This is a genomic window from Xanthobacter autotrophicus, assembly GCF_005871085.1.
Classification (GTDB): Bacteria; Pseudomonadota; Alphaproteobacteria; order Rhizobiales; family Xanthobacteraceae; genus Xanthobacter; species Xanthobacter autotrophicus.
This window is the reverse complement of the sequence record NZ_VAUP01000009.1, coordinates 1-57671: the sequence shown is the minus strand read 5'-3', so window position 1 is coordinate 57671 and position 57671 is coordinate 1. Positions and strand designations below refer to the sequence as shown.

Here is a 57671-nt window from a genome sequence, read left to right as displayed (position 1 = left end):
GGTCCGTCGTCGCCCCCCGAGCGGTGAGCGCGCCGTCGATGGAGAGGGTGCCCTCGGCCCGCGCCCGCGCCACGTCGGCGGCGAGGCGCTGCTCGAACGCGGCGCGCAAGGCGCCGAGGCGTGAGCGCTCCACGGTCAGGCCGGCCGCCATGGCGTGGCCGCCGCCCTTCACCAGCAGTCCCGCCTCCAGCGCCGCCCGCACGGCGCGGCCGATGTCGACGCCGGGCAGCGAGCGGCCGGAGCCGGTGCCGGTCTCACCGTTGAAGGCGATGGCGAAGGCGGGGCGCTGGAAGCGCTCCTTCAGCCGCGACGCCACGAGACCCACCACGCCGGGATGCCAGCCATCCCCACTCACCACAATCACTGAGCCTTCGTCGCTGAGGCCCAGCGCGGCCTCGGCCTCCGCCTCGGCGGCGGCGAGGATGGCGCGTTCCACCTCCTGCCGCTCGCCGTTGAGCCGGTCCAGCTCGGCGGCGATCTGGCGGGCCTCGGCCGGGTCCTGGGTGAGGAGGAGTTTCGCCCCCAGCGTCGCCTCGCCGATGCGCCCGCCGGCATTGATACGCGGGCCGATGAGGAAGCCGAGGTGGAACGGGCGCGGTGGCCCGTCGAGCCGGGCCGCATCCATCAGCGCGGTGAGGCCGATGCGGCCGCGCCGCCGCATGGCGAGGAGGCCCTTGGTGACGAAGGCACGGTTGAGGCCCTTCAGTGGCACCACGTCCGCCACCGTGGCGAGCGCCACCAGATCCAGCGTCTCGAGCAGGTCCGGGGCCGGGCGGGTGGTGTTGAAATGGCCGCTCTGGCGCAGCGCCCGCACCAGCCCCACGGCGGTGACGAAGGCAAGGCCCGCCGCGCACACATGGCCGAGGCCCGAGAGGTCGTCCTCCCGATTGGGGTTCACGATGGCGGCGGCCTCCGGCAGGCGCTCGCCGGACTGGTGGTGGTCAATCACCACCGTATCCATGCCGAGGCGCCGGGCGGCGGCCAAAGGCTCCATGGAGGTGGTGCCGCAATCCACCGTCACCAGCAGCGTGACGCCCCGCGCCGCCAATTGCTCGATGGCCGGCACATTGGGGCCATAGCCCTCGAAGATGCGGTCGGGAATGTGGAACAGCGGGTCGAGCCCCGCCGCCCGCAGCACCCCCACCATGAGGGCGGTGGCGCAGGCGCCGTCCACGTCATAGTCGCCGAACACCGCCACCTGCTCGCCGCTCGTCACCGCATGCGCAAGGCGCGCCACGGCGGCGCCCATGTCGGTGAGGGTGTCGGGATCGGGCAGAAGGCTGCGGATGGAGGGGTCAAGATATTGCTCCACCCCATCCAGTGGCACGTCGCGGCCGGCCAGCACGCGGGCCAGCAGCTCGCTGATGCCAGTGCGCTGGGCCATGGCGAGGGCGGTCTGGGCGCCGCGCACGTCCAAGCGCTCGCGCCAGGTGCGGCCGGTGGCGGAGCGGGCGACGTCGAGGAAGAGGCGATTCGGCAGGGCTATGTTCACGCGTGCATCAAGCCAGATGCGGCCTCTCCCGTCGAGCGACCGGAAGCGATCACCACCCCTGCACGATCAGCAGGACGACAAGCGCCGCTCCCGCTGCAGCGGCAGTGGCCGAGCCAAGACGCAGGGTGAAGCCCGCGGGACCGGCCGCCGCCGCGAACCCCACCCGCCCCAGCGCGTTCATGCCCATGGCGATCAGGATGGCGAGGGCGGCGCCATGCAGCGACAGGCCGTTGCCCGCGAGCCGAGCGGCGTTCAGGGACGGCACGTCCACGTCTACGATGCCGGCCACAGCGCTGACGAGGTAAAGGCTGCCCGGCCCCACATATTTCAGGAGGATGCCGCTGACCGCCGAGACGAAGCCGAACATCCCGGCGAAGGCGGCGAGAGGGCCAAGTTCGAACGGGTTGCCGAGGCTGGCCTCGCCCTCCGCATCCCCAGCATGGCGCACCAGGAGGCCGCCCGCGATCGCAAAGGCCAGGGCCGCCGCCAGCGCCGGCGGGGCGAGGGTGGTGAGCAGGCTGGGCGCTACCACCATGCAGATCGCCAGCACGCGCAACAGCGAGACCATGGCCGCCAGTGCCGCCCCGCCGGCAAGCAAGGTGGTTGGCTCCCCGGCCGCCGCGCGCCGGGCAAAGGCGATGGTGACGGCGGTGGAGGACACCAGAGCGCCTGCCAGAGCGCTGATGAGGATGCCCTTTTCCGGCCCCGCCACCCTCACCGCCACATAGCCGGCGAAGGAGATCGTGGCGGTGAGCACCATGAACAGCCAGATCTGCCGCAGGTTGATGCTGTCGAATGGGTCGAGGGTGCGATCCGGCAGCAGGGGCAGCACGATCACCGTCATGCCCAGCAGGACCAGCGCCGAGCGCAGTTCCACCCAGGTGAGCTTGGCGAGAAGGCCGTGCAGCATTTCGCGCGCCGCCAGAAGCCCCGTGGCGGCGATGGCGGCAGCGCCCGCCGCGGCCGGGTCGCCCGCCACGGCCAGCGCTCCGAGGGCGAACACCAGCATGGCGGCGATGATGCCGGTGATGCCGAAATCGTTGTCCTTCACCATCTCGCGATATTTGAAGCCAGCGAAGACACCGGCGAAGCCGAGGCTTGCGGCGATGAAGACGGCTGGGCTCTCCAGTGCTTGGGAGAGCGCCGCGCTGACGCCGCCGAGCAGGCCGCACAGGGTATAGGTGCGCACGCCGGCGGTGCGGCTTCCGGGCGGCTCGGTGCGTTCCCGCCAGCCCCGCTCCACCCCCACCACCAGTCCGATGGCGAGCGCGACCGCGAGGCGGAAGATCAGCTCGTCCATGGCGGCCTCCAGAAGATGACGCAACGACAGTTTTTGGAATGATACCGGATTCGGGTGAGAATTCTTGCTGAAGCGCACCAGCCGCCGCGCGCAAGGATGAGAGTACGCGCCGATCTGATTGAATCGCAATGAGATCGGATAGGGATTTGATCCGGTCGGGTCGCGCTCTGGCCGAGGCACCGGTATGGGGTGCCGGGTCTTTGAGTGGGCGCCCAGGTGTCGGGGTGGATCTGGCGCGGGCAAACCGTTTGGTCACGGCCCGAGGGCCGGGACGTCACTGATCACAGGCGGTTTTCACATCGCCAGCACATGGGGTGGACAGATGCAGACGGACTTCATGAGGCCTGACCGCCGGCGGCCGGGCGTCTTCCTTGCGGCGATAGCATTGTGCTTCGCCGCGGTCCTGACCGGGCCGATACCCGCCCGCGCCGATGGCTCGGTGTCGGCCCTCGGGCTCGGCATGGGCGCCCCGACGCCTCAAAGGTTCGCCGAGTTCGAGGCTGTCGTTGAGAAGTACAATACGTCCGGTGAGCGGTTCGTCATCGACGGCCACTGCCAGTCGGCCTGTACCATGATGCTCGCCATCCGCAATGTCTGCGTGAAGCCCAGTGCCACTTTGCTGTTCCATGCAGGCGGGAATCCGCGCACCGGCAAGATCAGCGCCGACACCACCAGCCGTATGCTGGCGCGATACAATCCCGCGCTACGCCAATACCTGCTTGAAAAGAACGCTATGTCGACGTTCGACTTCCACCCGATTCCCGGGAGCGTCATCATCTCGCGGTTCGGCTATCCCGCCTGTAAATGAGGCTGGCAGGCTCTCAGCCTTGCAGGCGGAATTTGCGGAAGTCGCGGTGCTCGGTGGTCATCCGGCGCACGGTGCCGGTGGCGGCGCGCAGCACGATGGTGTCGGTCTCGATCACCTCGCGGCTGAAGCGCACGCCCTTCAGGAGGGCACCGTCGGTGACGCCGGTGGCGGCCACCAGGCAATCGCCGCGCACCATCTCTTCCAGCTTGTAGATCTTGGCGCCGTCGCGGATGCCGAGGGTCTTGGCCTGGGCGCGCTTCTTCTCGGTGTCGAGCACCAGGCGGCCTTCCATCTGCCCGCCGATGCAGCGCAGGGCCGCCGCCGCCAGGATGCCTTCGGCCGCGCCGCCGAGGCCGAGATAGATGTCGATGCCGCTCTCGTGCGGGTTGGTGGTGTGGATCACCCCCGCCACGTCGCCATCGGTGATGAGCTTGATGGCGGCGCCGGTCTTGCGCACCGCCTCCACCAGCGGCGCATGGCGCGGGCGGTCAAGGATGAGCGCGGTGATCTCGGAGGTGGGCACGCCCTTGGCGTCGGCCAGGGCCTGGATGTTCTCCTGCGGGCTGCGGGCCAGCGACACGATGCCGTCGGGATAGCCGGGACCGATGGCCAGCTTCTCCATGTAGGCGTCCGGCACCTTGAGCAGGGAACCGCGCTCGGCGATAACCAGCACGCAGAGCGAGCCTTCCATGTTCTTGGCGCAAAGGGTGGAGCCTTCCAGCGCATCCACGGCAAGGTCCACCTCGGCGCCGCCGGTGCCCAGCTTCTCGCCCACGAACAGCTGGTCGCACTCGCCCTCGATGCCCTCGCCGATCACCACCGTGCCGGAGACGGGAATGAGGCCGAGTTCCCGGTGACAAGCCGCCATGGCGGCAAGGTCGGCGGCCTGCTCGTCGCCGCGGCCGCGCAGCCGGGCGGCGGCGACGGCGCAACGTTCGGTGACCTGGGCCATGTCCAGGGACAGGCGGCGGTCGAGCACCTGGGGCATCCGGGCAACGCGCATGGCCGTCAATCCTTCTCGATGCGGATCACCTGGGGCAGGGCGGAGATGACCCCGTCTGCCTCGATGGCGGCGATGGCGCGGCGCACGGCTTCTTCCGTGGTCGCATAGGTGATGAGGATGACACGCGCCGTCTCCGCCCCGTCGGGCCGGCGCTGCATGATGGATTCGAGCGAGATCTGCTCGTCCGCCATGCGCCGGGCGATGGTGGCGGCAGTGCCCGGCTTGTTCACCACCGCGAGGCGGATGTAGTAGCCGCCCTCGTGGCGCTGCATGGCGGCGCGCTCGGCCTTGGTCAATTCAGCCACGGGCAGGCCGAAGGCATAGCCCTTGGCGCCGCGAGCCACGTCGAACAGGTCGCCCACCACCGCCGATGCGGTGGCCGCGCCGCCGGCGCCGGGGCCAACCAGGGTCAGCGCCACCGCATCGCCGTCCACCGCCACCGCGTTGGTGACGCCGGACACCTGGGCGATGGGCCAGTGCTTGGGCACCATGGTGGGATGCACCCGCTGCTCGATGCCAGTCTCTGTGCGCACGGCGACGCCCAGCAGCTTCACCCGGTAGCCAAGATCGTCCGCCGCCTCGAGGTCGGCGAGGGTCAGCTGACGGATACCCTCCACGTAGATGGAGTCGGCATCCACCTGGGTGCCGAAGGCCAGCGAGGTGAGGATGGCGAGCTTGTGGGCGGTGTCGAAGCCGTCGATGTCGAAGGTGGGGTCCGCCTCGGCATAGCCGAGCCGCTGCGCCTCGGTGAGGCAGACGTGGAAGGAGAGCTTCTCCTCCGCCATGCGGGTGAGAATATAGTTGCAGGTGCCGTTGAGGATGCCGGACACGCGCTCGATGGTGTTGCCGGCCAGCGCCTCGCGCAGGGTCTTCACGATGGGGATGCCGCCCGCCACCGCCGCTTCGAAATGAAGACCAGCGCCGGAGGCTTCCGCGCGGCGGGCGAGTTCCACGCCGCATTTGGCGAGCAGCGCCTTGTTGGCGGTCACCACCGGGATGCCGCGGTCGAGGGCGGCCGCCACCGCGGCCTTGGCGGGGTCGCCGTCGCCGCCCATCAGCTCCACGAACACGTCGATGTCGCCGTCGCGGGCCAGCGCCACCGGGTCCTCGAACCAGGCCACCCCGCTCAGGTCGAGGCCTCGGTCGCGGCTGCGGTCGCGGGCTGCCACCGCCGTCACCCTGAGGGTGCGGCCGGTGCGGGCCTCAAGCTCGGCCTTGCGGCGTTCGAGCATGCGGAACACCGCCGCCCCGACGGTGCCGAGGCCGGCAAGGCCCACTTTCAGTTCGCTCATGGGATCGGACCGGTTCTTCGCCTGTTGGAAAGCGCCGCGCTTTTAGCGCGCGGCGCCCGGATGCACCACTCCTCCCCCAATGGCCCGGTCTTCGACCGGTGCCGGGAGGGGAAGCTCAAGTGCCGTGCGGCTGAACCAAGGGCCGGGGAGGGAGGCTCACCGGCCCTTGGTATCAGCGCGCGGCGCTGAGGGGCACCACATTGTGGAGCGTCGTGCCCGCCTGTTCGAAGAAGCGGCGGATGTTGCGCGCCGCCTGGCGGATGCGCTGCTCGTTCTCCACCACGGCGATGCGGACGAAATCGTCCCCGTGCTCGCCGAAGCCGACGCCCGGTGCCACGGCCACGTCCGCCTTCTCGATGAGCAGCTTGGCGAATTCCACCGAGCCCATGGCGCGGAACGGCTCGGGGATAGGTGCCCAGGCGAACATGGAGGCGCGGGGCGAGGGCACCGGGAAGCCGGCGCGGCCGAAGCTCTCCACCAGCGCGTCACGCCGCTTCTTGTAGGTCTCGCGCATCTCGGCAATGCACTCCTGCGGGCCGTTGAGCGCCGCCGTCGCCGCCACCTGGATCGGGGTGTAGGCGCCGTAATCAAGGTAGGACTTCACCCGCGACAAGGCGGCGATGAGGCGCTCGTTGCCCACCGCGAAGCCCATGCGCCAGCCAGCCATGGAATAGGTCTTGGACATGGAGGTGAACTCCACCGTGACGTCCATGGCACCCGGCACCTGAAGCACCGAGGGGGGCGGGGTGTCGTCGAAATACAGCTCGGCATAGGCGAGGTCGGAAAGGACGATGAGGTCGTTCTTCTTCGCGAAGGCCACCACGTCCTTGTAAAATTCCAGGTCCGCCACGCAGGCCGTGGGGTTGGACGGATAGCACAGCACCACCGCGATGGGCTTGGGGATGGAGTGCTGCACCGCCCGTTCCATAGCGTGGAAGAACTCCGGCCCCGGCTCCACCGGCACCGAGCGGATGACGCCGCCGGCCATCAGGAAGCCGAAGGCGTGGATCGGATAGGACGGGTTGGGGGTCAGGATCACGTCGCCCGGTGCGGTGATGGCCTGCGCCATGTTGGCGAAGCCTTCCTTCGAGCCAAGGGTGGCCACCACGTGCTTGTCGGGATCCAGCTTCACGCCGAATCGGCGCTCGTAATAGTTCGCCTGGGCGCGGCGCAGGCCGGGGATGCCCTTCGACGCCGAATAGCGGTCCGTCCGCGGCTTGCCGATGGTTTCCTTGAGCTTCTCGATCACATGCGCGGGCGCATCGAGGTCGGGATTGCCCATGCCGAGGTCGACGATATCCGCCCCGGCATTGCGAGCGGCGGCCTTCACGCGGTTCACTTGCTCGAACACGTAGGGCGGCAGCCGGCGAATGCGGTGGAAATCGGTCGTCATCTCAGGGCTCCAGAGGCCGCGCTGTTACTGGTCTCCCGGCGCGGCAGTCGGGCTTTTTAGCACTGTTGTGCGATTGGAAAAGCGATGATTGCGATGGGAGTGCGGCAGAACCCTGTCCACCGCACTGCAGCATTCATCCGATTGGGCGCGGCCGGCTATTTTTCCTGGGTGCGGGCGAGGTTTTCCAGGTCGCGCTGCAGCTTCTGCTGGGCTTCCGGGGTGAGGGGCGGGGGGCGCTTCGACGGTGCGGTGGTGCCGATGGTCGGGAAGGCATTGTCCGGCACCTCCCGCACGTTGGTTTGTGGCGGCGTCAGGCCCGGCAGGCCCTCGGTGCCGGCGCAGGCGGCGAGGGCGCACAGCAGGGCGCCGGCCAAAGTGGCGCGCAGCAGGGCTCCTCCGCCGGCCGGATCGTCGGCGAGGGCGGTCGCGCGCACGCAGTGCGGCAGGGGGTGGAGCGGCGTCGGGCGGGGGCCGGCCGATGGGGTCGCAACCTGGGTCATGCGTTCCTTATAGCGCTGCGCTGCACACTTGCCACGGGGAGGTTTCGCATTGATGGACTTTGCATAAACGGTCCCGACATGATCCTGTGGTTGCGCGCTGGCTGTGTTCGCCAGAGGCTCGATCCCGTCACTTTGACAGAGTATGAAGGACAGGCGCGTACCGATAAAGATGGACCGAGCCTTCCGTAACGGCCCGCTAAAAGGGAATGACCCATGTCCCGTGCAGAGGAAACGTCGAACATGGCAGGAAATGGCTCAGGCATGGCTCCGCCCGTGGAGATGCCCGCGCCCCACCTGACCGTGGTGCCTCCGGCACCGGCCGAGGCGCCGAAGCAGGCTGCCGGCAGGGCGTCGGAGACCAGGAGCGCGCCAGCGGAGGGCGCGTCCGCCAAGCCGGCGTCCGGCGCCAGCTCCAGTTCGAGAACGCCTGCCACCGGGTCCTCGGCCGCCGGTGAAGGCGCGCGCAGCGGGGTGGATGTCGAGGTTCTCGCCCGCAATCTCGCCCAGATGATGGAGGAGGGCGGCAAGGCCATGGCGGCCTATCTGACGCCGCGCAAGCCGGCCAATACCGACGACATGGCCGAGGACATCGCCGACGCGCTCAAGACCGTCAGCCATGTGGCCGAATACTGGATGGCCGATCCCCAGCGCACGGTGGAGGCCCAGTCTCGCCTGATGGCCGGCTATCTCTCGGTCTGGGCCAACACCCTGAAGCGCCTCGCGGGGGAGGAGGTGGCGCCCGTCACCAAGCCCGACGCCCGGGACGCCCGTTTCAAGGACCAGGGCTGGAGCGAAAGCCCGATCTTCGACGCGCTCAAGCAGGCCTATCTTGTCACCGCCAAATGGGCGGAGGACATGGTGGAGGAGGCCGAGGGCCTCGACCCGCACCTCAAGCACAAGGCCGAGTTCCTGGTCCGCCAGGTCTCCAACGCCATCTCGCCCTCGAATTTCGTGATGACCAATCCCGAGCTGATCCGCGAGACCATGAGCTCGTCCGGCGAGAATCTCGTGAAGGGCATGCGCAACCTCACCGCCGACCTGATCGAGGGCAAGGGCACGCTCAAGATCCGCCAGACGGACATGAGTGCGTTCGAGGTGGGCCGCAATCTTGCCACCACCCCGGGCAAGGTGATCTACGAAAACGAGCTGATGCAGCTCATCCAGTATGAGGCCACGACCGCGAGCGTGAAGAAGACGCCGCTCCTGATCGTGCCGCCGTGGATCAACAAGTTCTATATCCTCGACCTCACCGCTGAGAAGTCCTTCATCAAGTGGCTGGTGGACCAGGGCGTCAGCGTGTTCGTCATCTCCTGGGTCAATCCGGATGCCCGGCTGGCCACCAAGGGCTTCGACGACTACATGCGCGACGGCATCATGACCGCCCTCGACCAGGTGGCCATCGCCTCGGGCGAGCGGCAGGCCCATGCCATGGGCTATTGCGTGGGTGGCACCCTGCTCGCCACGACCCTCGCCTACATGGCCGCCACGGGCGACGACCGCATCGCCTCAGCCACCTTCCTCACCACCCAGATCGACTTCACCCATGCGGGCGACCTGAAGGTGTTCGTGGACGAGGACCAGCTGGCCTCCATCGAGCGCAAGATGAAGGACATGGGGTATCTGGAGGGCAGCAAGATGGCGTCCGCCTTCAACCTGCTGCGCTCCAACGACCTGATCTGGCCCTATGTGGTGAACAACTACATGAAGGGCAAAGCGCCGTTCCCCTTCGACCTGCTGTTCTGGAACGCCGATTCCACCCGCATGCCGGCGGCGAACCATTCCTTCTATCTGCGCAACTGCTACCTCACCAACAACATTGCCCGCGGGCTCGCGGAACTCGGCGGCGTGCGCATCGACGTGCACAAGATTGCGGTGCCGGTCTATTCGCTCGCCACCAAGGAAGACCACATCGCGCCGCCCAACTCGGTCTATATCGGCGCCAATCTGCTGTCCGGCCCGGTGCGCTATGTGCTCGCCGGCTCCGGCCACATTGCTGGGGTGGTGAACCCGCCGGCGAGGGGCAAGTACCAATATTGGGCGGACGGCCCGACCGGGCCCAGCTTCGACCTGTGGCTTGAGGGCGCGCGGGAGAATGCCGGCTCGTGGTGGCCGGACTGGATCTCCTGGTTCAGCGCCCAGCATCCCGACGAGGTGCCAGCCCGCGCCATCGGCGGCGACCGGCTCACCCCCATCGAGGACGCGCCCGGCCGCTACGTGCGGGCGCGCAGCTGAGGCAGCGTTTCGCGCGGATGGTGCGGGCAGGCTCCGTCCCATCCGCGCCGAAGCTTTTTCCGGTGAAGGCAGGGCTGGATCCACATCTTACGCTGCCCGGCCTGCCGATGAACGCCGCGACCTTTACCAACCGCCTTTCGCCCAAGGCCGCTTGCGGTTAGTTTACCGCGTGGCCCGACATGCGGCCGAAGATCAGGTCGAGGCTCCGTGCGTTACGTTTCCACCCGTGGTGAAGCTCCCGTTCTCTCCTTTTCCGACGCGCTGCTTGCGGGGCTTGCGCGCGACGGCGGCCTCTATGTGCCTGAGGCCTGGCCGACCCTTTCGAGGGACGAGATCGCCGCGCTGGCGGGAAAACCCTACGCAGCCGTGGCAAAGGCGGTGATCGGCCCGTTCGTGGCTGACGCACTGCCGCCGCGCGCCCTCGACCTGATGATCGACGACGCCTATGCGGGCTTCCGCCATCCGGCCGTGGCCCCGCTGACGCAGATCGACGCCAACCGCTTCATCCTTGAGCTGTTCCACGGCCCGACGCTGGCCTTCAAGGACGTGGCGATGCAGTTGCTCGCCCGGCTGATGGACCATGTGCTGGCCTCGCGCGGCAGCCGGGCCACCATTGTCGGCGCCACCTCCGGTGACACCGGCAGCGCGGCCATCGAGGCGTTCCGACGCTCGGATGCGGTGGATGTCTTCATCCTCTATCCGCACGGCCGGGTATCCGAGGTGCAGCGCCGGCAGATGACTACGGTGAATTCGCCGAGCGTCCATGCCATCGCCGTGGAAGGCACGTTCGACGACTGCCAGAACCTAGTCAAAGCCATGTTCAACCACCACGCTTTCCGCGATTCCCTGGCGCTGGCGGGAGTGAATTCCATCAACTGGGCGCGGATCGTCGCCCAGGTGGTCTATTATTTCTATGCCGCCACCGCCCTCGGCGCGCCCCATCGCGAAGTCTCCTTCGTGGTGCCCACCGGCAATTTCGGCGACATCCTCGCCGGCTTCGTGGCGAAGAAGATGGGCCTGCCCATCCGCGACCTCACCATCGCCACCAACGTCAACGACATCCTGGTGCGCACCCTGGACACCGGCCGCTATGAGGTGAAGGGGGTTCTGCCCTCCACCTCGCCGTCCATGGACATCCAGATCTCCTCCAATTTCGAGCGCCTGCTGTTCGAGGCCCTGGACCGTGACAGCGCGGCGCTGCGCCAGCTGATGGATTCGCTCGCCCAGTCGGGGTCCTTCAGCGTGCCGCGCAATGCGCTCGCCGCCATCTGCGCCGACTTCTCTGCCGGCCGGGCCGACGAGCCGGAGACCGCCGCGACCATCGCCAAGCTCTACCAGTCCGCCGGCTATCTCTGTGACCCCCACACGGCGGTGGGCCTTGCGGTGGCGGACAAGGTGGAGCACGCGGCCAAGGTGCCGCAGGTGGTGCTGTCCACTGCTCATCCCGCCAAGTTCCCCGACGCGGTGGAAGCCGCCACCGGCCATCGTCCGGCTCTGCCGCCCCACATGGCGGACCTCTTGACCCGCCGGGAGAGTGTCAGCGTGCTGCCCAACGATCTTGCCGCCATCGAGACCTTCATCCGCGCCCGGTCGCGCATTGCGCGGGGCGCGGCGGCATGAGCGTGAAGATTTCGGTCCTCGACAACGGCGTCACCGTCATCACTGACGAAATGAACCACCTCGGCACCGCCTCCCTCGGCATCTGGGTGGGCGCGGGGGCGCGGGACGAGCAGGAGAACGAGCACGGCATCTCCCACCTGCTGGAGCACATGGCCTTCAAGGGCACACGCCGGCGCTCCGCCCGCCGTATCGCCGAGGAGATCGAGCAGGTAGGCGGCGACATCAATGCCGCGACCTCCGTGGAGCAGACCACTTACAATGTCCGCGTGCTGGGGGAGGACGTGGGCCTCGGCATCGACATCCTCGCCGACATTCTCACCGAGCCGGCCTTCGCCCCCGACGAGCTGGAGCGGGAGAAGAACGTGATCGTGCAGGAGATCGGCGCGGTCATGGACACCCCCGACGACCTGGTGTTCGACCTGTTCCAGGAGCAGGCCTTCCCCGGCCAGAGCGTGGGCCGCTCCATCCTCGGCACGCCGGACACGGTGCGGGCCTTCAGCCGCGACCAGCTCGGCGCCTATCTCGGGCGCACCTATCGTGGGCCCCGCATGGTGGTGGCCGCCGCTGGCGCGGTGGACCACGATCGTCTGGTGGAGGAGGCGGGCCAGCGGCTGAAGATCATCGCCCCCGCCACCAAGCCGGAGCTGCCGCAGGCCGCCTATGGCGGCGGCACCCGGCTCGTCGCCCGCGACCTGGAGCAGGTGCACGTGCTGCTGGGGCTGGAAGGCTGTTCCTACAAGGACCCCGAGTATCACGCCGTGCAGGTGCTCGCGAACGTGCTCGGCGGCGGCATGTCCTCGCGCCTGTTCCAGGATGTGCGCGAGGATCGCGGCCTCTGCTATTCCATCTATGCCTTCCATTGGAGCTATCAGGATACCGGCCTGTTCGGCGTCTATGCCGGCACCGACACCGGCGACGTGGAGGAGCTGAGCAACGCCGTCATCGACCAGATCCTCGACACGGCGGAGACCGTGACCGAGCTGGAGGTGGCTCGGGCCAAGGCGCAGATGAAGGTGGGGCTGCTTGCCGCGCTGGAAAGCTCCGGCGCGCGGGCGGACCAGCTCGCCCGGCAGATCCTCGGCTTTGGTCGGGTGATTCCAGTGGAGGAGATCGTGGCGCGGGTGGATGCGGTGGACGTGGCGGGGGTGCGCCGGGCGGCGCAGGGCCTCATCGGCCGGGGCCGGCCGACGTTGACCGCCATCGGTCCGGGGGGCGGCCTTGAGTCAGCCGCACGGGCGGTGGAACGTTTGAAGGTTCACTAGAGTACGCGTTGGTGAGTTGGAGTGATCCGCCGGTCGGATCGCGTCGCGTGCCGGCCGGCACGTGTTCATGTCCTGGGAGTGCCCGCCTGACCTGCCCCGGCTTGGGTGGACCTGCTCCCCGGGTCGATACGGATTTCCTTCGGGGCGTAGCATGTGGCCGCTGAGTTCCGTCCTAATGATCGAGCCGCTCCCCGTCATCGAGGGCAAGGGCGTTTATCTGCGCCTGCCCCAGATGAAGGATTTCGGGCCGTGGCGGGACCTGCGGGAGCAGAGCCGGGACTTCCTCACCCCGTGGGAGCCGTTGTGGCCGGCGGATGACCTCACCCGCGGCGCCTTCCGCCGCCGCCTGCGGCGCTACACCCGGGACATGGTGGCCGACGAGGCCTATCCGCTCTTCATCTTCCGCCAGTCCGACCATGCGCTGCTGGGCGGCCTCACCTTGTCCAACGTGCGCCGGGGCGTGTGCCAGGCGGCGAGCCTCGGCTACTGGATGGGCGCGCCGTTTGCCGGGCAGGGCTACATGAAGGCGGCGGTGACCGCGCTTCTGCCCGTCGCCTACGACATGCTGCACCTGCGCCGCATCGAGGCGGCCTGCATGCCCTCCAACCAGCCGTCCATCCGCCTGCTGGAGGGCTGCGGCTTCGTGCGGGAGGGCTACTCGCGGGAATATCTGTGCATCAACGGGACGTGGGAGGACCACATCCTGTTCGGCCGCCTGCGCCACGACCCGCCGCTGCGCCAGAGCGTGTGCCGCGACGCGCTCGAGCAGGTGCCGCCGGCGGCGCAGTAGGACCGTCGGCTTCGGTCTGCGACCGACGCCAAGCGGGTCACGCTCAAACGCCGCGCGGGCTTGAGCAATCCCGGTCCAGCTATCCCCGCGCCCGCAGCTCGCGCCGCAGGATCTTGCCGGTGGCGGTCATGGGCAGGGTGTCGGCGAAGGCCACATGGCGCGGATATTCATGGGCGGAGAGGCGGGTCTTCACGAAATCCTGGATCTCCTTCGCCAGCGCCTCCGAGGGGACGGCGGTGGGCTTCAGCACCACCCAGGCCTTCACCGCCTCGGTGCGCAGCGGGTCGGGCACGCCCACCACCGCCACCAGCGCCACCGCCGGATGCTTGAGAATGCAGTCCTCGATCTCCCCCGGCCCGATCCGGTAGCCGGCCGAGGTGATGACATCATCGCTGCGGCCTACGTACCAGAGATAGCCGTCCTCATCCTGCCGGCCCATGTCGCCGGTGAGGAGGAAGTCGCCAGCATATTTCTGCGCCGTCGCCTCCGGGTTCTTCCAGTATTCCAGCATCATCACCGGATCGCCGCGGCGGATGCCGATATGGCCTTCCGCGCCGGTGGGCAGCGGGTGGCCCTCGTCGTCAACGATGCGCACGTCATGGCCGGGAATGGCCTTGCCCATGGCGCCGGGGCGGATGGGGAAGAAGCTGGAGTTGGAGCCCACCACCAGGTTGCACTCGGTCTGGCCGTAGATCTCCCGTGCCTCCACCCCGAGCCGCTCCTGCACGAAGGCACCCAGTTCCGCGCCCAGCGTTTCGCCGCCGGTGAGGAGCGAGCGCAGCTTCAGGCCGTCGTGTCGCACGTCCGCCTGCCGCAGCAGCTTGAGGGCGGTGGGCGGCAGGAACACGTTGCGCACATGGTGCCGCGCCATGAGGTCCATGGCCGCGTCCGGATCGAACTTCTTCGCCCGGTGGGCGAGCACGGGCACGCCGAGATAAAGCGAGGGGAAGAGCACATCGAACAGCCCGCCGATCCAGGCCCAGTCCGCCGGGGTCCAGTGCAGGTCGCCGGGCTGGGGCATGTATTGATGCACGAACTGGATGCACGGCAGGTGCCCGAGCAATACGCGGTGGCCGTGCAGCGCGCCCTTCGGGTTCCCTGTGGTGCCCGAGGTGAAGATGATGATGCCGGGATCGTCCGGCCCCGTATCCACCGGCGTGAAGCGGTCGGAGGCCGCTTCCAGCGCGGCGTCGAATGAGGATGCGCCGCCGGTGTCGGGCCCGATGACGAAGACATGCTCCAGGTCCGGCAGATGGCCGCGCACCCGCTCGAGCTTGGCGAGGCCGGTAAGGTCGGTCACCAGCACGCGCGCGCCCGAGGCGGCGAGGCGGAACTCCAGCGCCTCGTCGCCGAACAGGGTGAAGAGCGGCACAGAGATCAGCCCCGCCTTGAAGGCGGCGATGTGGGCGATGGCGGTTTCCGGCGCCTGCGGCAGGAACACCGCCACCCGGTCGCCGCGCGTGAGGCCCCGCGCCACCAGGGCATTGGCGAAGCGGTTGGTGAGGGCTGTCAGTTCGTCGAAGCTGTAGGTGCGGACGCTGCCGCTCTCCTCGACGAAGATGAGCGCGGGCTTGCCCGTGCCGTCCGCATGGGCATCGGCGCAGGCCACGCCCATGTTGAAGCGCTCGGGAATCTGCCAGGAAAAGGCGCGGATGAGGCCCTGATAATCGGCCGCCGGCACCAGCATTTTCGTCTCCCTCGTCGCCGCTCTCTGAAGGGGCGGCTTCATGCGCCGTGCGGGCGCGGTCGTCAGGAAACGATCGAACGTTTTTTTCCGGGGCAGGTCAAGGGGCGGGGGCGCCGAACCTGCACCGCCGGCTTCGTGCGGGTGCCGTCTTGCGATTTTACCGAAAAGGGCTTTGCCAAGATGACACCGTCATGGCCGGGGCAAGCCCGGCCATGACGGTGCTGAAGAGCCGGAGGGGCTACGAGCGCCCATCCGGGCCCGTTTTCAAACGGGCGCTCAATAATACGACGCGATCTTCTCCACCTCGGCCTTGGAGCCGAACACCAGCGGGATGCGCTGGTGGATGTGTTGGGGCTCGATGTCGAGGATGCGGGTCTTGCCGTCGGTGGCGGCGCCCTTGGCCTGCTCGGTGAGGAAGGCCACCGGATTGGCCTCGTAGATCAGCCGCAGGCGGCCGTTCTCGTAACCCTTGCGCTTGTCGCCCGGATACACATAGACGCCACCGCGGGTGAAGATGCGGAAGGCGTCGGCCACCATGGAGCCGACCCAGCGCATGTTGAAGTCCTTGCCGCGCGGGCCGTCCTTGCCGGCGAGGCAGTCGGCGATATAGGCGCTCATGGGCGGAGCCCAGTGCCGCACGTTGGACTGGTTGACGCCGTATTCCTTGGTCTCGGCCGGGATTTCCACATTGGTGCGGGCCAGCACGAACTCGCCGGTCTGCCGGTCGTGCACGAACACCTGCGTGCCTTCGCCGAAGGTGGCGACGAGGATGGTGGCGGGGCCATAGGCCAGGAAGCCCGACGCCACTTGGTTCACGCCCGGCCGCATCACCGCCGATACCGGATCGGTATGCACGGCGGGGTCATAGGGCAGGATGGAATAGATGGTGCCCACCGACACGTTGGTGTCGATGTTGGAGGAGCCGTCCAGCGGGTCCACCGCGATTACGAGGCGGCCTTCCGGGTTCAGCGGGATCAGCTCCTCGCTCTCCTCGGAGGCGAGGAAGGCGGTGGGGGTGGGCAGGAGAGCGGCCTTGATGCGCTCCTCGGCCACCACGTCCAGTTCCTTCTGGGCGTCGCCGCCAGCGTTGGGATCGACGCCGCGAATGGAGGCGAGGCCCTCTTCGAGCGGCCCGCGGGCGACGAGATCGGCGATGCCGACGCCGGCCTCGGCGATGGCGGTCACGGCCTGCGCGACCGCCGTGCGGCCTGCGTCAGCGCCGGCCCAGGTCCCGAGGTAGGTCTTCAAGGTCACCAACTCGCTCACCGCGCACTCCCATGCTGGTCCGACGGACGCCCCCGCCGGCTGCTTTATGACGCAATGCAGCGGAGCGGGAAAGCGGGGCGCGTCGTTCCGCCCCTCGCGCGGGAGACGAAATCTAGCGGGAGCGGATGATCTCGATGCCCACGTCGCCGAACACGCCGGTGATCGGCGCGCCGGGCTTGTGCACGACCACCCGCACCTGCTCCACGATCTCGAAATGGTCGAGGATGCGCGTGGCGATGCGCTCGGCCAGGGTCTCGATGAGGCGGACCGGATCGTCAGTCACCACCGCCGCCACGTGCTCGTAGACCTGCTGGTAGGAGACGGTGAGGGCGGCATCGTCGGCCCAGGCGGCGGGGCGGGTGTCGAGCCAGCAGTCCACGTCCACCACGAAGCGCTGGCCCAGCTCGCGCTCGGACTCGAAGAGGCCGTGCCGGGCATAGAAGGGCAGGGCGCGCAGGAACAGCCGGTCCGTGTTGTGCGGACGGGTGCGTGCCCCGGCTTCGGTTTCAACCTGTGCTTCGGCGAGGGAAGGGGTGTCGTCGGACGTCATGTGGGTCTCACGCGCCGACGGGACGCCGGCCTTGAACGATGTGCCTTCCTATTGGTTTCGGCCAAGTCTTTCAACGGAGCTGCTTTCAACGGAGCTGCTTTCAACGGAGCTTCACCTCGACCGGGACCGTCCGCGGCAGGTGGGGCACCGCCGGCGGCTTGCCCTCGCGGATCAGTTCCGGCACGAACGCCAGCGGATTGACGCCAAGCGAGGCATGCAGGCCCGCATAGGCCGGAGTGACGCGCGGATGGACCTCCGTAACCATGGGGCCCTGCGGCGTCAGGATCACGTCGATGCCCAAGAGCCCGGACAGGCCGGGGAAAGCCGCCACCACATCGCGCGCCAGGGCGGCCAGGCTGCCATCCTCGTCGACGATGGCACCGACCGTCACCCCCTCGAAGCCGAACACGCCCACGAGGTGGGAAATGTGCAGCCGGTGGACGGCGAGCAGGGTCACGCTATCCTCGCGGGCCAGCACGCCGAGGCTGGCGAAGGTGCCGTGCACATAAGGCTGCACCACCAGGCCGGCGCCGCGCGGGAGGGCGGCACGGTTGGGCCAGGCACGGGCGCTGGCCCAGCCTGATCCGTCGTCCGGCCGGGTCACCAGATCACCGTCGAGGCCCCGCGGCAGGGCATCGATGGGATAGGTCGGCACATGGGGGATGCCGTGCTCGGCGAGGCGCTTGGCCGTCTTCAGGCGGCTGTTGAGCAGCGTGACGGTGTCGGAGGCGGAGGCGATGATTCGGGCGTTCGCCTCCCGCATCAGGCGCACCATGCGGCTGTGCTGGCCGCCGGCCTCGGGCGCGATGGGCCACACCACGTCGCATTCCTGCGCCAGGCCGGACCAGGTGATCCAGGGGTCCTCGCCCTTTCGCACAGGAACAGCGTCATGCTTCGGCCGGGGCAGGCGGTCGTCATAGGCCAAGACGGCGCTAATTCCCGGCAACTCCTCAAGGTCCATCACCAAGGCGTCGCGTACTAGGCGGGCTTCCGCTAGGGCGGCTTCGGGCAAGGGCTTGTCGCGCAATCCTCCGGATGTCACGTACTCGCAGATGAAAACGCGCATAGGGCACCTTTCGGGGGCAAAACAGGGTCATTCTAAGATGCAGCTTATCCCTGTCGTTGACCTGAAGGGAGGGTGCGTCGTTCACGCCCTGCGCGGAGACCGCGATGCATATCGTCCCATCCACACCCCGATTGCCGCGACCAGCGCGGCGGAAGACGTGGTGGCGGGCCTCCTCGCACTGGCGCCCTTCCGTACACTCTATATCGCCGATCTAGACGCCATAGCAGGCACAGGTGGCCATGGCGAAGTCATCGAAGGGTTGAAGGCGGCCTTTCCGCACCTCGACCTGTGGATCGACGCCGGCGAAACGCATGCCGATCAGGTGCGCACGCGTGCGGCGCAGGGGCGTGGAACCAGCGTCATAGGGACCGAAACGCTTCCCGATGTCGCAGCCGCGCGCGAGGTGCTCGCCGCCACCGGCGCCATTCTCTCCCTCGATCATGATGCCGCAGGGTCGCGCGGCCCTGAAGGCGTGCATGAGGACGCCGCCCTGTGGCCGGAGAGGGTGATCGTGATGACGCTGGCTCGGGTGGGCAGCGGGGAAGGCCCGGACCTCGCCGCGTTGGCGCGGACCGCCGCCCGTGCCGCCGCCAGCGGCCGGCATCCGCTGCTTTATGCGGCGGGCGGCGTCAGGGGACCTGAGGATCTCGATCGGCTGGCGGCTGCGGGCGCCGCCGGCGTTCTGGTGGCCAGCGCCCTGCATGACGGCCGCATCGGGCCTGACACCGCTCGTCGGTGGGCCTGACGGCGGCTGGCCCACTCCTTCGCCGAACAGCGGGTTCAATCTGATCGGATCGCGCTGCGAGCCGGGCGTCGTTTCATCGCAGCGGCGCGCCAAGCGCGCCGTTCGTCCGGCGAAATCCTGCCTGTGGCGGGGATGTGGCGGACCACGGGCTCGGCCCCGCGCCGGCGCTCCTTCCGGCTGTCATCCAACTGTAATCGAAGGCCCCTACGCAGCCCCTCGATACCTTCTGGGGAACGCCATGCCCGCGCTGTACGCCTCGTCGAGCCGCCTCGTCCTCGCCCTGTTCCTGGCCGGCATGGCGGCGCCCGCACTCGCGGCTTCGTTCACCGTGCCGCCCGCCGCCGGGCAGCAGAGCGTGTCCGGCAGCGACACCGGCACCATCGACACGGGCGCGACGCTCGCGGGCGGCGGTTCCTCCGCCATCCAGTGGAGCGCGGCGGCGACGGCGACGCCCGGTGTGGTCATCACCAACAACGGCACCATCACCTCGAATAACCGCACCATCGACACGGCAAGTGGCGTCACCGGCGCCTTCACGCTGACCAACAATGGCGCCATCACCTCGAAGGACGACGCACTCCGCATCAACGGCGCGCTGGCCGACGGCACGGTGACCATCACCAATTCCGGCACCATCAGCTCCCAGACCGGCCAGGCGTTCGATTTCGACAAGGCGACGGCGACCACCGCCAAGGTGTCCGTGGACAATTCCGGCACGATCACGTCTGCCGGCTCCGACGCGATCCGGCTCGGCGGCGGCATCATCGACATCACCAATTCCGGCACTATCGAAACCACCTTGAACGGCAAGCGCGCCATCAAGGTCGAGACTGCGGCCAATTTCGACACGCTCCAGTCGTTCACCCTGACCAACAAGCTGGGTGGCGTGGTCGCGGGCACGGACGACGGCATCAAGATCAGCTCGACGGCGGGCAGCACCGCCGCGCCCATCCTCAAGATCGACAATGCCGGCACCATCAAGTCCACCGTCGACGGCCAGGGCATCGATCTGGGCGGCATCTATTCCGCCAACGCCACCATCACCATCACCAACCGGTCCACCGGCCTGATCACCGCCGCCGGCAACGACGCCATCCAGGGCACCAACGGCCTCACCATCAACAATTACGGAACCATCTCGTCCTATTACGCGGCCGGCACGGCGGACACCCAGAACAACTCGGCCATCAAGGTCGACGGCGACGACATCGGCAAGGCCATCACCATCACGGTGAACAATTACGAGGGCGGCCTGATCTCCGGTGCCTATCACGGCATCAAGGGCTCGGGCGCCAGCGACACGCTCATCGTCACCAATTCGGGGACCATCGAGGGCCGCAACGGCTCGGGCGTGAACTCCAACGGCACCGGCACGCTCACCAATTACGGCACCATCACCGGCACCTATGATCCCGCCGCGAGCTTCGGCGACGGCGACGGCGTGGATTTCGATCAGGCGGCGACGGTCTACAACTACGGCACCATCAAGGGCCTCGGCTCCAAGGGCACCAAGCCGGGCGAGGAGAAGCCCAGCACCAGCGAAGGCATCGCCATCGGCGGGGGCACCATCGTCAACGGCGACGCCACCCACACCTCGGCGCTGATCTCCGGCGCCAACAACGGCATCCTCGTCGACGACAGCAACGGCGGCGATGCCTTCGCCGCCATGAGCGTCACCAATTACGGCACGATCCAGGGGCTCGACGGCTACGGCATCCGTTATGTGAATTCCGGCGTGGATGGCTCCAAAAGCCTCACGGTGGTCAATTACGGCACCATTTCCGGCACCACCTATGCGGTTGAAATGGGCGGCGGCAACGACCTGTTCGTCTACCACACCGGCAGCAAGGTGACCGGCATCGTGGATGCGGAAGGTGGCACGGACACCCTCCAGCTCGGCGCGCTCGGCGACAATGTCACCTTCGACGCCAGCCTCATCGGTGATGCCGCCACCTATCGCCATTTCGAGCGGGTCACCGCCGAGGCGCAGACCCTGACCACCCTTACCGGCACCTCAACCTTTGCCGGGGACCTCGTGTTCGACCAGTCGGCCCTTGCCCTCGACAACGCATCCCTCGGCGAGGCGAACCTGATCTTGTCGGGCAACGACACCAACGCCGGCGTGCTCACCGGCAACGGCACCCTCGGCAGTCTCGCCGCCTCCGGCACGGTCTTCCTCTCCCCCGGCACCAGCAGCGCGCCCTATGGCACCCTCGCGGTCACCGGCAACGCGACGCTGGCCGGCACCTACCTTGTGGATGTGGCGCCGAACGGCAAGACCGACCTCATCACCATGGGCGGTACCGCCACCATCGCCGAAGGCGCGCAAGTGGAGATGTACGGCGCCCTCGCCTGGAGCCGCATCTACACCATCGTGTCGTCCGACACCCAGGTGTCCGGCACCTTCGCCGGGCTGACCGTGGCGAACCCGATCAACTATCTCTTCGTCACCCCGGAGCTGAGCTACGACGACACCCGCGTCACGCTGGCGCTGGAGCGCACCGGCGTGGCCTTCGCCAGCTACGCTTTGACCCGCAACCAGCTCTCGGTGGCCGGCGCCTTGGAGCGCATCGGCGGCAGCGACAAGGCGCGCTCCTCCATCCTTTACGGCGACTTCGCCACCCAGGTCGCCGGCGACAATCCCACCCTCGCCTTGGCCCAGCTCTCCGGCGACATCCACGCCACCCTTCCGGGGCAGATCGCCACCGAGAACATGCTGGTGAACGACCTCATCCTCGGCCGGCTACGGCAGGCGGATTATGCCGCGGCCAAGGGCAGCGCGGCGGCGCTCGGGGCCGGCGGGCCGGCGCGGGCCTATGCCGAGCCGTCGTCCCCCGCGGCCAACGCCTTCAAGGCCATCAAGGCGCCGGCCGACGCGCCGGTGTGGACCGGCTGGGCCCAGGGCTATGGCCAGTGGCTCTCCACCGATTCCAACGGCAATGCCGCCGCCGCCGACACCAATCTGGGCGGCGTGCTGCTCGGCGGCGACGTGAGCCTCGCCAACACGGTGTTCGGCCTCGCCGCCGGCTATTCCTCCGCCTCCACCAGCACCGATCTCGCCTCGGCGGACACCGAGACCTGGCGCATCGCCGCGTACGGCGGGGCGCGCTTCGACGCCATCAAGCTGCGGGCCGGGGCGTCCTACGGCTGGAGCAGCATCGATACCAGCCGCTTCGTCGCCCTCACCGGCGAGGCACCCAAGGCGAGCTATGACGGCACCGCCGGCAACCTGTTCGCGGAAGCGGGCTACACGGTGGCCCTCGGTGGCGTGGCGTTCGAGCCCTTCGCCGGCATCGGCTGGACCAGCGTGAACCTCGGCAGCTTCGCCGAGACCAACGCGCCGGTGGCGGGCCTTGCCTCCCAGGGCACGTCTTTCGACACCGCCTACACCACCTTGGGTCTGCGACTCGCCACCACCTTCGCTGCGGGCAACGGCATCGCCGTGACCCCCCATGCCTCGGCCGGCTGGCGCCATGCGTTCGGCGACGTGGTCCCCGAGGCGGCCGTGGTCTTCGTGAACACCGGCACCGTGTTCGGGGTCGAGGGCCTGCCCATTGCCGAGGACAGCCTGGTGGCGAGCCTCGGCATCGACCTCGCCTTCGCCACCGGCGTGACGCTGACCCTCGCCTATGACGGCATGGCCGGCGACGGCGCCAGCTACAACGCCGGCAAGGCCGCGCTCGCGGTGAAGTTCTGAAGCCGAGACACGGCGCGCTCATCTTGAGGCGGCGTGGTTCGCGGCCGTTCAGGATGTCGGGAGACGCGCGCCGCGTTCAGTGCGCGCCGGGCTACGCCAGCAAAGCCGCGAAGATGCTCGCCACCGTCAGGTCGGCGGTGGTGCCGGGATTGAGGCCGCGCGCCTTCAGCCGGCTGTCGAAGGCCAGCAGCAGGTCATGGCGCCTGCCGCCGTCAAGGCCCTCCAGTTGCGACCGCACGGTCTGCGCTTCCGCCTGCACCGTTTCGGCGGCGGCGGTCCCGAACTTGCGCACGATATGGCTGTCGGGAAAGGTGGAGAGGAAGGCGAGATAGGCGGCCTCCACGCGCTCGCGTGCCAGCGGGCTGTCCCCGAGCGCTGGCATGCCGAGGCTGAAGATGTCCTCGAAACCCGTCACGTATTGCCGGGAAATACTGTCACGCCCTGCCGCCATCTCCATCGCCGCCTTGAGGGTGATGGTCGCGGACATCCGCACATCCGCATCCGGCACGGCGCCCAGCCCGCCCGGATTGGCGGCGGCGATAGCCCGAAAGGCGGCCTGCGCATCCGCCACGTCGAGGCTGTCCAGCACGGCGCGCAAGCCGCCCCGAAGACCGCCCTGGCCCTGCTCCACCGCGGCGGCCAGCGGCACGCAGAGCAGGATGATGCCCAGATTGGTATTACAGCCCGCCGCCGCGAGCGAGGCCTGAACAGCCGCCTCGATGCGTGTACCCACCTTGAGGTCGGCACGGGCGATGGCCGGCGCGGCGGCGGCGGCAGCGTGCTCGAACTGGGTCACCTCCATGCCGTGGCCGGCCGCGAAGATGTGCACGTTCCCCGGCTTCAGCGCCGAAAGCTCGGCGCGGCAGGCGGCCTCGAAAGCGCTGGCGATCGCGGTTGCCGACATGGGTTGCACGATAGGGGGCACAGTGTGGCTCAAGCTGTCTGCGGCGGGCGCCGAACCCTCACGGCGCCGCGGCGGGTTCGGGTAAAAGCCCCAGTTCGCGCTTGAGGGCTCGGGTGTATTCCACGAGGCGCGCCTCGGCGATCTCCACCGAGGGGCCAGTGGCGCGCACGGTGCACAGGGGCGAGCCTTTGGCCACGGCGGCACCAGCGGGCGGGCGATCCGCCACATGCTCGGGCCAAGCCTCCTGCGGCACCACCATGTCTCGGTCGGCATAGATGACGCCGGCGGCATGGGCCTCCGACGGCACCGGCAGCACGTCAGGCAGACGGCCGCCGCAGGCCGCCAGATGCAGGCCCAACAGCGGCGGCAGCGGGTCCACGTCAAAAATGTCGAGGGTGGCGCCGAGGCGGGGGTTCACCTCCACCAGGAACCAGCCCTCATCGGACACCATGAAGTCCACCGAGACGAGACCGACCAGCCCGCAAGCCAGGGCCACGTTGAGTGCGCCCTGCTGCATCTGGGCGGCGAATGCCTCCGGCAGCACGATGGGGCCAGCGGCGCCGCCATAGCGGAAGGGGTGCTCGGGGTCCTCGGCCCGCCACTGGCGGGAGGCGCCGATGAGACGCGCGGCGGTGCCGTTGGCCAGCAGCAACACCGAGAGCGACTGGCCCTCCACCTCGCGCTGGAGGAAGTGATCGGGCGCGGGCGGGGAGAGGTCGCCGGTCTCGCGGCGGCGGATGTGGGCGCCGCCCGCACCGCCGATCTTCTTTTCCAGCACGTTGGCGCCGGCGAAGGTCTCGGCGGTGGGCGCCTCCAGCGTGATGGGCGGATGCGGGATGCCCAGATGCGCGCACAAGGCGGCGAGGGCGATGGGGTCCTTCAGCACCCGCACCGTCTGCGGGGCGTTGCCCAGGATGGGATTGCGCTCGGCGATGCGCGCCATGAGGGCGGGGTCATGCTCCAGTCCGCCGCCGAGCACGACGGGCAGGCCGGCCGGCGCCAGCGAATGCAGCGCCTGGACCAGGTCATCCCCATCGAAGGCGCAGCCGTTCTTCTTGTGCACGCGCACGCAGCGCGCCGAATGGGCGCAGGTGTCGAGGTCGGCGAACAGGTCGAACGAAAGTGCGGCAAAGCCCGCCCGGGCAGCACTGGCGGCCAGAGGCCGGGCGGAAAGGGCGATGAGGGCAAGATCCATGTTTCCCAGCCTGTTCTCACGCGACGCAGCCCGACGCAGAGCGTCTGTTTGCCCTCCAAAGCCGGATCCGATCAGGCTGGCCCGAGTCGACCGGCCGGTTCGTCCTGCCAGTGCGGCAGAGCATGCACCATCCGATGCGCTTGCGGGGCAAGCCGACCGGCGGGTGCTCCGGAGCGCCGCGCCGTCCTCCTCGTGTTCTTCGTTTTTGGCCCGCAGCAGAGGTCCCTAAAGGGCGACGAGTTCGGCACCCTGATTGTTGCCCCGCACGCAATCAAAGAAGAGGTTTGTGGACGATGCGAAGCGTCGGCGCAAGCTCCCGAGCAGCGCCTCGGCCTCGGCCGGGTCGCCCAGGATGGCGAAACCCGTGGGTCCCCAGGAGCTTTGGCCGACCCCCGGCACACCTTTCTCCTCCAGGACCGTGATGGCGGCGGCCACGTCGGCGCTGAGGAATCGGGCGCCGCCTTGCGCGGCGGAATAGTGATCTCCCAGTGCCCGCTGCCATTCGCCGATGACCGTCCCGAACGCCTGCGCGTCGCCCTCCGCGAGGGCGGGCAGGGCCCGCAGCAGCATCAGGTGGCAGAAGTGGGCGGCGCGCTCGGGCGGAAACGGCGGTAGCGTCGCCATGGCCTTCATTTCGGCATCGCCCGAGAGGCCTTCCCGTGCCCGATCGTAGACGAGGATGATGCGCCAGGCGTCCGGTACAGGCAGGCGGGCGAGGAGGGGCGGGGGCGCTCCCGGCCCTGTGGCGGCAGCGCCGGCCCCATTGGTCATGGCCTTGCCGCCGTCGAGGATGACCCCGCCGGCCTCGAACGCCTCCATGCCGATGGCCGAGCGCCGGCCGCGCCCGAGCAGGGTCGCGACTTCGCGAGCGGACAGCGCATGGCCGGAGAGGCGCGCCACCGCCACGCCCACGGCCAGCGCCAGCTGGGTGCCGGAGCCGAGCCCGTTATGGGCGGGCAGGGCGGAATCCACCGCCACGCCAAACGCCTGGCGGATGTCGAGGGCGGCGCGCACCGCATCGCGGGCGCGGGCGGCGCGGGCGGCATCGGGGCCGCTTTCAGCATCCGCATCCGCACGGGTGACCGTGACTTCCGTCACCGGCCGATCGAGGGCGATGCCGAGGCTGCCGAAGCGCCGCCCCACTGCACCGTCCAGATCGAGGAAGCCGAGATGCAGCCGCGCGGGGGCGCGCACCGTGACCCCCGCTGCGTGTGCCAGATCCGAGGGGGAAAGCGTCACGCGCTCAGCCGGCCAAAGCGGCTTTCAGCCGCGCCGCATGCTCGGCCAGCACCTCGGGCTTCTCCATGGCGCTCGCCGGCGGCTTCATGGCCTCCCCGGCGTGGCGGGGAATGACATGCACATGGAGGTGGAACACCACCTGCCCGCCGGCCTCCTCGTTGAACTGCTGCACGGTGACGCCGTCGGCGGCGAACACCGCCTTGGCAGCGATGGCCACCTTTTTGGCGATCTTCGCCACATAGGCGAGATCCTCGGGGTCGATGTCGAGGATGTTGCGCGCGGGGTTCTTCGGAATGACGAGGGTGTGGCCCGGGCAGCGGGGCATGATGTCGAGGAAGGCGAGGGCCTTGTCGTCCTCATAGACCTTGTGCGCCGGCAGCTCGCCCCGCAGGATTCTGGCGAAGATGTTGCTGGGGTCGTAGGCCGGCGTTGCGGTCATGGGTTTCCTCCGTATCTGATGGAGGAGATTGCAGGGCGAGGGCAGGGGGTCAAGGGGGCGTGGTGCCGCCAACCCGGCCTTATTCCCCTACCCGAAGCGTCCGGTCACATAATCCTGCGTGCGCTTGTCGTGCGGGCGGGTGAACAGGTCGCCGGTGGCGCGGAATTCCACCAGCTCGCCCAGATACATGAAGCCGGTGACATCGGACACGCGCGCCGCCTGCTGCAGATTGTGGGTGACGATGGCGATGGTGTAGCGCGCCTTCAGCTCTTCCATCGTCTCCTCGATCTTGGCCGTGGTGATGGGGTCGAGCGCCGAGCACGGCTCGTCGAACAGGATCACCTCCGGATGCGGCGCGATGGTGCGGGCGATGCACAGGCGCTGCTGCTGGCCGCCGGAAAGGCGCAGCCCGCTCTGGGGGAGAATGTCCTTCACCTCGTCCCACAAGGCGGCCTGACGCAGGGCGTCCTCCACCCGTGCCTCGCAGTCGGCCGGGGTCAGCTCCTCGTTCAGCCGCAGGCCGATGGCCACATTGTCGTAGATGGACATGGGAAAGGGCGTGGGCTTCTGGAACACCATGCCAATGCGCGCCCGCAGCGGCACCGGGTCCACCGACGGGTCGAGAACGTTCACCCCGTCGAGCAGCACCTCGCCTTCCACATGCTGGTCCGGATAGAGGTCGTACATGCGGTTGAACACGCGCAGCAGCGTGGACTTGCCGCATCCGGACGGGCCGATGAGGGCCGTCACCCGGTGCTCCTGGAGGCTCAGGCTGACATCCCTCAGCGCAACGGTTTCGCCATAGCGAAACGTGACGTGCCGGGCCTCAAGCTTGGGCGGCGGCGGGGCCATGGCATCGCGCGCAGTGAGGGAGCGTGGCTTTGCCAATGCCTTGTCGGCTGCCGCTGGCGCTTCGGCGCGCAGTGACAGGTCGGGTGGCTGATCGGTCGGCGTGTGGATCGACATGGCGATGCATCCCCTCAGGATCCGTCCATATCGCACTCTACGCGCGCGCACCGGGGGTGTCGTTGCGCGAAGTCATACGCGTAGCTTAACTGCGCGCGGATTCCGGTCCGGCGCGTTTCCGTCGCAGCTTGATTCCCGCCGGGCTCCGAGCCTAGCTCTGAACCTGGCTCTGCGCCTGCGCCACTTTCTGCGGGGCCCGGCTGTCGAGGGCGCTCACCGCTTCCTCGACTTCGAGGCCGGTGCTGCGCAGCGGCGCGACGCCCATGGCGTCGAGGGCCACCGCGAGGCGCACATAATGCTCGGTGCCGCACAGGTTCCGGCCGGCGTCGAAGGAGATCCAGCCGAACTTGGGGGCATAGGCCTCCGCCCAGTGCCGCGCCGTGCCCACACCCGCGTTCTCGCCGTCTTCCGGGGCGTCGGGCGCGAGATAGCCGGAGATGTGCCGCGCCGGCAGGCCCAGATGTCGCGCCGCGGCCGTGAACAGATGGGCGATGCCACCGGAGCAGGCCTTGCCGGCCTGCAGCGCCGCATTGGCGGTCAGGGGGCCGCCCAATGCCGGCCCGTCCTGCTCTTCCACCTTGTCATGCAGCGCCACCATGAGGGCGTGGAGCTGGCCAAGCGGATCGTCCTCGGTCAGCTTAACGCTCTCGGCGAAGGCCACAACCGCCGGGGTCGCCTCCGTGAGGTCGGTCTGGCGCAGGAACAGGGACGGGGGGAAGCGCTCCACCGTGCCATGCATGATGCCGGTGGTGTCCTGGGTTTCCACCTCGCCTTCCGCGACCACGCTCAGGTGGTCGGTCGGCCCGTCTACAGAGAAGGTGTGGCAGAGATTGCCGAAGGCATCCTCCTGCGCGGCGAGCCGGCAGTCGGAGTTGAGGTCCAGCGCCCAGCGCAGGATGAACTGGCCCTCGTGGGACCTCGGCGTGAGGCGCACCGTGACCGCCATGTTGCGGCTGCCGGGCTCGAAACGTTGGGTGATTTCGTGGCGGATGCGGATGCGCATGGTGGGTCCTTGGGGGCGTTTCTCGGGGGCTTGCCTCGGCGCAGGCGGGCCTTCGCGTGACGCTTTCCTGGAGACGGATCGACTGATCGGGCGGCGGTGCAGCTCGATCGGCAACCCTTTGGGGGGCCGCACGCGGCGGCCCCTTTTAGCTCAGATCGGGACTCAGGTCAGATATTGCTCGGTGATTTCGGCACCGAGCTTGTTGTTGTCCGAGATGAACTCGGAAATGAACTCGTGCAGGCCGTGCTGGAAGATGTCGTCGATGGTGCGATTGGTCAGCCGCGCCTGCATGGAACGGGCGAGGCGCTGGGACGGGCCCTGCCGGCCATAGGCGCTGGCGATGTCGTCGAGGTTGCGCGCCAGCTGCTCGTAGCAGGCGGCGAGCGAGCGCGGCATCTGCCGGTTCAGGATCAAAAGGTCCGCCACCAGCCACGGCTTCACGCTGTCGCGATAGACCCAGTGGAAGGCGGTGAGCGCGGACACCGAGCGCAGGATGGAGGCCCACTGGAAGTAATCGAGGGGGCCGCCCACGTGCTCCTTCTCCGGCAGCAGCACGTGATATTTCACATCGAGGATGCGCGCGGTGTTGTCGGCGCGCTCCAGCTGGGCGCCGGACCTTGCGAACCAGTAGCCGTCGTTGCGCAGCATGGTGCGGAAGGTGGCGCCGTCGAAGCGCAGCGAGGTCTCCTTCACGAAGGCCAGGAAGCGGGACAGCTCGTCGCGGGTGAGCGCCCGGTTGGGGAAGCTTTGCAGCTCGATCCAGGCCGAGTTGATCACGTCCCACATTTCCGAGGTGAGCGCGGTGCGCACCGAGCGCGCATTGGTGCGCGCCACCTCGAAGCAGTTGCGGATGGACGAAGAGTTTTCCGGCGAGAAAGCAAGGAAGGACACCACGTCCTCCTCCTTGGCGTCCTCCAAGGGTCCGTAGCGGGCGATGAACTCGTCCTCGCAGCCGGCGGTGAGCACCGCCGAGGCCCATTCGTTAGTGGAGCCACCATAGGTGACCGGCGTGTAGGATAGGCGCTGGGAGACGTCGAGGATGCGCGCGAGGCAATCAGCGCGTTCCACGTAGCGGGTCAGCCAGTAGAGGTTGTCGGCGGTGCGCGAAAGCATGGGGAGCCCGTTGGGAAGGAGGCAAATCGAGGCGCGGGAACCCGCGCTCAGGCGTCCGGGAGGCGAAGGCCGCGGCGTGCCGCAGCCTTGGAGTGCTCAGGCGTCGAGAACCCAGGTGTCCTTGGTTCCGCCGCCCTGGCTGGAATTCACCACCAGCGAACCCTCCTTCATGGCGACGCGGGTGAGGCCGCCGGGCACGATGCGCACCTTGTCCGAGCCGGAGAGGATGAAGGGCCGCAGGTCCACATGGCGGGGGGCGACGCCCTTTTCCACCATGGTGGGGCAGGTGGACAAAGCAAGCGTCGGCTGGGCGATGAAGTTGGCCGGGTCCGCAACCAGCTTGGCGCGGAACTTCTCGATCTGCGCCTTGTCCGAGGCCGGGCCCACCAGCATGCCGTAGCCGCCGGAGCCGTGCACTTCCTTCACCACCAGCTCGGGCAGGTGCTCCAGCACGTACTTGAGGTGATCGGGCTCGCGGCAGCGCCAGGTGGGCACGTTCGGCAGGAGCGGCTCCTCGCCGAGATAGAAGCGGATGATGTCCGGCATGTAGGAATAGACCGCCTTGTCGTCGGCGACGCCCGTTCCCACCGCATTGGTGAGGGTGACGTTGCCGGCGCGATAGGCGCTCATGAGGCCGGGCACGCCGAGCTGGCTGTCACGCCGGAACATCAGGGGGTCGAGGAAATCATCGTCGAGGCGGCGGTAGATCACGTCCACGCGCTTAGGCCCCTCGGTGGTGCGCATGTAGACCACGTCGTCCTTCACGAACAGGTCGCGCCCTTCCACCAGGTCCACGCCCAGCTTGTCGGCCAGGAACGAGTGCTCGTAATAGGCCGAGTTGTAGATGCCGGGGGTGAGGATGGCCACGTTCGGCTCGTGCCCGCCATGGGGCGCCAGCGAGCGGAGCGTCGCCAGCAGGTCGTCGCCGTATTTATCGACCGGCGCCACCTTGTGCATGGAGAACAGCTCGGGGAACAGGCGGAGCATGATCTCCCGGTTCTCCAGCATGTAGGAGACGCCGGAGGGGGTGCGGGCATTGTCCTCGAGCACGTAGAAGGTGTCGGGGTCGGTGCGCACGATGTCGATGCCGGCGATGTGCACGTAGAGGTCGTGCGGCACGCGCTGGCCGTTCATCTCCGGGCGGAACGCGGGGTTCTGGTAGACGAGGTTCTCCGGCACCACCCCGGCCTTGAGCACCTCGCGCTTGGTGTAGACGTCGCGGATGTACATGTTCAGCGCCTTGACGCGCTGCTCCAGGCCTTTGGACAGGGTGGCCCATTCATCCTTGGTGATGATGCGCGGGACCATGTCGAACGGGATCAGGCGCTCCTGGGAGTTTTGCTCGCCGTAGACGGCGAAGGTGATGCCGATTCGGCGGAAGATGAACTCCGCCTCCTTGCGGCGGTGGTCCAGCACATCCTGGGGCACGCTGGCGAGCCAGCGCTGCAGGGTCTCGTAGGCCGGCCTGACCGAGCCGTCGGCACTGGACATTTCATCAAACGCATGCGGCATTGGAACCGTCACTCCGCGCCCTGGAACCTGACTTCGAGCGTACAAACATCGTGCCAAAGAAGTGCTAAAGGGGGAAGGCTCGCAAAGAGCGACGCTTACGCTTTTTGGTTGGTCATTATTTGGGCAAATCCGGCGGCGCTGCTGCCGGCAGCGGCAGAGGTTTTCCACATGGGCGAGGCAGACGGCGCGCAATCGGTCACGGCAGCACTGGTGGTCATTGGCGACGAGGTCCTCTCGGGACGGACCAAGGACAAGAACATCGGCCACATCGCCGAGCGCCTGACCGACGTGGGTATCGACCTGCGTGAGGTGCGAATCGTCGCCGACGTGGAGGAGGACATCGTGGCGGCGATCAATGCGCTGCGCGATCGCTTCACGTACGTCTTCACTACCGGGGGCATCGGCCCGACCCATGACGACATTACCGCAGATTCAGTGGCCAGGGCCTTCGGCGTCGCCATCGACGTGGACCCCCGCGCCCGCGCCATGCTGCTGGAATACATCGCCGAGAAGGACCTGAACGATGCGCGCTTGCGCATGGCGCGCATTCCCGAGGGGGCCAGTCTGGTGGTGAACGAGGTGTCCAAGGCGCCGGGGTTCCGCATCGGCAATGTGATCGTCATGGCTGGTGTGCCGCGCATCATGCAGGCCATGCTCGAAGCCGTGCTGCCCGACCTGAGGAAGGGCCGGCCCATGCTGTCCCGCACCATTCTGGCGGAGGCCAAGGAAGGCGACATCGCCGGGCCCCTGCGCGCCATCGCCGAGCGGTTTCCGGCGGCGGTGATCGGCTCCTATCCCTTCCGCGACGAGACCGACGGGCGTTTCAAGACCAATCTGGTGGTTCGTGCCCGCGAGGCGGACCTGCTCGAAGCGGCGGGGGATGCGGTGGCGCGTATGGTGGACGAGGCGGCGCGGGGCTGACCGAGTGTCAGCCGCACCGGATGCGGTGCCAAGGCCTGCGGTATCAGCCAGGGCCGGCCACGGTCACCTGACAGACCCGCCGCGGCCCGACGCGCGATCTGCCGGGCGCACGGCTGAGGCAATCCCGAACCGCGGCGTCGGGCATTCGAAATGCCGATGGCTTGGATGACGCAGCCTTGAGCGGCGCCGGGCGCCACAAGACGCGTTGCGATCGGTGATCGACTGCCGGCGCCTTGGACGTGTGCTGGATCGGCATGCAGCGGCTTTGTGCCAGCGTCGCGCGCGACTGCCTTAGGTCGCCCCGGAAGCCAGGCAACACGATGCGAAAATCACATGTGATGGGTGGCGGCCTGCGGGCGCGTGCCGGGTGGATCGTTGCCATCTGCAAGACCGACGGTGACGCCAGAAATCGAAGGCTGGAATCAGAAGAGCCGGGGGGCCTCCCCGGCTCTTTCGTCATTGAACGCTCTGGGTATGGCCCTGTCTCAGTAGGCGTCGTTGCGGAAGACCTCGATGAAGGTCTTCAGGATGATCTTGATGTCGAGCCAGATGGACCAGTTGTTGACGTACCAGAGGTCCATCTCGATCCGCCGTTCCATGAGCGAGATCTCGGAGGTCTCGCCGCGCAGGCCGTTGGCCTGGGCCCAGCCGGTGATGCCGGGCTTCACGTGGTGGCGGAAGGCGTAACCGGCGATCAGCTTGGAATACTCATCGTCGTGGGCCATGGCGTGGGGACGCGGTCCGACGATGGACATGTGCCCGAACAGCACGTTCAGCACCTGCGGCAGCTCGTCGAGGCTGGTGGCGCGCAGGAAGCGGCCGACCCGGGTCACGCGCTTATCGTTGCGCTGGGCCTGCGTCACCTTGGCACCGTCTTCCATTACCGACATGGAGCGGAACTTGTAGATGGTGAACTCGCGCCCGCCGAAGCCGTTGCGGCGCTGGCGGAAAATCACCGGCCCCTTGCTGTCCGACTTGATGCAGATGGCGATGATGGCGAACAGCGGCAGCAGCAGCGTCATGGCCACGCCGGACACCGCGATGTCGAGCACCCGCTTCTGGGCGAGCTCGATGCGCGAGAGCGGCGCACGCTGCACTTCGATGGCCACCGACGAACCGAAATCCACGCGCGGCGCGTCGAGCAGCTCATGGACCGCTTCATCGGGCAGGAGCTTCACCGGCACAGGCAGCGCCCGCAGCCGAGCCCGGACTGCGTCGAGACGCTCCAGGTTGTTCCACGGCATGGCGATGACGATTTCTTCGATCCGCTGCTGGCGGGCGAACTGGATAGCGCTCTTGAGCGTGTCGAGTTCGTCGGCACCCAGCGAGCCCGTGGCGGCACCAGACGGGACGCCGGCAAAGCTGAAACGCCGCATTTCGCGCAGGCCCAAGCGCTTGAGTAGCTCTGTGGGAACCACCTGGTCGAGCTGGGACATGTCGCCGATGAGGATGGAGGGCCGGCCGCGCACCGCGCCGGTCTCGACCGCGCGACGCAACCACACGCCCATGGCCCAATGGGACGCCGGCACCGCGACGAAGCCAAGCGCGGCGAAAATACCGGTGGAGAGGCGCGAGGTGTCGTCGCCCACCTTGAGGCAGAAGATCACCGTGGCCACGAAGAGGATGGTGAAGGTCCAGTTCACGAAGGCCGCGCGCACCTGCTCCGTCGCCCGCACCATCTGCCAGGGCTTGTAGAGCCCCCGGGAGGTGGTGATGAGCACGAAGGTGACGGCCGAGAGGATGCCAATCCCCAGCGGACGCGTGAAATCGAAGGTAGACAGGGCGCCGGTGGAGGTCTGGCTTGTGGAGATGACGTCCACGAGCATGCTCAAGGCGAGCATGAGCACGACATCGCACAAGATGAAGAGCGGCGGCATCGAGGCGTAGTCGATCACGGCTCGCTGGATCCGACCCTCGCCGACGCGCTCGACCCGCATGTTGTCCGTGGATATCGACATTTGGCCTTTGATCCCTCGGATTGGAGTCGCACCGACTATCAAATGATAAGTTGACAATAGCACTCCGAATGCTGCGATGCAAGCTAGTATAAAAATCGATGCGAATGGTTATTATATGTAATAAATTTGTCAATGTCCTGCTGTGAAATGCGTTAAGCGCGAACATAACGTTGGGATCTCGGCGATCATGCCCCAATTTGCGAAGAGTAGGACAAGAACAATTGGATTGTATATTCATGTCATTGGCTGTCTTTCGCATATTGCATCGCAGCTATCCTTTCAAAATTCGTGGTATCCGGGGGTGTGCCCAAGCGGCGGGCAATGCTGCATTGCGATAAAAGTTGGCTGCCGCATATCGCAGCACCTCACATCTGCGATCGATGGCCAAAGAATTTATGCGATTAGGTATCATAGAGCCGATCTGCCGTTCCCGGCGTGCTGCACCACGGTATGTAAGGCGGCAAAGCATCCAAACAATCGGACGTGCCGGCCCCGCGCGGCACGAGTCGTCCGCGTTTCTGGTATCCTGACACGGCAAGATTGGAAGACGCCGACGATGCGGGCTGGAAGCCAACCGCGAAACGGCAGCCCGTTTGTCACAGCGATCGGTCATTCCACCTTTGGCGCGCCCGGCCACGATCGCGCCTATCGACAAGACGGGCCGGAGCCGTCTAGGTACGCGCTGGGTCGGCCGCAGCGGCAACCAGGCTTGGCGCGGCTCTCTTCGGCACCGGTGGCGATTGATGGATAGTGGCTACAAGATCCCGCTTCTGGCCTCGCTGAAGTGGTCGTTCCAGTGGGCCTTCGCAGTGGTCCTGCGACATCAGAAGACTACCGCCGCATATGCCGTCGCAGGTATCTTGGTAGGGCTGCTTGTCTCGTCAGACTTGGGCGGCCTCCTGCTGCTGGTCTATTCGGTGGCGAGCATCCCGCTGGCCCTGCTGACCCATGGGGAGGTTCTGCGCGGACCGTCGGCCTTCGATGCACAGACCCTCGGGCAGGGGGCGGGACGAATGGTGGGCTATCTTCTCGACACCATTCTCATCGGCCTTGCGGCAGGTCTCAGCGCGCTGGTGCCGATCTTTGCCATTGCCATGCTTTCGGGGTCGGCGCCACTCGGGACCGGACTGGAACTGGTGCTCGTCTTCCTGGTCGTCACCGTCGTGGCGGTGGTTGCATCCCGGCCGGCGCTGCGGCTGCCGTCGCGGGTGCTGGGCGATCCGATTTCCTGGGCGCAGGCCTGGCGGCTGGGCAAGGGCAATACGCTGGCGCTCGTCCTCGGCCCGTTCCTCATTTCCCTGCCGATCCTGCTTGTCGAGCAGATCGTGCAGCTCCTGGTGCCGGAGACGCTGGTGGACGTGGTGAGCATGGTTCTGCTGCCGGTCCAGATTGTGCTCACCTGCGCCTTCCTGTCCGTTGCCTACGGCCAGCTCCGCCGAGCCAATCCGGAGCTTTGAGAGGCGGGTCGCGCCTTGGGCTGAGCCCGACGCGGGACTAAAGTCGGAGCTCTGCGACAGGCGCATGCCGCGCGCCGTCTGCGCGCGCTATAGCGATAAGGCCGCCTCGTTCGGATCTGCCCCCGATGAATGTCCCGGCCGGAATCGGCCTGCAAATCGCCGCCACCTTCTTCTTCGCGATCATGTCCGCGCTGGTGCGGATGGTGGCGGACGAGGTGCCAAGCGGCGAGATCGTCTTTGCCCGCAGCTTCATCGGGCTCGTGCCCGTGGTGGTCTGGCTCGCCTGGAGCGGGCGGATGACGGGCGCCCTCGTTACCCGCCAGCCATTCGGCCATGTGGTGCGGGGCCTCGTGGGCGTGAGCGCCATGTGGCTCAGCTTCGCCGCGCTCGCTTTCATCCCGCTGGCGGAGGCTGTCGCCTTCTCCTATGCGACGCCGCTGGTGGCGGTGGTGCTGGCGGCGGTGCTGCTGGGCGAGCGGGTGCCGGTCTATCGCTGGCTGGTCCTCGCGGTTGGCATGGGCGGAATCGTGCTTATGCTGTGGCCGTCGTTTTCCCATGCCTCGGTTGGTTCGGGGCCGGGACCGCTGATCGGCGCGGGACTGGCGCTGGCCGGTGCGGTGGGGGCAGGCTTCGCCATCACCCAGGTGCGCCATCTGACCCGGACCGAGACCAGCGAGGCCATCGTCTTCTATTTCTCGCTGGTGGCTTCCGTCGCCGGCCTCGCCACGCTGCCGTTCGGCTGGGTGATGCCGGAGGGGCGTGTCGCCCTCATCCTCGCCGGCATGGGGCTGGCTGGCGGCATCGGCCAGATCTGCGTGACTTCGGCCATCCGCCATGCCCCGGCCTCGGTGGTGGCGCCGTTCAACTATGCCTTGCTGCTATGGGCGACCGTGTTCGGCATCGTGCTGTTCGGGGAATGGCCGGCCCCCCTTGTGATTGCGGGCGCTATGGTGGTGGTGCTGGCGGGGCTGCTGCTGATCTGGCGGGAGCGCAGGCCGGCGCCCCGCATCGTGGCATCCCGGCCGGAGCCATCGGTGCGCGGCTCCGCTGGAACGGCTGCGGAGGCGCCTGGCGCGCAGGACGATGCGGCGTGATCCGGCACCGTGATCCGGCAGCCGTGATCCTTGGGCCTGTTGAAGGAGCGGGAGCGCGCTTCAGCGCTCCACGAACGCCTTCTCGATGACATAGTGGCCGGGTGCCGACTGGCTACCTTCGGTGAAGCCGCGCGCCTCCAGCAAATCCACCACATCCTTCAGCATCTGCGGGCTGCCGCAGAGCATCAGCCGGTCCTCCTCCGGGGAGAGCACCGGCACGCCGAGGTCAGCGAACAGCTTGCCGGAGGTGATGAGGTCGGTAATGCGACCATGGTTGCGGAACGGCTCGCGGGTAACGGTCGGGTAATAGACGAGCTTGTTGCGTACGTCGTCCCCGAGGAACTCGTGGTTCGGCAGGTCCTTCGTGAGGAATGTGTCATAGGCCAGCTCGGCCACCGTGCGGGTGCCGTGGATCAGGATCACCTTCTCGAAGCGCTCGTAGGCCTCCGGGTCCTTCACCACCGAGAGGAAGGGGGCAAGGCCGGTGCCGGTGGACAGGAGGTAAAGCCGCTTCCCGGGTAGAAGGCTATCTTGCACCAGGGTGCCCGTGGGCTTGCGGCCCACCAGGATCTTGTCCCCCACCTTCAGGTGCTGGAGGCGGGAGGTGAGGGGGCCGTTCTGGACCTTGATGGAGAAGAACTGTAGGTCCGGCTCGTAGTTCGCGCTGGCCATGGAATAGGCGCGCAGGAGCGGCTTGCCGTCCACCTTGAGGCCGATCATGGTGAACTGGCCGTTGAGGAACCTGAGGCCCGGATCGCGGGTGCAGGTGAAGGAGAAGAGCGTGTCGGTCCAGTGGTGAACGCTGGTGATCGTCTCTTCGTTGAAATTGCTCATCTTCAAAATCCGGTCACGGCACGCCCCGGAGCGCGCCCGAAACGGCGACGGCCACATGAGGCTTTAGGGAGACAGCCTCACCCTACAGGATATGGCCACGCTTCAAAAGTGCGACGGCATGTCCCCGCGTCGGAGGTCAGGCGAGACCGTCGGCGAGGCGGGAGAGGTAGATGCCGTAGCTCGACTTGGCGAGGGCCGCGGCTCGCTCCTTGAGCTGGGCCTTGTCGATGAAGCCGGCGCGATAGGCCACCTCCTCCGGCGAGGAGATGCGCAGGCCCTGCCGCTTTTCGAGGATCTGCACGAACTGTGCCGCTTCCACGAGGGAATCGGGCGTTCCGGTATCGAGCCAGGCGAAGCCGCGTCCCATCATGGAGACGCTGAGTTCGCCCAGCTCCAGATAGGCCTTGTTGACGTCGGTGATCTCGATCTCGCCGCGCGGGGACGGCTTGAGGTTGGCGGCGATGTCGACGACGCGGTTGTCGTAGAAATAAAGCCCGGTCACCGCGAGGTTGGACTTCGGCACCTTCGGCTTTTCCTCCAGGGAGAGCACGCGGCAGGTCGCATCCATCTCCACCACGCCGTAGCGCTCGGGGTCCTGCACCGGATAGCCGAACACGGTGGCACCGCGCTCGCGCTTGGCGGCCCCTGCCAGCAGCTCCGGCAGGCCATGGCCGAAGAACAGATTGTCGCCCAGCACCAGCGCCACCCGATCGTCGCCGACGAAGTCGCGGCCGACGATGAAGGCGTCCGCAAGTCCGCGCGGCTGCCCCTGCACCGCATAGGTGATGGTGAGGCCGAACTGGCTGCCGTCCTTCAGCAACGCCTGGAACAGCAGGGAATCATGCGGGGTGGTGATGATCAGGATATCCCGGATGCCCGCCATCATTAGCGTGCACAGGGGATAATAGATCATCGGCTTGTCGTAGACCGGCAGCAACTGCTTGGAGACGACGAGAGTAATGGGATGAAGCCGCGTGCCGGAGCCGCCGGCGAGAATGATACCCTTCACGATGCCTCCACAGGGGCTTGCGTGGCCTTGGCTTGCGCCGATTGCGCGCCGGCCAGGAGCGTGTCCACCACCTCGCTCACGCGCTGCTCCCAGGGGAGGGCCCGTATGCCGAAGGTGCGCTCGAACAGGTCGCTGGCGAGTTCCGAATTCTTCGGCCGCTTCGCCGGCGTGGGATATTCGGCGGTGGTGATGGGGGCAACCTGAGGGCTGCGGCCGGTGTGCCCGGCTGCGGCTGCCACGATGGCGCTGGCGAAGCCGTGCCAGCTGGTCGCGCCCGTGCCGGCGAAATGATAGGTGCCCCAGCGCGCATCGCCCCGCGCCGCAGCGTCCGCCGCCGCCAGCACCGCCTCGGCGAGGTCGCGCGTGGCGGTGGGGCAGCCGCGCTGGTCGCACACCACCTTCAGCAGGTCCCGCTCGGCGGCATGCCGCAGCATGGTCTTGAGGAAATTGCTGCCGTGGGCGCCGTAGACCCACGAGGTGCGCACGATGACGTGTCGCTCGCTGGCGGCACGCACGGCGGCCTCGCCTGCGGCCTTGGTGCGGCCGTAGAAGCCCAGCGGCGCGATGGGGTCCGCCTCCACATAGGCGCCGGCCTTGGTGCCGTCGAACACATAGTCGGTGGAGACGTGGACCAAAGGGGTGCGGTAGCGCGCACAGCGCTCGGCGATGAGGCCCGGGGCGAAGGCATTGATGCGGGCCGCCATCTCCGGCTCGGTCTCGGCCTTGTCCACGGCGGTATAGGCGGCCGCGTTGATGAGCGCGTCGGGCCGCACCGCCTCGATCGCCCGGGCCACCGCCACCGGATCGGCGATATCCAGGGCATCGTGGCCGAGGCCGACGAGATCGATGCCGCGCTCGGCGGCAAGCGCCGTTACTTCGCGCCCGAGCTGGCCGCCGGCGCCGAACAGAAGGATGCGCCTCACGATGCGAGCCCCAGCTTGGAGGTGGGCGGCTTTTCCAGTCCGAGCCGCTGGCCCTGGTAGTGCTGGCGCAGGGGCTCCCACCATGCGCGGTTTTCAAGATACCAGCGGATGGTCTTCTCCAGCCCGCTCTCGAAGGTCTCGCGCGGCGACCAGCCCAGCTCGGCCTTCAGCTTGGAGAAGTCGATGGCGTAGCGCGCATCGTGTCCCGGCCGGTCGGTGACGAAGCGGATCAACTGCGCGCGCGGGCCGATGGCGGCATCCGGAACAATGTCGTCGAGGATGGCGCAGATGGTGCGCACCACGTCGATGTTCTGCCGCTCGCAGGCGCCGCCCACATTGTAGCTCTCGCCCGGCCGGCCATTGGTGGCGATGAGGACCAAGGCTTCGGCATGGTCCTCGACGAACAGCCAGTCGCGCACATTCTCGCCCTTGCCGTAGACCGGCAGGTCGGCGCCTTCCAGCGCGTTGAGGGTGACGAGGGGGATGAGCTTTTCCGGGAAGTGGTAGGGCCCGTAATTGTTGGAGCAGTTCGACATCACCGCGGGCAGGCCGTAGGTGTGGAACCACGCCCGCACCAGATGGTCGGACGATGCCTTGGAGGCGGAATAGGGCGAGTTGGGCTGGTAGGGCGTGTCCTCGCGGAACAGCCCTTCGGCGCCGAGGCTGCCGAATACCTCGTCGGTGGAAATGTGGTGGAAGCGGAACGCCTCCTGCGCTGGGCCGGAAAGGCCGCGCCAGTAGCGCAGGGCTTCCTGCAGCATGGTGTAGGTGCCCACCACGTTGGTGGCGATGAAGTCGCCCGGCCCGTCGATGGAGCGGTCCACATGGGATTCGGCGGCGAGGTGCATCACCAGATCGGGCCGGAAGCCGTCCAGCGCCGCGCGCACCGCCGCACCGTCGCAGATGTCCGCCTGCACGAAGGCGTGGCGTGGATTGTCGGCCACCGGTGCGAGGGAGGCGAGGTTGCCCGCATAGGTGAGCTTGTCGAAGGTGAGGACATGGTGGCCTTCACCGATGAGGTGGCGCACCACCGCCGAGCCGATGAAGCCGGCTCCCCCCGTCACCAGTACACGCATGCCGTTCCCTTCACCATTGCCTCCGCCGCCCCACCGCCGGCCGCAGCTTCACCCGCCCGCATAGGAGAACGGGCTTTGGAAATCCTTGAGGCGCGGCAAAATCCGGTCCTTGTCGGAGAGGATGGTCTCGCCGTCGAAGCCCCACTGGATGGCGAGGTCGGGGTCGTTCCAGATGATCCCGCACTCGCTCGCCCGATCGTAAAGCGCGTCTACCTTATAAGCGACCCGCGTGTCCGGGACGAGGGTGCAAAAGCCGTGGGCGAAACCCTGGGGTACGAAAAGCTGTTCCCCACCCTCGGCGGTGAGGCGGGCGCCCGCCCAGCGCCCGTAGGTGGGCGAGCCTTTGCGCACGTCCACCGCCACGTCGAAGACGGCGCCTGACAGCACTCTTACCAGCTTTGCCTGCGCGAAGGGGGGGGCCTGCATGTGAAGGCCGCGCACCGTGCCCGGCAGGGCCGACAGGGATTCGTTGTCCTGCACGAAAACGGCGCAGACCCCGTTCGCCGCATAAAGCGGCTGGACGTAGGTCTCGCAGAAATAGCCCCGCGCATCGCCGAAGCGGCGCGGTGTCACGAGGATGACCTCTGGCAGGTCGAGCGCTTGAAAGGCCGTCATGGCGCGCTTCTAGGACTGCCGGGCGGCGAAGGCAACGCTGCGGCGCGACAGAGATTCGAAGGGGCGGCTTGCGGTACAGCATGGCAATCGCTTGCGATTGTGGCTTGCGGCACTTTGTCGGCGCGTCGCGACGCTCAGTGAAGCGCCTTTGCGTTGTGATGGGCGCGTGCTCTCTCTGATTTAGAGGGCGATTCACCGAGTACATTAGTTCAATTTGCTCGGATCGGGCTCTAGTGTGCCCAACCATTGAGGTATGGGGTGATGGCGATGGCCCTTTTGGAAGCGCAGGCCCGTTGGGCGCGTGAGTGGCTGTTCGATGCGGCGTTGCCGCTGTGGTGGACCGTGGGGGCCGATCCGGCCGGTGGCTTTCACGAGAAGATCGCTCTGGACGGCTCCCCGGTGGCCGCGTCCCGCCGCCTCCGGGTCCAGGCGCGGCAGGCCTATGCCTATATGGAGGGCGGCCGGCTGGGATGGGACGGGCCGTGGCGGGAGGCGGCGCGGCACGGACTCGACTTCCTGCTGGCCCATTACCGCCGGTCCGACGGGCTGTTCCGTACCCTGGTCGCGCCCGACGGCCGGCCCCTCGACGAAACGGCTGACCTCTACGATCAGGCCTTCGTTCTGTTCGCGCTGGCCCAGTCCCACACCGCCGGCCTCGGCGGCGACGAACTGATCGCGGCCGCGCGGGAGCTGGTGACGCAGCTTCAGGCCGAACGCGGCCATCCCGCCGGCGGCTTCGAGGAGGCAAGCCCGCGCGTGCTGCCGTTGCGCTCCAACCCCCACATGCATCTGCTGGAAGCCAACCTCGCCTGGGTGGCGGCCGGCGTGGCGGAACCCTTCGCGGACGTGGCGCGCGGCATCGTCGCCCTGGCCGCGACCCGCCTCATCGATCCCGAAACCGGCGCCATCGGCGAATATTATGATGGCGACTGGCGCTTCGCCGCCGGCGAATCGGGCGGCGTGCGCGAGCCCGGCCACCAGTTCGAATGGGCTTATCTGCTCGATCATATCGGCCCGGTGCTGGGGCTGGACCATAGGTCGGAAAGCCGGCGCATGTACGGGTTCGGTGCGCGCTTCGGTATCGATCCCATGCGCAAGGCGGCGGTGTTCGCGCTGGATGCGTCGGGGCAGGTGAGCGACCCGAGGGCGCGGCTCTGGGCGCAGACGGAGCGCCTGCGCACGGCCCTGATCTTCGCTGGGGTCGAGACCGATGCCGAAGCCGGTGCGGCCTATGTGGCCGCGGCCGAGGACGCCTTCGAGGTGCTTCAGGCGTATCTTGATGTGCCGGTGCGGGGCCTGTGGCGCGACCAGTGGCTGGCGGATGGCAGCTTCGTGGAGGAGGCCGCGCCTGCCTCCTCCTTCTACCACATCCTCTCGGCCCTGGCGGTGCTGCTCAAGGCGGGCGGGGCGGCCTGACGGCTAACCCCCGCCGGCCTCAGGCCCTGCCGCGCCCGAATCAACCGGCGCGCCGCTCAGGCGCGCTGGTAGATGTCCTCGAAGCGGTGGATGTCGTCCTCGCCGAGATAGGAGCCGGTCTGCACCTCGATCAGCTCCAGGGGGATCCGGCCCGGATTGCCGAGCCGGTGCACGCTGCCGATGGGGATGTAGGTGGATTCGTTCTCGTGCACAGTGTAGCTGCGATCGGCCACCGTCACCTCGGCGGTGCCGCGCACCACCACCCAGTGCTCGGCGCGGTGATGGTGCTTCTGCAGGGACAGGATGCCGCCCGGCTCCACCACGATCTTCTTCACCTGGAAGCGGTCGCCCTTGCACACGGTCTGGTAGGTGCCCCAGGGCCGATGGATGGTGAGATGCTCCTCCACTTCCTTGCGGTTGGAGTCCTTGAGCGCGGCCACCAGGGCCTTCACGTCCTGGCTGCGGTTCGACGGCATCACCAGCACCGCGTCCTCGGTGGCGATCACCGAGACGCCGTCGAGGCCGATGGCCGTCACCAGCGGGCCGTCCGAACGCACGAAGGAATTGCTGCTGTCGAGAAGCTGCACCGTGCCCACGGTGACATTGCCCCGCTCGTCCTGGTTCCCGATCTCGTGCAGGGCATCCCAGGAGCCCACGTCCGACCAGCCGAAGCTGCCGCGCACCACCGCCGCGTGGCGGGTGCGCTCCAGCACCGCGAAGTCAATGGACTTGGACGGCGAGGACTTGAAGGCGACGGGGTCGAGCCTGAGGAAGCCGAGGTCGGATTTGGCCTCTGCGACGGCCGCGCGGGCGGCATCGGCGATGGCTGGCTCGAACACGTCCGCTTCCTTCAGCAGCAGGCCTGCCGGGAAGAGGAAGTTGCCCGAGTTCCAGAGATAGCCGGCCTCTACATAGCGCTCGGCCGTGGCGCGATCCGGCTTTTCGACGAAGGAATCCACCTCATAGGAACCGCGTTCGTCGATCTGGGCGCCGAGGCGGATATAGCCGTAGCTGGTACGCGGCTCGGTGGGCTCGATGCCGAAGGTGACGATGCGGCCGAGGCGGGCGGCGTCCGCGCCGATCTCCACCGTCTTCACGAAGCCGGCGGGGTCGAGCACCACATGGTCGGAGGCGAGCGCCAGCACCAGCGTCTCGGGGCCGTAGGTCTCGGCCACCCACACGGCGGCGGCGATGAGGGCGGGTGCGCTGTCGCGGCGCGCCGGTTCCAGCATGACGGTGGCGTCGATGCCGATGGCCCGTGCCTGGCGCTGGGCGAAGAAGCGGAATTCCTCGTTAGCCACCACCACGGGATCGGCGAACACCGCACCGGGCGCCGCGCGCAGCAGCGTGTCCTGGAACATGGTTTTGTCGGTGGCCAGCGGCAGGAACTGCTTCGGCAGGCTGTTGCGCGAGAGCGGCCACAGCCGCGTTCCAGAGCCGCCGGCCAGAATGACCGGGACGATCTTTCCGCCGGCCGACTTCGAGGTAACGGTGGACGAAGTGGTCATGGCGAGCCTCAAGCTGGGTTCAGGTCACGTTGCTACAAGCAACGGGCGTGGTCCACAAAGAAGTCCTCCGAGGCCGTCGTCGGGCAGCAGCAAAAGCCGCTGCCCGAGTTGGAGCGAAATCTGGCCGGGCTGGCGAAGCCAGAGCCTAAAATCTGCCTCCTGGCCTAGGTGGGAGCGCGGTCAACCGACCGAATTGGGATCCAATTCAGTCGGAATGTTTCTCCGGTGTCCGCGACCCGGGCCTCAGGCGTCGGCGAGGCCGCGCCCGACGCTGCTGTACTTGAAGCCCAAAGCGGCCATCTCTTCCGGGCGGTAGATGTTGCGCAGGTCCACGACCACCGGCTGGGCCATCATCGACTGGATGCGCTTGAGGTCGAGGGCGCGGAAGGCGTCCCATTCGGTGACGATCACCAGGGCATCGGCCCCGTCCGCCGCCTGGTAGGGGCTGTCCACGTAGTCGACGTTGCCGAGCACAAGCTTGGCCTGCTCCACGCCCTCGGGATCGTGCGCCCGGATGATGGCGCCGGCATCCTGGAGGGCGGTGATGATGGCGATGGATGGCGCGTCGCGCATGTCGTCGGTGTTGGGCTTGAAGGTGAGGCCCAGCACGCCGACGGTCTTGCCGCGCACCGATCCGCCGAGCGCGGCGATGACCTTGCGGGCCATGGCGCGCTTGCGCTGGTCGTTCACCGAAACCACCGTCTCCACGATGCGGATCGGCGCATCATAGTCCTGGGCGGTCTTGATGAGGGCAAGCGTGTCCTTCGGGAAGCAGGAGCCGCCGTAGCCGGGGCCGGCATGAAGGAACTTGGAGCCGATGCGGTTGTCGAGGCCGATGCCGCGGGCCACGTCCTGCACGTTGCCGCCCACCTTCTCGCACAGGTCCGAGATCTCGTTGATGAAGGTGATCTTGGTGGCGAGGAAGGCGTTGGCCGCATACTTGATCAGCTCGGCCGTGCGGCGGGAGGTGAACAACAGCGGCGACTGGTTGAGGAACAGCGGGCGGTAGAGGTTGGTCATGACCTCCTTAGCGCGCTCCTCGTCGGTGCCCACCACGATGCGGTCAGGCCGCTTGAAATCGATGATGGCGGCGCCTTCGCGCAGGAACTCGGGGTTGGAAACCACGGAGAACTCCGCGTCCGGCCGGGTCTCACGGACGATGCGCTCCACTTCGTCACCGGTGCCGACGGGAACGGTGGATTTGGTCACGATCACCGTATAGCCGTTGATCGCGCTCGCGATGTCGCGGGCGGCCTGGTGCACGTAGGAGAGGTCGGCATGGCCATCGCCACGGCGCGAGGGTGTGCCCACCGCGATGAACACCGCTTCCGCATCGGCGACGCCTTCGGCGAGGCTGGTGGTGAAGAACAGCCGCTCGGCCTTCACGTTCGAGGCCACGAGATCGTCGAGGCCGGGCTCGAAGATCGGGATTTCACCGCGCTTCAGGGCCGCGATCTTGCCCTCGTGCGTATCGACGCACGTGACCGTATGGCCGAAATCCGCAAAGCACGCGCCGGAGACCAAGCCCACATAGCCCGCTCCGATCATGGTCACACGCATGGCCCAGCCCTGTCTTGTGCAACTTTCGCCCTAAGGCTTCGGTCGCATGTTGCGTCGCAGCAGGGATTAGCCCTCTATGGGCAAAATCTCAACGGATTTTTGCCGGCCGGCGCCCATCTCGACCCGACCTCAGCGACGCACCCCCGCCGTCCGTGCGCGCCAGGGTACGGACGCACGCGGAGGGGGCTTTCGCAGTGCACGCAAGACCTTGGTCGGGCTCCAGGGAGGGGCGGCCGCGGAAATGGCAGTTTTTAAGCAAATGCGCGAAAAGGCAGCCGGATTCGTGAGCGCTTGGAATCCTTCTTTGTCATTTTGCAACGCAGGAGCATCCACGCCGCGTCTGCCGTTGCGGCAGACGCGGTACCGGCATTCTCACCGCTGCCGCCAAGTCCGAAATATCGGTCCCGGAGTGATCTTTTTCGGCCGAAACGTGCCAAGATGCCCTTTGTGTGCGCCGCAGCACTGGCCTTCGCGACGGGCGCGCGCTAACGTGTGTGCGAGGGTTGATGTCAAGTGTAGCCACGAGGGGTCGTATCCGTGCTGCAGTCTCCGAAAAGGTCGAGCGGAGGGCTTCGCTACGAAGGTAGCTCTCAGGGCGAGAGTTCCGTTCCTTCCATCGATTTCTCCAGCATGTTAGCGGCAGTGCGCCGGCAAATGCGCCCGGTCCTGATTGGGATCTCCATCGGCGCCACGCTTGGACTGGTGTTCTACCTCTCGAAGACGCCGGTCTATTTTGCCGGCACACAGCTGCTTCTCGACAGCAAGTCGAAGGTCAACGACGAGGTGGCCGTGACCGCCTTGTCGGAGCTGGGCCTCGACACCGGCGCCGTGGACAGCCAGGTCGAAGTGCTGAAATCCATGAACATCGCCAACTCGGTGATCGCGAAGGTCGGCCTCGACCGGGTGCTGGACGACGACAAGGTGCAGTCGCTCGCAGCGCGCGGGATTTCTGCGGTGAAGTCCGCGATCCGCTCCGTAAAGGAGACCTTCCTTCCCCCGCGCAAGCTGACGCCGGAGCAACAGGACGCTGCCAAGCGCGAGGCGGCGCTGGCCTATCTGACCACCAATCTGTCGTTGAAGCGCGTCGGCCGCACCTATGTGATCGAGATCGGGTTTGCGTCGACCCAGCCCGACAAGGCGGCGCAGATCGCGAATGCCTACACCCAGGCCTATGTGGACGACCAGTTCTCCGCCAATTTCGACGCGACGCGCCGAGCCAGCGACTGGCTGTTGCCGCGTATCCAGGAGCTGCGCCAGAAGGCCATCGAGGCCGATCTCGCGGTCCAGAGCTTCCGGGGCGAGAAAGGGTTGATCATGACGTCGACCGGTTCGCTGGTCAACGAGCAGCAGGTCGGAGAGATCAACACCCAGCTCGTCCTTGCCCGGTCCGATGTGGCGCGGGCGGGCGCGAAATATGACCGCATCCAGTCCATCATCTCGTCGGGCCAGATGGATGCCGCGGTATCCGAGGCCATCGACAATCCCATCATCGTGGAACTTCGGAACAAGGCGACCGCGGCTGCAAAGACCGAGTCGGAGCTTGCGAATAAGCTCGGCCCCGGCCACTACCAGGTGCAGCGGCTACGGTCCGATATCGCCGAGTATCAGCGGCTCATCTTCAGCGAACTGGGACGTATCGCGGAGAGCTATCGGAGCGAACGCGACATCTCCATCGCCCGCGAGCGAGCGCTGGAGGCCCAGCTGAAAAACCAGGTCGGCCTGTCGGATGTGGCCAACAAGGACAAGGTGGCCCTTCGCGAACTCGAGCGCGAGGCCGATACCTACAAGAACCTCTACGAGACCATGCTCCAGCGTTACCAGGAATCCCTTCAGAAGCAGTCGTTCCCGGTTTCTGAGGCGCGTGTGATCTCGGTTGCGGCGGTGCCGTCCATGCCGGCATCGCCCAAGCTGGCTCTCTCCGTCATCCTCGGTTCCATCCTGGGCTTCATTGGCGGTGCAGGCTTCGGCGCGGTGCGCGAACTGCGGGATCTGGGCTTCCGTTCCGCTTCGCAGATCCGTGAGTTGCTGCGGCTCGAATGTATCGGTGTCATGCCGCGAATCTCGGCCCGTCAGCTGGCCATGGTGCCGCCCCTCACCAGTTCCAGCCCCGGTCGGGTGGCCGGGTCGGCGATGATGCGCTACGGGACCAACCACATTCTCTCCCCCTTCGCCGAGACATTGCGTAGCGCCAAGGTCGCGGTGGACTTCACCGTGGGGGACAAGGCGCCCAAGATCATCGCCCTTGCTTCGGTCCTGCCGACGGAAGGCAAGTCGACGATCAGCAAGAATTTCGCCTCCATGCTGGCACAGCAGGGCGCGCGAACGGTGCTGATCGATGCGGATCTTCGCTTTCGGGGGCTGAGCGACGACATTACCCCTCACGCCGAGAAGGGCCTGTTCCACATTCTCAGCCACGGCGTGCCGGTCTCCTCGGTCCTGATGGTGGAGCCGGATACGGGCCTGCTCTTCATCCCGGCGGGCTCGGATATCGGCAGCGCCCACACGAGCAATCTCGTCTCCTCCCCGGCCATGGGGCGTCTGCTCTCGGACGTCGGGGCGAATGCCGATTATATCGTCATCGATCTCCCGCCCCTCGGGCCGGTCGTGGACGTGCGTGCTGCCGCCAAGTATTTCGACGGCATCCTGTTCGTTCTGGAATGGGGTGCCACGTCGCGCGACCTCGTAGTTGACGCTTTCGAAGCCAATCCGCAGGTTTATGAGAAGTGCCTCGGGGTGATCCTCAACAAGGTGGATACACACCGCCTGCATTTCTACACCAGCAAGGTGCCGCAGGACGGTCTTCACAAGAAATACGCCGCCTATTACGGCTGAGGGCATGCCATCCGCCGGCGTCATGGCGCCGGCGGATGGCTAGCATCGTTTCGGTCCTGCTCCGGGGGCAGGCGGCACCCCCTCTGCTCATAGGGGGCGTGAGACACAATGGCCGAGCAGGCCGGCGGTTCGCGGACCCCAACTTTGGGATGATTTGGCCGTCGGCACCGGTGGAGCCGCGAAGCCCCCGGCGCCGTCGAATGCGTCTTCTGAAAACAGTTATGCTGCGATGCACAATGACGGACCCGGCGGGTTGTGCGTCAGTCTTTCGCGATGCACGCAGCGGGGCGCTGAAGGTGTCGCAGGGGCGCGAATTCGGCCTTCTCGTGTGAAGATGTCATTTTTAGAATCAAAGGCTTGGCCCTGGACTCATGACTGTGTGGCCAGGGCGGCCCCAAGGGGCTCACATGCCTCCTGGGCGATTGGCGGCGGAAGCGGATTGCATTGCCTTGTTCTATAGTGTTATGTGCAATGCACACAGACTGACGCGCAGCAATCCGAGCAAAGTCCAAACCTAACGTGCTGGGGCCGATGACGTTCGAATGGCTGTCGATTCTGAAAATCGTCATGCTGCCGCCGTCGCTTATCGCAGGCAGCCGCAACGGCGCCACCCGCGCGGGTGGCGCCTGCGCACGCACGGTGCGACCGAGCAGGCGGTGCTCTGCCAAAGCGGGCGATTGCCACGTCTTTTCATACTCATTCATCGGGTCGCAACGAGGGCAGGCGCGGTCGCGTCGTGGTGCGGCACTACAGCCGCGTGGGGCGGCACCTGAGCATTATTGCGGTATTGATGGAGAGGCGCTATGGCAGGCGCGGCAGTATGAGCCCACTCTAGAAACATTCAGGCACTTGCATTTTGCGATACTAAGTAATTTACAACCAGTGGACGATATGTTGGTCGGTTAATATTTTGAATTATTTAAAAACAGTCATTCGCAGAAGAATAGCCGGAAAGTACGCGAGATTCGATCGGGTTTCCCGCTCGATGCGCTTCGGAGGATACCCGCCACGCCCGCCGTGACGATTTGAGGTCGAACAGCATGAAGACAGCGATTGTCCATTACTGGCTTGTGGGAATGCGTGGCGGCGAGAAGGTCGTGGAGGCGCTCTGCGAGCTTTTTCCCGACGCCGACATCTTCACTCTTGTCGCTGAGCCGGAGAACCTTTCGGAGAAGATTCGGCGACACAAGATCACGACCTCGTTCCTGCAGAAGATTGGCGGCAAAAAGCATTACCAGAAGATGCTGCCCTTGATGCCGTTCGCGATTGAATCCTTTGATCTTACGAAATACGACCTCGTCATCTCCAGCGAGGCCGGTCCCGCCAAGGCGGTGGTGACGCGTCCGGATGCGCTGCACATCTGCTATTGCCACTCGCCCATGCGCTACATCTGGGATCTGGAATCCCAGTATCGCGAATCCGCAGGGACGCTGACGCGCGCGTTCATGAGCCTCACCGGTCCCTCCCTGCGCCAGTGGGACGTGACCACGGCCAACCGGGTCGATACCTTCATAGCCAACTCGCAATACGTGGCGAAGCGGATCCAGAAAACCTATCGCCGCGACTCCACGGTGATCAATCCGCCCGTGGATCTTTCGCGCTTTGCGGCCTCGGACGATCTGGACGACGCCTATCTGTGTGCTGGCCAGATCACGCCCTACAAGAAGATCGAGGTGGCGGTCGAGGCCTTCAACAAGATGGGCAAGCGCCTCGACATCATCGGCAGCGGCGGCAGCAACCAGCTGCGGAAGATGGCCGGCCCGACCGTGCGGTTCCTCGGCGCGGTGGATGACAAGGAGATGGAGCGCAAGTTCGCGCGGTGCCGTGCCCTCGTTTTCCCCGGCGTTGAGGATTTCGGCATCGTGCCGCTTGAGGTCATGGCGTCGGGCCGGCCGGTCATCGCCTTCGCGCGCGGCGGCGCGACCGAAACGGTGGTGGATGGTGTCACCGGCCTTCTATTCCAGGAGCAGACGCCGGAAGCGCTTGCGGCCGCGGTCCTGAAGTTCGAGGCGGAAGGCGTCCGTGGCACGCCCGAAGACGTTCGCGCCCATGTGGCCAAGTTTGGGCGGGACGTATTTCTCTCGAAGCTTCGCAGCTTCTTTGATGCGGAGATCGAGCGTGCCGGCCTGCCTCGCACTGCCCCTGGGAGCTGAAGCCGTTGCCTCGCTCGCGGTCCAACCTTGCAGGGGCGGTGCGCCAAGGCGCAGGAAGAAGCGCTGAGCCATGACCACTTTCATCAACGGCCGCTTCCTCACGCAGCACACCAGCGGCGTTCAGCGCTTCGCGCAGGAGGTCGTCAAGGCCCTCGACGTTCATTTCCAGTCGGCCCCACCCGGGGAGGACTGGGAACTGGCCGTGCCGCCGGGTGCGCTGCGCGGTCTCGACCTCAAGGTGATCCGCGAGCGCGTGGTGGGCCGCAAGTCGGGACACCTGTGGGAACAGACGGAGCTGTGGTGGCACAGCCGGGGCGGGCGCCTCGTCAATCTGTGCAACAGCGGGCCGGTGATGCACCTGGCGAGCCTCACGGTCATCCACGATGCGATGATCTACCGGACGCCGCAGAATTTCTCGCGGGCCTACCGCACCCTGCACGGAACGCTCGGCCACCTGCTGGCGCGGACTTCGCGCATCGCCACGGTGTCGGAATTCTCGCGCCGGGAGCTGCTTGAGGTCGTGGGTGTCAAGCCCGTGGCCGTTATCCCCAACAGTTGCGAGCACGTGGCCCGCGTCACCCCGGATCGGGCGGTGCTCGATCGCCTCGGACTCGCTGCGAAAGGCTACCTGCTGTTCGTCGGCTCACCGGCTCCCAACAAGAACCTGAAGGCGGCCATTGCGGGCCTCGAACGCCTCGGTGCCGACGCGCCAAAGTTCGTCATCGTGGGTGCCGCCCAGAAGGCGGTCTTCAGCGGCGCGGCCGAGGCCGACAGTTCAAAGGTGATTTTCTCGGGTCGCTTGTCGGATGCCGAGATCGTCGCCTTGTACCAGAACGCGATCGCATTGCTTTTCCCGAGCCTCTACGAGGGGTTCGGCATCCCGCCGCTGGAGGCGATGGTGCTGGGCTGTCCGGTCCTGTCTTCGGATATCCCGCCGGTGCGGGAGGTGTGCGGCGACACGGCCCGTTATTTCGATGCCCGCGATCCGGAGGCCATTGCGGCTGCGGTCAAGGGGTTCCTGGAGCATCCGGAGACCCACGGGGAGATGGCGCGGCGCGGCGTGGCGCATGCTGCCGCCTTCTCGTGGCAGCGTAGCGCGGAGGCGCTTCTGGCGGCGCAGCACCGCTAGGGCACGCGCCGATCAGCCTGCATCGCAAGCTGATCGGATAACGCGCTATCTGTCTGTGATTTAGCCATTTTCAAGGGAAGCGGATATCGGTTCGCATGAAATGCGCGTCAGAATAAGGGTTTAGAGCGATTGCCGTGAGCCGATGCGAACGGAGAGTGATCCGGGCGAGACGTCGCGGGGGATCAACAGGTGAGGCCGGCCGGTCCCGGCGAGCGGCCTGAGGGAGCGGGAAGAGGCGAGATTCGAGCGGGGTGGCGCGGCTGCGAGGCCGACGTCTGGCGCGGGGCCTCAGGTTCATTCAGCGGCGGTGGCGTTCGGCGCGCTTCCCGCTTTCTTGGCTGCAATGGACCCGAGGCAGAAAGAGCAGTGTGAGCACGACCCATGAAGATCTGCATCGCGTCTCAGACATTCGCCCCGGAAGACGAGGGCGGGGCCGAAATTTCCGCCCGCATGGCGGCGATCGAGCTGTCGCGTCGACAGCACGATGTGACGGTTCTTGCGCTCGGGCTGGAGGGCGACCCCGTCGCCCCGGTGGGGACGTATCGCCATCCCGAAGGCTTCACCGTGGTGCGCATTCCCTACCATAACTGGCACCTGCCGGCGGCGCGGCAGTCTGCAGCCGGCGTGCTCAAGAAGCTGGAATGGCACGCCCGTGCGGCCTGGGGCGCCGCCAGTCGCGCGGATATCACGCGCGTCCTCGAGGCTGGCCGCTTCGACGTGCTCTACGCCCAGAATTCCGTGCGCATGCAGCCGGCGCTGTTTACGGCGGCCCGGCGCCTGAAAATGCCCATCGTCTGGCATCTGCGCGATTATGCCGTGCTCTGCCCCAAGACCAATATGTTCCGAGACGGCAAGAACTGCGAGAGCGAGTGCATCGACTGCCGGCTCTTGACCTCGCGCGTGGGCGTCGGGGCAGGGGAGGGCATCACCGCCGTTGCGGTCAGCAACGCGGTGCGCGAGCGCATCCTGAAGCATGGCCTGCTGACCAAGTCGCAGTGGCACGTGCTCTACAACACCAACACCAGCGAGCAGAAATTCGACGCCGCCCTGATGGGGCGCGAGGCCCCGTCGAGTGATGTGTTCACCTTCGGCTATCTGGGCGGCCTGACCGAGGCCAAGGGCGTCGGCGACCTGGTGCGCGCGTTCGCCGCCCTAAAGGGGGCGGACGGGGCGCGGCTGCTCGTGGCCGGACGCGGGCGCGACGATTATGTGGCCCATCTCAAGGAACTCGCAGCGGGCAAGCCGGTTGAGTTCCTTGGGCATGTGCCGCCGGAGCGCATCTATGCGCTCGCCGACGTGGTGGTGGTGCCGTCGCGCTGGATCGAGCCCCAGGGGCGGATCATCGTCGAGGCGGCGGTCTATGGCGTGCCTTTGATCGGAACCGACCGGGGCGGCATTCCTGAGGTCCTGAAGGGCTATGGGATGGGCTGGTGCTACGATCCGGACGTGACCGATGCGCTTTCGGGGCTGCTTGATCGCGCCCTTTCCATCGGCCAGCAGGCGTGGTGGGCGCAGCGCGACGCATTGTTCCCGGGCATCCGCGGCTATCAGGGCACCGCGGAATCCTCGCGCTATTACGAAAAGATCGAAGCCATTTTGAGCGGGTCGTCATCGCATCTTGCGTCGGCCTGACGCGGAAACGGGGAATTACATCATGCAGGGCGCGAACATCATCTTCGGGGGATCAGGGTTCGTCGGAACGCATCTCGCGCGCAAGCTGACGGCCGCCGGTGAAGCGGTCATTTCCGCCGATATCAAGCCCCAGCGCGAGACGCTGCCGGGCGTGGACTATCGCGTGACGGACGTGCGCGACCTTTCCGGCTTCGAGGTGAACCAGCCGGTGAAGTGCATCTACAATTTCGCCGCCATCCACACCACGCCGGGCCATCCCTTCTGGGAATATTACGATACCAACATCAACGGCGCACTCGAAGTGAAGGCTTTGGCGGAGCGGCTGAACGTGCCGGAGATCGTGTTCACGAGTTCCATCTCCGTCTATGGTCCGTCGGAGAGCATGAAGGACGAGAACACCAAGCCGACGCCGGAATCCGCCTACGGTTATTCCAAGTTGATGGCGGAGCGGGTGCACCGGCTGTGGTTCGACGGAGCCCCTGGCCGCAAGCTTACCATTGTCCGCCCCGCGGTGGTGTTTGGCCAGGGCGAGCGTGGCAATTTCACCCGGCTTGCGCGGCTCCTGGAAAAGGGCTTTTTCATTTTCCCCGGTCGCAAGGATACCATCAAGGCCTGCGTCTATGTGGAGGACCTGCTCGACGCCATCGGCTTCGCGCAGCAGAGCCCGGAACCGTTCAAGTTCTTCAACGCCGCTTATCCCGAGCGTTACACCCTGGAACAGGTCGTTTCCCTCTTCATCGAGGATCATTTTCCGAAGGGCAAGACCTACATGATCCCGCGTGGGGTGGTCATGGGCATGGCGACCGCCCTGGGCAAGACGCAGTTTCTGAACATCGGTATCCACCCGGAGCGCGTGACCAAGCTGGTCCGATCGACGGATATTTTTCCTTATTGGCTCGGATCCCAAGGCTATACCTTCCCCTATAACCTTCGGGAAGGTCTCAAGCGCTGGGCCGTACAGAGCAATAAGAGCTTTGATTGAGGAGAGTTTTTTGATTTCGAGTGCTATTTTTGGCACTTCTGCCTGTAATTAGGTATGGCGTGATGTGGGCGGAGTTTTTGCTTTATACGTTAGGCAGAGAGGGAGGTGGTTCAGATCGCCATCCGAACTCATAATTGATCTGGCGGAACGTCGGTGAGAGTATCTTGGGGCCAACGGTGAATCGTGCGAATGGGCGCGATGCGTCTGGGCGCGGAGGTAATATTCACTGGAGGGGAGAATAATTTCCTCGAGATATGGCGCAAAATGCGAGAAAGACTGGCGTTTGCGTACAAGATCGATAAATCATACTCAGGCATCGCGCATAAGTTGTGCGCAGGTCGAGGGATGGGGGGCTTTCCCAATGACGTACGCCTGTGAGTGAGCATGATGCGGTTGCTCCATGTATGTGAAAGCGTAATCGGAGGGACAGGGTCGTACCTTTCCGAACTCGTGCCGGCACAGGTGTCATTGTACGGAGCGGAAAATATCACGCTTCTGGTTCCGCAGAACCAGTTGAACTATCTGGAGCCCGAGGTCCAAGAGTCAGGGATCACGATCATTCCTTTCTCGCGCAAGTCGCGATTTCTCGGGTTGTTCAACTTCATCAAGGTCTACCTGAAGACGCGCGCCGATCTGAAACCGCAGATTGTCCATGCGCATTCTTCCATTGCCGGCCTGGTGATGCGCGGCCTCGGTTTCGGGCGCAGTTACAAGATCGTGTTCTGTCCACACGGCTGGTCCGTGGACATGAAGGGTGCCCGGCTCCTGCGGTTTGGAGCTGAGATTGTCGAGCGCCTGCTGGCCAGGAGCGCGGATCAGGTGATCCTGATCTCGAAGCACGAGCAAAAGCGGGCGAAGGATCTCGGCTTCACCGACGACCGCCTCAGCCTCGTGGTCAGTGGGATAAAGGCGCAGGCCCCTCAGGTTGATGCCGCCGAGTGGAACGACACCCGCCTGAAGGTGCTTTACGCGGGGCGGTTCGATTTTCAGAAGGGCGTGGACGTCCTGCTTGACGCGGTGGAGGGGCAGGGGAATGCGCTGAGTGTTCGGCTGGTTGGCAGCTTTGTCGTCAGCGAACTCAAGCTTCCGCAAGCCTTGCCCGCCCACGTCACCAATCTGGGTTGGCTTGATCGCAACGGCGTCTATGCGCAGATGCGCAGCTGCGACGTGCTGGTGGTGCCGTCGCGCTGGGAGGGGTTTGGCCTGGTGGCCATCGAGGCGATGCGACTTTCCGTTCCCGTGCTCGCGTCCGCGGTGGGGGGCCTCAAGGAGATTCTGGGCGACGGCCAGTATGGCATGGTGGTGCCGTCGGAAGATCCCATAGCCCTGCGCGACTGCCTGTTATCCCTTACGCGGGAGGAACTGCGAGCCATTGCCGCGCGCGGCCACGCGCGGTTCCTTTCGACCTATTCGCTGGACCGGATGGTGCGCGAGATCGACGCGGTCTATGCCAGCGTCCTTGCGAGATGATAGAGTTTGGGCTCCGCCGGGCCAGCGCAGATGAGCCTGAATTGGTCTGATCGTGCATTGCGTCTGCTGCGTTTTGGATGGACAGACCGCTGTCCTGTGCTGGCGGACGGTCTTGGCCTTGGGGATAGTGCATGAGCGATGTTGCTTCTAGGGACCGCGGTCGCGATCACCTGTTCATCTTTCTGGTGGTCACGTTTCTTGCGTTCGCGATCCGGGATGGCCTGACCGGAGTCCTGCGCTATTCCCTTTCGATCATCCGCCTGGATGTGCTGTGGTTTATTCCAGACTTCATGTGCTTTGCGATTGTTGGGATATTCGCTTATCAGCAAATTTTCGTTAAACGCAATCTCATCGGAACGCTTTTTGTCGTTAATTTTATCATTTCACTTATCATTGCGACCATATTCATGCAATTGGATACATTGACATTTTTGTCGAGCCTGAAGAGCCTGACACCGATCTTCGTTGGTTTCGCTTTTTACAATCGATCTGCGACTGAGTTTCGCTGGGCGCGAGTTGTCTTGATCTTGGTCTTGATCCTTTCGGTCATCGGAGTCTTGTTGAACCCCTACATGGAATATCCTTGGGTCGGCTTGACGACGAATGCGTTCGGCGTCGAGCGGACGGCGGGTAAGCTATGGTGGGCGAGCGGCGAGGTGCGCTACGGCGGATTTGCCGGTGACAGCACCATGGCGGCCTTTACGATCTTTACGGTCTATGTGCTGCTCAGTCCGTATTTCAGCAGGGTCGTGAACTTCATGATGTGGCCTGTGCTCGCATGGGCCATCTATGTGACGACCAGCAAGACGGCGTTGGGCGTCATCGGTATTTATTTCGTTCTTTACATTGCGGCTATGTTGCTCAGAGACCGTGCTCAGAAGCTTGGTTTTCTCCAAGGACTTGCACGGCTGTCGTTCGTTCTTGTCATTATGCCGCCAATTTTGATTTTGGCATTCGGAGGTTTTGATTTATCAAATGTTAGCAACCTTCTATCAAGCATGTCGGATCGTATTGATAATACATGGCGTGGTCCATTTTTGACAATCGCTGAAATTTTTCCGCTCGGACTTTTGATTGGTTGCGGCGCTGGTTGTTACGCTTATCCCATGACATACACTTCGCTTTCGGATCTATATTTTCCGCTCGACAATTTTTACATGACGACTTATATGATGCTTGGTTTTCCATTTGCTATATTTGTAATAATGCAGGTTTATTTCGTTAAATACTGTAAGGATGTGGCCAAGCTTTCGCTGATTGTACTGATGAATATTTATACCGTCACGGTGCAGTGCTATGGGCCATCGTTTGCAACTTTGATGGTTGGCTATGTTTTCAGTGCGGCCTTCGCTGTTCAGAGTGTGAGGAGGTCGCGTCCGTCGCCTTCTCAACGGCCTCTTCCTCATCGTGGGCGGGAGGCCGGGATCGCCGCGGAGTAGAGTGGGGTTGCTCGGCCTGCTTAAGGCCCTCCGCTCAGCGGCGTCGAGACGTATGTGGGCCCGGCAGCCGAGTTGCCCCGGGGCTGGGCGCTCGGTCCCTCGCGGCCGGCGGATGTTCGGTAATCTGCTGTGTGTCCGCTTTTGGCATCGGGGTGCGCGAGGATGCGTACCCCTCTCGCCGATCTGCAAGATTCTTCGGGGTTCCTGCGGACTTTCATGCTGACTTTGTAGTCAGGCATATGCCCATCGTTTTATGGCAGTCCCCCCGCGGCGGCGTGGATCATGGCCGTTGAGCCTTCGATCGGACGCCGCTGCACCCGCGCCGTGCGGTATTCGCGTAAGCGGTATCCTTGCGCTCCGGCGTGGGTCGGGTGTGAGAGTGCAGTCTAGCAGTCCGACGTGGCAGATTGTTTGTGACTGGAGCGTTTTCCGTTCGCATCGGCTCACGGCAACCGCTCCAGCGTGTCAATCGGCACGGAAACCTGGGTCTGACGCAGTTTTGGTGAAGAAGATCTAAGGCGCACCGACGAGACGGGCCTGAAGGAGATCGAGCTTTCCTCTGCCGTACATCTGGCGCTTGACGAGTTTG

44 protein-coding genes (1 of these 44 running past the window's edge) are annotated in these 57671 nt (G+C 66.3%); 18 read left to right on the top strand and 26 right to left on the bottom strand.

The window, feature by feature from the left end:
• Nucleotides 1-1492, bottom strand: partial view of a single-stranded-DNA-specific exonuclease RecJ gene (recJ, locus tag FBQ73_RS03305; protein ID WP_246089540.1) — the 5' portion only. 308 nt of this gene lie to the left of the window's left edge; 1492 of the gene's 1800 nt are visible here — the first part of the coding sequence; its start codon is at nt 1490-1492; its stop codon lies beyond the left edge, outside the window.
• Between the two features lie 49 nt (nt 1493-1541).
• Nucleotides 1542-2792: an MgtC/SapB family protein gene (locus tag FBQ73_RS03300; RefSeq protein ID WP_138398103.1), complete on the bottom strand. Its 1251-nt coding sequence runs from the start codon at nt 2790-2792 to the stop codon at nt 1542-1544.
• A 337-nt stretch (nt 2793-3129) separates the two neighbouring features.
• On the opposite strand from FBQ73_RS03300, the gene FBQ73_RS03295 reads away from it, so the two are divergent.
• Nucleotides 3130-3600 carry a hypothetical protein gene (locus FBQ73_RS03295; RefSeq protein WP_138398102.1) on the top strand — a complete coding sequence of 157 codons (471 nt, stop codon included), beginning with the start codon at nt 3130-3132 and terminating at the stop codon, nt 3598-3600.
• A 13-nt stretch (nt 3601-3613) separates the two neighbouring features.
• Here the strand turns inward: FBQ73_RS03295 and glpX are convergent, their stop codons facing one another.
• The 4 genes from glpX to FBQ73_RS03275 form a co-directional block, all read right to left on the bottom strand.
• Nucleotides 3614-4603 (bottom strand): class II fructose-bisphosphatase, encoded by a 990-nt coding sequence (gene glpX / locus FBQ73_RS03290; protein ID WP_138398101.1) that lies wholly within the window; start codon nt 4601-4603, stop codon nt 3614-3616.
• 5 nt (nt 4604-4608) lie between these two features.
• Nucleotides 4609-5895, bottom strand: a complete 1287-nt coding sequence (locus tag FBQ73_RS03285; RefSeq protein WP_138398100.1) for a homoserine dehydrogenase — start codon at nt 5893-5895, stop codon at nt 4609-4611.
• 172 nt (nt 5896-6067) lie between these two features.
• Nucleotides 6068-7288 (bottom strand): LL-diaminopimelate aminotransferase, encoded by a 1221-nt coding sequence (locus FBQ73_RS03280; RefSeq protein WP_138398099.1) that lies wholly within the window; start codon nt 7286-7288, stop codon nt 6068-6070.
• Nucleotides 7289-7443: 155 nt separating this feature from the next.
• The gene (locus FBQ73_RS03275; protein ID WP_138398098.1) at nt 7444-7788 is read right to left on the bottom strand and encodes a hypothetical protein; all 345 of its coding nucleotides are present in this window, start codon (nt 7786-7788) and stop codon (nt 7444-7446) included.
• Between the two features lie 261 nt (nt 7789-8049).
• Here FBQ73_RS03275 and phaC point away from each other — a divergent pair, with 261 nt between their 5' ends.
• From phaC to FBQ73_RS03255, 4 genes are all read left to right on the top strand, one after another.
• On the top strand, nt 8050-10020 hold the full coding sequence (phaC, locus tag FBQ73_RS03270) for a class I poly(R)-hydroxyalkanoic acid synthase (RefSeq protein ID WP_246089539.1): 1971 nt from the start codon (nt 8050-8052) through the stop codon (nt 10018-10020).
• A gap of 207 nt (nt 10021-10227) precedes the next feature.
• Complete coding sequence (gene thrC, locus FBQ73_RS03265; protein WP_138398097.1) at nt 10228-11640, top strand: threonine synthase; 1413 nt, start codon at nt 10228-10230, stop codon at nt 11638-11640.
• A complete protein-coding gene (locus tag FBQ73_RS03260) occupies nt 11637-12902 on the top strand; it encodes a M16 family metallopeptidase (RefSeq protein ID WP_138398096.1) in 1266 nt (421 codons plus the stop codon). Before thrC ends, FBQ73_RS03260 begins: the two co-directional genes overlap by 4 nt.
• 151 nt (nt 12903-13053) lie before the next feature.
• On the top strand, nt 13054-13692 hold the full coding sequence (locus FBQ73_RS03255; RefSeq protein WP_138398095.1) for a GNAT family N-acetyltransferase: 639 nt from the start codon (nt 13054-13056) through the stop codon (nt 13690-13692).
• Between the two features lie 79 nt (nt 13693-13771).
• Here the strand turns inward: FBQ73_RS03255 and FBQ73_RS03250 are convergent, their stop codons facing one another.
• The 4 genes from FBQ73_RS03250 to FBQ73_RS03235 all read right to left on the bottom strand — a co-directional run bounded on the left by FBQ73_RS03250 (nt 13772) and on the right by FBQ73_RS03235 (nt 18261).
• Nucleotides 13772-15379: an acyl-CoA synthetase gene (locus FBQ73_RS03250; protein ID WP_138398094.1), complete on the bottom strand. Its 1608-nt coding sequence runs from the start codon at nt 15377-15379 to the stop codon at nt 13772-13774.
• A gap of 276 nt (nt 15380-15655) precedes the next feature.
• Complete coding sequence (locus tag FBQ73_RS03245; protein ID WP_138398093.1) at nt 15656-16645, bottom strand: class 1 fructose-bisphosphatase; 990 nt, start codon at nt 16643-16645, stop codon at nt 15656-15658.
• Nucleotides 16646-16757: 112 nt separating this feature from the next.
• A complete protein-coding gene (gene folB, locus FBQ73_RS03240; protein WP_246089538.1) occupies nt 16758-17195 on the bottom strand; it encodes a dihydroneopterin aldolase in 438 nt (145 codons plus the stop codon).
• Between the two features lie 100 nt (nt 17196-17295).
• The gene (locus FBQ73_RS03235) at nt 17296-18261 is read right to left on the bottom strand and encodes an ATP-grasp domain-containing protein (protein WP_138398092.1); all 966 of its coding nucleotides are present in this window, start codon (nt 18259-18261) and stop codon (nt 17296-17298) included.
• Between FBQ73_RS03235 and FBQ73_RS03230 the strand changes: the two genes are divergently transcribed.
• Both FBQ73_RS03230 and FBQ73_RS03225 read left to right on the top strand, forming a co-directional pair.
• On the top strand, nt 18248-19006 hold the full coding sequence (locus FBQ73_RS03230; protein ID WP_342780523.1) for a HisA/HisF-related TIM barrel protein: 759 nt from the start codon (nt 18248-18250) through the stop codon (nt 19004-19006). The genes FBQ73_RS03235 and FBQ73_RS03230 overlap by 14 nt on opposite strands.
• Before the next feature lie 238 nt (nt 19007-19244).
• Complete coding sequence (locus tag FBQ73_RS03225; protein WP_170218728.1) at nt 19245-22703, top strand: autotransporter outer membrane beta-barrel domain-containing protein; 3459 nt, start codon at nt 19245-19247, stop codon at nt 22701-22703.
• A 91-nt stretch (nt 22704-22794) separates the two neighbouring features.
• Here FBQ73_RS03225 and FBQ73_RS03220 read toward each other — a convergent pair whose 3' ends face one another.
• The 8 genes from FBQ73_RS03220 to FBQ73_RS03185 all read right to left on the bottom strand — a co-directional run bounded on the left by FBQ73_RS03220 (nt 22795) and on the right by FBQ73_RS03185 (nt 31074).
• Nucleotides 22795-23607: a triphosphoribosyl-dephospho-CoA synthase gene (locus FBQ73_RS03220; protein WP_138398089.1), complete on the bottom strand. Its 813-nt coding sequence runs from the start codon at nt 23605-23607 to the stop codon at nt 22795-22797.
• A gap of 58 nt (nt 23608-23665) precedes the next feature.
• Entirely contained in the window at nt 23666-24802 is a 1137-nt protein-coding gene (locus FBQ73_RS03215) for an ATP-grasp domain-containing protein (RefSeq protein ID WP_138398088.1), read from the bottom strand.
• A gap of 225 nt (nt 24803-25027) precedes the next feature.
• Nucleotides 25028-26041, bottom strand: a complete 1014-nt coding sequence (locus FBQ73_RS03210) for a beta-ribofuranosylaminobenzene 5'-phosphate synthase family protein (protein ID WP_246089537.1) — start codon at nt 26039-26041, stop codon at nt 25028-25030.
• 4 nt (nt 26042-26045) lie between these two features.
• Nucleotides 26046-26480: an HIT domain-containing protein gene (locus tag FBQ73_RS03205; protein ID WP_138398087.1), complete on the bottom strand. Its 435-nt coding sequence runs from the start codon at nt 26478-26480 to the stop codon at nt 26046-26048.
• A gap of 87 nt (nt 26481-26567) precedes the next feature.
• Entirely contained in the window at nt 26568-27332 is a 765-nt protein-coding gene (gene pstB, locus FBQ73_RS03200) for a phosphate ABC transporter ATP-binding protein PstB (RefSeq protein ID WP_138398144.1), read from the bottom strand.
• Between the two features lie 265 nt (nt 27333-27597).
• Nucleotides 27598-28449 (bottom strand): transglutaminase-like domain-containing protein, encoded by an 852-nt coding sequence (locus tag FBQ73_RS03195; protein ID WP_138398086.1) that lies wholly within the window; start codon nt 28447-28449, stop codon nt 27598-27600.
• A 162-nt stretch (nt 28450-28611) separates the two neighbouring features.
• Complete coding sequence (locus FBQ73_RS03190; RefSeq protein ID WP_138398085.1) at nt 28612-29562, bottom strand: alpha-E domain-containing protein; 951 nt, start codon at nt 29560-29562, stop codon at nt 28612-28614.
• 96 nt (nt 29563-29658) lie between these two features.
• Nucleotides 29659-31074, bottom strand: a complete 1416-nt coding sequence (locus FBQ73_RS03185) for a circularly permuted type 2 ATP-grasp protein (protein WP_138398084.1) — start codon at nt 31072-31074, stop codon at nt 29659-29661.
• Between the two features lie 168 nt (nt 31075-31242).
• Between FBQ73_RS03185 and FBQ73_RS03180 the strand changes: the two genes are divergently transcribed.
• Nucleotides 31243-31995, top strand: coding sequence for a competence/damage-inducible protein A (locus tag FBQ73_RS03180; protein ID WP_138398083.1), 753 nt, complete (start codon nt 31243-31245; stop codon nt 31993-31995).
• A 485-nt stretch (nt 31996-32480) separates the two neighbouring features.
• Here FBQ73_RS03180 and FBQ73_RS03175 read toward each other — a convergent pair whose 3' ends face one another.
• Nucleotides 32481-33953, bottom strand: a complete 1473-nt coding sequence (locus tag FBQ73_RS03175; protein WP_138398082.1) for an undecaprenyl-phosphate glucose phosphotransferase — start codon at nt 33951-33953, stop codon at nt 32481-32483.
• 743 nt (nt 33954-34696) lie between these two features.
• Here FBQ73_RS03175 and FBQ73_RS03170 point away from each other — a divergent pair.
• Nucleotides 34697-35410: a hypothetical protein gene (locus FBQ73_RS03170; RefSeq protein WP_138398081.1), complete on the top strand. Its 714-nt coding sequence runs from the start codon at nt 34697-34699 to the stop codon at nt 35408-35410.
• A 125-nt stretch (nt 35411-35535) separates the two neighbouring features.
• Nucleotides 35536-36504, top strand: coding sequence for a DMT family transporter (locus FBQ73_RS03165; RefSeq protein ID WP_246089536.1), 969 nt, complete (start codon nt 35536-35538; stop codon nt 36502-36504).
• 60 nt (nt 36505-36564) lie between these two features.
• Here the strand turns inward: FBQ73_RS03165 and FBQ73_RS03160 are convergent, their stop codons facing one another.
• The 5 genes from FBQ73_RS03160 to rfbC all read right to left on the bottom strand — a co-directional run bounded on the left by FBQ73_RS03160 (nt 36565) and on the right by rfbC (nt 40961).
• Complete coding sequence (locus FBQ73_RS03160) at nt 36565-37338, bottom strand: ferredoxin--NADP reductase (RefSeq protein ID WP_138398079.1); 774 nt, start codon at nt 37336-37338, stop codon at nt 36565-36567.
• Nucleotides 37339-37474: 136 nt separating this feature from the next.
• Nucleotides 37475-38347: a glucose-1-phosphate thymidylyltransferase RfbA gene (gene rfbA, locus FBQ73_RS03155; protein WP_138398078.1), complete on the bottom strand. Its 873-nt coding sequence runs from the start codon at nt 38345-38347 to the stop codon at nt 37475-37477.
• On the bottom strand, nt 38344-39270 hold the full coding sequence (gene rfbD / locus FBQ73_RS03150; RefSeq protein ID WP_138398077.1) for a dTDP-4-dehydrorhamnose reductase: 927 nt from the start codon (nt 39268-39270) through the stop codon (nt 38344-38346). The genes rfbA and rfbD overlap by 4 nt, the downstream gene beginning before the upstream one ends.
• Complete coding sequence (gene rfbB, locus FBQ73_RS03145) at nt 39267-40346, bottom strand: dTDP-glucose 4,6-dehydratase (protein ID WP_138398076.1); 1080 nt, start codon at nt 40344-40346, stop codon at nt 39267-39269. Before rfbB ends, rfbD begins: the two co-directional genes overlap by 4 nt.
• Nucleotides 40347-40394: 48 nt before the next feature.
• Nucleotides 40395-40961 (bottom strand): dTDP-4-dehydrorhamnose 3,5-epimerase, encoded by a 567-nt coding sequence (gene rfbC, locus FBQ73_RS03140; protein WP_138398075.1) that lies wholly within the window; start codon nt 40959-40961, stop codon nt 40395-40397.
• 267 nt (nt 40962-41228) lie between these two features.
• On the opposite strand from rfbC, the gene FBQ73_RS03135 reads away from it, so the two are divergent.
• Nucleotides 41229-42377 (top strand): AGE family epimerase/isomerase, encoded by a 1149-nt coding sequence (locus FBQ73_RS03135; protein ID WP_246089535.1) that lies wholly within the window; start codon nt 41229-41231, stop codon nt 42375-42377.
• A 56-nt stretch (nt 42378-42433) separates the two neighbouring features.
• Here FBQ73_RS03135 and FBQ73_RS03130 read toward each other — a convergent pair whose 3' ends face one another.
• Together FBQ73_RS03130 and FBQ73_RS03125 are read right to left on the bottom strand one after the other, a co-directional pair.
• Entirely contained in the window at nt 42434-43885 is a 1452-nt protein-coding gene (locus FBQ73_RS03130; protein ID WP_138398073.1) for a mannose-1-phosphate guanylyltransferase/mannose-6-phosphate isomerase, read from the bottom strand.
• A 243-nt stretch (nt 43886-44128) separates the two neighbouring features.
• Nucleotides 44129-45445, bottom strand: a complete 1317-nt coding sequence (locus tag FBQ73_RS03125; protein WP_138398072.1) for a UDP-glucose dehydrogenase family protein — start codon at nt 45443-45445, stop codon at nt 44129-44131.
• Between the two features lie 537 nt (nt 45446-45982).
• On the opposite strand from FBQ73_RS03125, the gene FBQ73_RS03120 reads away from it, so the two are divergent.
• The 7 genes from FBQ73_RS03120 to FBQ73_RS03090 all read left to right on the top strand — a co-directional run bounded on the left by FBQ73_RS03120 (nt 45983) and on the right by FBQ73_RS03090 (nt 57082).
• A complete protein-coding gene (locus FBQ73_RS03120) occupies nt 45983-48277 on the top strand; it encodes a GNVR domain-containing protein (protein ID WP_281278780.1) in 2295 nt (764 codons plus the stop codon).
• Between the two features lie 1040 nt (nt 48278-49317).
• The gene (locus FBQ73_RS03115) at nt 49318-50430 is read left to right on the top strand and encodes a glycosyltransferase (protein WP_138398070.1); all 1113 of its coding nucleotides are present in this window, start codon (nt 49318-49320) and stop codon (nt 50428-50430) included.
• A gap of 70 nt (nt 50431-50500) precedes the next feature.
• Nucleotides 50501-51559, top strand: a complete 1059-nt coding sequence (locus tag FBQ73_RS03110) for a glycosyltransferase family 4 protein (protein ID WP_138398069.1) — start codon at nt 50501-50503, stop codon at nt 51557-51559.
• Between the two features lie 381 nt (nt 51560-51940).
• Nucleotides 51941-53191: a glycosyltransferase gene (locus FBQ73_RS03105; protein WP_138398068.1), complete on the top strand. Its 1251-nt coding sequence runs from the start codon at nt 51941-51943 to the stop codon at nt 53189-53191.
• Nucleotides 53192-53213: 22 nt separating this feature from the next.
• Nucleotides 53214-54173 (top strand): NAD-dependent epimerase/dehydratase family protein, encoded by a 960-nt coding sequence (locus FBQ73_RS03100; RefSeq protein ID WP_138398067.1) that lies wholly within the window; start codon nt 53214-53216, stop codon nt 54171-54173.
• A 384-nt stretch (nt 54174-54557) separates the two neighbouring features.
• Entirely contained in the window at nt 54558-55643 is a 1086-nt protein-coding gene (locus tag FBQ73_RS03095; protein WP_138398066.1) for a glycosyltransferase, read from the top strand.
• A gap of 131 nt (nt 55644-55774) precedes the next feature.
• Complete coding sequence (locus tag FBQ73_RS03090) at nt 55775-57082, top strand: hypothetical protein (RefSeq protein ID WP_138398065.1); 1308 nt, start codon at nt 55775-55777, stop codon at nt 57080-57082.
• Nucleotides 57083-57671: the final 589 nt, after the last annotated feature.

What these genes read in the sequence shown, in the direction of transcription:
- FBQ73_RS03300 (WP_138398103.1), bottom strand. Translation starts at nt 2,792, where the DNA reads ATGGACGAGCTGATCTTCCGCCTCGCGGTCGCGCTCGCCATCGGACTG.
- FBQ73_RS03295 (WP_138398102.1), top strand. Translation starts at nt 3,130, where the DNA reads ATGAGGCCTGACCGCCGGCGGCCGGGCGTCTTCCTTGCGGCGATAGCA.
- glpX (WP_138398101.1), bottom strand. Translation starts at nt 4,603, where the DNA reads ATGCGCGTTGCCCGGATGCCCCAGGTGCTCGACCGCCGCCTGTCCCTG.
- FBQ73_RS03285 (WP_138398100.1), bottom strand. Translation starts at nt 5,895, where the DNA reads ATGAGCGAACTGAAAGTGGGCCTTGCCGGCCTCGGCACCGTCGGGGCG.
- FBQ73_RS03280 (WP_138398099.1), bottom strand. Translation starts at nt 7,288, where the DNA reads ATGACGACCGATTTCCACCGCATTCGCCGGCTGCCGCCCTACGTGTTC.
- FBQ73_RS03275 (WP_138398098.1), bottom strand. Translation starts at nt 7,788, where the DNA reads ATGACCCAGGTTGCGACCCCATCGGCCGGCCCCCGCCCGACGCCGCTC.
- phaC (WP_246089539.1), top strand. Translation starts at nt 8,050, where the DNA reads ATGGCTCCGCCCGTGGAGATGCCCGCGCCCCACCTGACCGTGGTGCCT.
- FBQ73_RS03260 (WP_138398096.1), top strand. Translation starts at nt 11,637, where the DNA reads ATGAGCGTGAAGATTTCGGTCCTCGACAACGGCGTCACCGTCATCACT.
- FBQ73_RS03255 (WP_138398095.1), top strand. Translation starts at nt 13,054, where the DNA reads ATGTGGCCGCTGAGTTCCGTCCTAATGATCGAGCCGCTCCCCGTCATC.
- FBQ73_RS03250 (WP_138398094.1), bottom strand. Translation starts at nt 15,379, where the DNA reads ATGCTGGTGCCGGCGGCCGATTATCAGGGCCTCATCCGCGCCTTTTCC.
- folB (WP_246089538.1), bottom strand. Translation starts at nt 17,195, where the DNA reads ATGACGTCCGACGACACCCCTTCCCTCGCCGAAGCACAGGTTGAAACC.
- FBQ73_RS03230 (WP_342780523.1), top strand. Translation starts at nt 18,248, where the DNA reads ATGAAAACGCGCATAGGGCACCTTTCGGGGGCAAAACAGGGTCATTCT.
- FBQ73_RS03235 (WP_138398092.1), bottom strand. Translation starts at nt 18,261, where the DNA reads ATGCGCGTTTTCATCTGCGAGTACGTGACATCCGGAGGATTGCGCGAC.
- FBQ73_RS03225 (WP_170218728.1), top strand. Translation starts at nt 19,245, where the DNA reads ATGCCCGCGCTGTACGCCTCGTCGAGCCGCCTCGTCCTCGCCCTGTTC.
- FBQ73_RS03220 (WP_138398089.1), bottom strand. Translation starts at nt 23,607, where the DNA reads ATGTCGGCAACCGCGATCGCCAGCGCTTTCGAGGCCGCCTGCCGCGCC.
- FBQ73_RS03215 (WP_138398088.1), bottom strand. Translation starts at nt 24,802, where the DNA reads ATGGATCTTGCCCTCATCGCCCTTTCCGCCCGGCCTCTGGCCGCCAGT.
- FBQ73_RS03205 (WP_138398087.1), bottom strand. Translation starts at nt 26,480, where the DNA reads ATGACCGCAACGCCGGCCTACGACCCCAGCAACATCTTCGCCAGAATC.
- pstB (WP_138398144.1), bottom strand. Translation starts at nt 27,332, where the DNA reads ATGGCCCCGCCGCCGCCCAAGCTTGAGGCCCGGCACGTCACGTTTCGC.
- FBQ73_RS03195 (WP_138398086.1), bottom strand. Translation starts at nt 28,449, where the DNA reads ATGCGCATCCGCATCCGCCACGAAATCACCCAACGTTTCGAGCCCGGC.
- FBQ73_RS03190 (WP_138398085.1), bottom strand. Translation starts at nt 29,562, where the DNA reads ATGCTTTCGCGCACCGCCGACAACCTCTACTGGCTGACCCGCTACGTG.
- FBQ73_RS03185 (WP_138398084.1), bottom strand. Translation starts at nt 31,074, where the DNA reads ATGCCGCATGCGTTTGATGAAATGTCCAGTGCCGACGGCTCGGTCAGG.
- FBQ73_RS03180 (WP_138398083.1), top strand. Translation starts at nt 31,243, where the DNA reads ATGGGCGAGGCAGACGGCGCGCAATCGGTCACGGCAGCACTGGTGGTC.
- FBQ73_RS03175 (WP_138398082.1), bottom strand. Translation starts at nt 33,953, where the DNA reads ATGTCGATATCCACGGACAACATGCGGGTCGAGCGCGTCGGCGAGGGT.
- FBQ73_RS03170 (WP_138398081.1), top strand. Translation starts at nt 34,697, where the DNA reads ATGGATAGTGGCTACAAGATCCCGCTTCTGGCCTCGCTGAAGTGGTCG.
- FBQ73_RS03165 (WP_246089536.1), top strand. Translation starts at nt 35,536, where the DNA reads ATGAATGTCCCGGCCGGAATCGGCCTGCAAATCGCCGCCACCTTCTTC.
- FBQ73_RS03160 (WP_138398079.1), bottom strand. Translation starts at nt 37,338, where the DNA reads ATGAGCAATTTCAACGAAGAGACGATCACCAGCGTTCACCACTGGACC.
- rfbB (WP_138398076.1), bottom strand. Translation starts at nt 40,346, where the DNA reads ATGCGTGTACTGGTGACGGGGGGAGCCGGCTTCATCGGCTCGGCGGTG.
- rfbC (WP_138398075.1), bottom strand. Translation starts at nt 40,961, where the DNA reads ATGACGGCCTTTCAAGCGCTCGACCTGCCAGAGGTCATCCTCGTGACA.
- FBQ73_RS03135 (WP_246089535.1), top strand. Translation starts at nt 41,229, where the DNA reads ATGGCCCTTTTGGAAGCGCAGGCCCGTTGGGCGCGTGAGTGGCTGTTC.
- FBQ73_RS03130 (WP_138398073.1), bottom strand. Translation starts at nt 43,885, where the DNA reads ATGACCACTTCGTCCACCGTTACCTCGAAGTCGGCCGGCGGAAAGATC.
- FBQ73_RS03125 (WP_138398072.1), bottom strand. Translation starts at nt 45,445, where the DNA reads ATGCGTGTGACCATGATCGGAGCGGGCTATGTGGGCTTGGTCTCCGGC.
- FBQ73_RS03115 (WP_138398070.1), top strand. Translation starts at nt 49,318, where the DNA reads ATGAAGACAGCGATTGTCCATTACTGGCTTGTGGGAATGCGTGGCGGC.
- FBQ73_RS03110 (WP_138398069.1), top strand. Translation starts at nt 50,501, where the DNA reads ATGACCACTTTCATCAACGGCCGCTTCCTCACGCAGCACACCAGCGGC.
- FBQ73_RS03105 (WP_138398068.1), top strand. Translation starts at nt 51,941, where the DNA reads ATGAAGATCTGCATCGCGTCTCAGACATTCGCCCCGGAAGACGAGGGC.
- FBQ73_RS03100 (WP_138398067.1), top strand. Translation starts at nt 53,214, where the DNA reads ATGCAGGGCGCGAACATCATCTTCGGGGGATCAGGGTTCGTCGGAACG.
- FBQ73_RS03095 (WP_138398066.1), top strand. Translation starts at nt 54,558, where the DNA reads ATGATGCGGTTGCTCCATGTATGTGAAAGCGTAATCGGAGGGACAGGG.
- FBQ73_RS03090 (WP_138398065.1), top strand. Translation starts at nt 55,775, where the DNA reads ATGAGCGATGTTGCTTCTAGGGACCGCGGTCGCGATCACCTGTTCATC.